Source organism: Paracoccus kondratievae (genome assembly GCF_009301415.1).
Lineage (GTDB): Bacteria > Pseudomonadota > Alphaproteobacteria > Rhodobacterales > Rhodobacteraceae > Paracoccus > Paracoccus kondratievae.
Genome location: NZ_CP045073.1, coordinates 57,672 through 111,635 on the forward strand (window position 1 = coordinate 57,672; position 53,964 = coordinate 111,635).

General features: G+C 63.2%; 60 protein-coding genes and 1 riboswitch (2 of these 61 running past the window's edge). Of the genes, 29 read left to right on the forward strand and 31 right to left on the reverse strand.

The features are described 5' to 3' along the window. On the forward strand, positions 1-811 hold the 3' portion of the coding sequence (locus F8A10_RS11510) for a CYTH and CHAD domain-containing protein (RefSeq protein WP_085502417.1). It extends 752 nt beyond the left edge of the window; the window shows 811 of its 1,563 coding nt (coding positions 753-1,563); its start codon lies beyond the left edge, outside the window; the stop codon is at positions 809-811. Positions 812-829: 18 nt separating this feature from the next. Here the strand turns inward: F8A10_RS11510 and F8A10_RS11515 are convergent, their stop codons facing one another. Then, positions 830-2,461 carry an acyl-CoA dehydrogenase family protein gene (locus F8A10_RS11515; RefSeq protein WP_152367394.1) on the reverse strand — a complete coding sequence of 544 codons (1,632 nt, stop codon included), beginning with the start codon at positions 2,459-2,461 and terminating at the stop codon, positions 830-832. A 227-nt stretch (positions 2,462-2,688) separates the two neighbouring features. Here F8A10_RS11515 and fdhA point away from each other — a divergent pair, with 227 nt between their 5' ends. Further along, entirely contained in the window at positions 2,689-3,873 is a 1,185-nt protein-coding gene (gene fdhA / locus F8A10_RS11520) for a formaldehyde dehydrogenase, glutathione-independent (protein ID WP_010396125.1), read from the forward strand. 258 nt (positions 3,874-4,131) lie between these two features. After that, positions 4,132-4,941: a GNAT family N-acetyltransferase gene (locus F8A10_RS11525; RefSeq protein WP_085502419.1), complete on the forward strand. Its 810-nt coding sequence runs from the start codon at positions 4,132-4,134 to the stop codon at positions 4,939-4,941. 6 nt (positions 4,942-4,947) lie between these two features. On the opposite strand, the gene F8A10_RS11530 is transcribed toward F8A10_RS11525, so the two are convergent. The 6 genes from F8A10_RS11530 to alr all read right to left on the reverse strand — a co-directional run bounded on the left by F8A10_RS11530 (position 4,948) and on the right by alr (position 10,145). Then, positions 4,948-5,901 (reverse strand): CBS domain-containing protein, encoded by a 954-nt coding sequence (locus F8A10_RS11530; protein ID WP_085502420.1) that lies wholly within the window; start codon positions 5,899-5,901, stop codon positions 4,948-4,950. Next, the gene (gene ybeY, locus F8A10_RS11535; RefSeq protein WP_010396132.1) at positions 5,898-6,416 is read right to left on the reverse strand and encodes an rRNA maturation RNase YbeY; all 519 of its coding nucleotides are present in this window, start codon (positions 6,414-6,416) and stop codon (positions 5,898-5,900) included. The genes F8A10_RS11530 and ybeY overlap by 4 nt, the downstream gene beginning before the upstream one ends. Beyond that, on the reverse strand, positions 6,409-7,518 hold the full coding sequence (locus tag F8A10_RS11540; RefSeq protein WP_010396135.1) for a PhoH family protein: 1,110 nt from the start codon (positions 7,516-7,518) through the stop codon (positions 6,409-6,411). Before F8A10_RS11540 ends, ybeY begins: the two co-directional genes overlap by 8 nt. 115 nt (positions 7,519-7,633) lie before the next feature. Further along, positions 7,634-8,371, reverse strand: coding sequence for an ABC transporter ATP-binding protein (locus F8A10_RS11545; RefSeq protein ID WP_152367395.1), 738 nt, complete (start codon positions 8,369-8,371; stop codon positions 7,634-7,636). Continuing rightward, positions 8,371-9,129: an MlaE family ABC transporter permease gene (locus F8A10_RS11550; RefSeq protein ID WP_010396139.1), complete on the reverse strand. Its 759-nt coding sequence runs from the start codon at positions 9,127-9,129 to the stop codon at positions 8,371-8,373. The genes F8A10_RS11545 and F8A10_RS11550 overlap by 1 nt, the downstream gene beginning before the upstream one ends. Continuing rightward, entirely contained in the window at positions 9,126-10,145 is a 1,020-nt protein-coding gene (alr, locus tag F8A10_RS11555) for an alanine racemase (RefSeq protein WP_152367396.1), read from the reverse strand. Before alr ends, F8A10_RS11550 begins: the two co-directional genes overlap by 4 nt. A gap of 157 nt (positions 10,146-10,302) precedes the next feature. Here alr and F8A10_RS11560 point away from each other — a divergent pair, with 157 nt between their 5' ends. From F8A10_RS11560 to F8A10_RS11585, 7 genes are all read left to right on the forward strand, one after another. Then, on the forward strand, positions 10,303-11,835 hold the full coding sequence (locus F8A10_RS11560; RefSeq protein ID WP_085502424.1) for an acyl-CoA carboxylase subunit beta: 1,533 nt from the start codon (positions 10,303-10,305) through the stop codon (positions 11,833-11,835). 24 nt (positions 11,836-11,859) lie between these two features. Next, the gene (locus F8A10_RS11565) at positions 11,860-12,513 is read left to right on the forward strand and encodes a DUF6497 family protein (protein ID WP_152367397.1); all 654 of its coding nucleotides are present in this window, start codon (positions 11,860-11,862) and stop codon (positions 12,511-12,513) included. Positions 12,514-12,697: 184 nt separating this feature from the next. Continuing rightward, the gene (locus F8A10_RS21705; protein WP_010396153.1) at positions 12,698-12,829 is read left to right on the forward strand and encodes a hypothetical protein; all 132 of its coding nucleotides are present in this window, start codon (positions 12,698-12,700) and stop codon (positions 12,827-12,829) included. A 93-nt stretch (positions 12,830-12,922) separates the two neighbouring features. After that, positions 12,923-13,357: a hypothetical protein gene (locus tag F8A10_RS11570; RefSeq protein WP_152367398.1), complete on the forward strand. Its 435-nt coding sequence runs from the start codon at positions 12,923-12,925 to the stop codon at positions 13,355-13,357. 142 nt (positions 13,358-13,499) lie between these two features. Beyond that, on the forward strand, positions 13,500-13,745 hold the full coding sequence (locus F8A10_RS11575; RefSeq protein WP_010396156.1) for a hypothetical protein: 246 nt from the start codon (positions 13,500-13,502) through the stop codon (positions 13,743-13,745). 66 nt (positions 13,746-13,811) lie between these two features. Then, positions 13,812-14,036 (forward strand): hypothetical protein, encoded by a 225-nt coding sequence (locus F8A10_RS11580; RefSeq protein ID WP_029372019.1) that lies wholly within the window; start codon positions 13,812-13,814, stop codon positions 14,034-14,036. Between the two features lie 99 nt (positions 14,037-14,135). After that, positions 14,136-16,193, forward strand: coding sequence for an acetyl-CoA carboxylase biotin carboxylase subunit (locus F8A10_RS11585; RefSeq protein ID WP_010396162.1), 2,058 nt, complete (start codon positions 14,136-14,138; stop codon positions 16,191-16,193). A 127-nt stretch (positions 16,194-16,320) separates the two neighbouring features. On the opposite strand, the gene F8A10_RS11590 is transcribed toward F8A10_RS11585, so the two are convergent. Further along, a complete protein-coding gene (locus F8A10_RS11590; RefSeq protein WP_152367399.1) occupies positions 16,321-16,848 on the reverse strand; it encodes a DUF4174 domain-containing protein in 528 nt (175 codons plus the stop codon). Between the two features lie 57 nt (positions 16,849-16,905). On the opposite strand from F8A10_RS11590, the gene scpA reads away from it, so the two are divergent. The 5 genes from scpA to F8A10_RS11615 all read left to right on the forward strand — a co-directional run bounded on the left by scpA (position 16,906) and on the right by F8A10_RS11615 (position 22,396). Continuing rightward, complete coding sequence (scpA, locus tag F8A10_RS11595) at positions 16,906-19,050, forward strand: methylmalonyl-CoA mutase (protein ID WP_152367400.1); 2,145 nt, start codon at positions 16,906-16,908, stop codon at positions 19,048-19,050. 68 nt (positions 19,051-19,118) lie between these two features. Beyond that, positions 19,119-19,607, forward strand: a complete 489-nt coding sequence (locus F8A10_RS11600) for a GNAT family N-acetyltransferase (protein ID WP_152367401.1) — start codon at positions 19,119-19,121, stop codon at positions 19,605-19,607. Between the two features lie 61 nt (positions 19,608-19,668). Next, positions 19,669-20,493: a glycosyl transferase gene (locus tag F8A10_RS11605; protein WP_085502427.1), complete on the forward strand. Its 825-nt coding sequence runs from the start codon at positions 19,669-19,671 to the stop codon at positions 20,491-20,493. After that, on the forward strand, positions 20,481-21,014 hold the full coding sequence (locus F8A10_RS11610) for a hypothetical protein (RefSeq protein ID WP_010396172.1): 534 nt from the start codon (positions 20,481-20,483) through the stop codon (positions 21,012-21,014). The genes F8A10_RS11605 and F8A10_RS11610 overlap by 13 nt, the downstream gene beginning before the upstream one ends. 65 nt (positions 21,015-21,079) lie before the next feature. Beyond that, a complete protein-coding gene (locus tag F8A10_RS11615) occupies positions 21,080-22,396 on the forward strand; it encodes a homoserine dehydrogenase (RefSeq protein WP_010396174.1) in 1,317 nt (438 codons plus the stop codon). Positions 22,397-22,445: 49 nt separating this feature from the next. Here F8A10_RS11615 and F8A10_RS11620 read toward each other — a convergent pair whose 3' ends face one another. After that, positions 22,446-23,090, reverse strand: a complete 645-nt coding sequence (locus F8A10_RS11620) for a GntR family transcriptional regulator (RefSeq protein WP_010396176.1) — start codon at positions 23,088-23,090, stop codon at positions 22,446-22,448. 52 nt (positions 23,091-23,142) lie between these two features. Beyond that, entirely contained in the window at positions 23,143-23,826 is a 684-nt protein-coding gene (locus F8A10_RS11625; RefSeq protein WP_010396178.1) for a M48 family metallopeptidase, read from the reverse strand. Positions 23,827-23,974: 148 nt separating this feature from the next. Here F8A10_RS11625 and F8A10_RS11630 point away from each other — a divergent pair, with 148 nt between their 5' ends. After that, on the forward strand, positions 23,975-24,298 hold the full coding sequence (locus tag F8A10_RS11630; RefSeq protein WP_010396181.1) for an FYDLN acid domain-containing protein: 324 nt from the start codon (positions 23,975-23,977) through the stop codon (positions 24,296-24,298). 87 nt (positions 24,299-24,385) lie between these two features. Then, entirely contained in the window at positions 24,386-24,859 is a 474-nt protein-coding gene (locus F8A10_RS11635; protein WP_193668258.1) for an NUDIX hydrolase, read from the forward strand. Between the two features lie 3 nt (positions 24,860-24,862). Here F8A10_RS11635 and F8A10_RS11640 read toward each other — a convergent pair whose 3' ends face one another. After that, positions 24,863-25,504 (reverse strand): TenA family protein, encoded by a 642-nt coding sequence (locus F8A10_RS11640; protein ID WP_010396187.1) that lies wholly within the window; start codon positions 25,502-25,504, stop codon positions 24,863-24,865. A 77-nt stretch (positions 25,505-25,581) separates the two neighbouring features. Then, positions 25,582-25,704: riboswitch (TPP riboswitch) on the reverse strand. A 192-nt stretch (positions 25,705-25,896) separates the two neighbouring features. On the opposite strand from F8A10_RS11640, the gene F8A10_RS11645 reads away from it, so the two are divergent. After that, on the forward strand, positions 25,897-27,078 hold the full coding sequence (locus F8A10_RS11645) for an AI-2E family transporter (RefSeq protein ID WP_010396189.1): 1,182 nt from the start codon (positions 25,897-25,899) through the stop codon (positions 27,076-27,078). Positions 27,079-27,149: 71 nt separating this feature from the next. Here the strand turns inward: F8A10_RS11645 and hflC are convergent, their stop codons facing one another. Genes hflC through rpiA form a run of 4 tightly spaced genes read right to left on the reverse strand, consistent with a single transcriptional unit; the run spans position 27,150 to position 31,633 of the window. Next, positions 27,150-28,247: a protease modulator HflC gene (gene hflC / locus F8A10_RS11650; protein ID WP_010396190.1), complete on the reverse strand. Its 1,098-nt coding sequence runs from the start codon at positions 28,245-28,247 to the stop codon at positions 27,150-27,152. After that, the gene (hflK, locus tag F8A10_RS11655; protein ID WP_152367402.1) at positions 28,247-29,452 is read right to left on the reverse strand and encodes an FtsH protease activity modulator HflK; all 1,206 of its coding nucleotides are present in this window, start codon (positions 29,450-29,452) and stop codon (positions 28,247-28,249) included. The genes hflC and hflK overlap by 1 nt, the downstream gene beginning before the upstream one ends. Positions 29,453-29,510: 58 nt before the next feature. Then, positions 29,511-30,911 (reverse strand): glutathione-disulfide reductase, encoded by a 1,401-nt coding sequence (gorA, locus tag F8A10_RS11660; RefSeq protein ID WP_152367403.1) that lies wholly within the window; start codon positions 30,909-30,911, stop codon positions 29,511-29,513. Next, on the reverse strand, positions 30,908-31,633 hold the full coding sequence (gene rpiA / locus F8A10_RS11665; protein ID WP_085502430.1) for a ribose-5-phosphate isomerase RpiA: 726 nt from the start codon (positions 31,631-31,633) through the stop codon (positions 30,908-30,910). The genes gorA and rpiA overlap by 4 nt, the downstream gene beginning before the upstream one ends. A 151-nt stretch (positions 31,634-31,784) precedes the next feature. Between rpiA and F8A10_RS11670 the strand changes: the two genes are divergently transcribed. The 3 genes from F8A10_RS11670 to F8A10_RS11680 are packed head-to-tail and all read left to right on the forward strand — an operon-like array spanning position 31,785 to position 33,906. Next, entirely contained in the window at positions 31,785-32,933 is a 1,149-nt protein-coding gene (locus F8A10_RS11670) for a bifunctional 2-C-methyl-D-erythritol 4-phosphate cytidylyltransferase/2-C-methyl-D-erythritol 2,4-cyclodiphosphate synthase (protein WP_152367404.1), read from the forward strand. Beyond that, on the forward strand, positions 32,930-33,427 hold the full coding sequence (locus tag F8A10_RS11675) for a phosphatidylglycerophosphatase A family protein (protein WP_010396197.1): 498 nt from the start codon (positions 32,930-32,932) through the stop codon (positions 33,425-33,427). Before F8A10_RS11670 ends, F8A10_RS11675 begins: the two co-directional genes overlap by 4 nt. Continuing rightward, a complete protein-coding gene (locus F8A10_RS11680; RefSeq protein ID WP_152367405.1) occupies positions 33,424-33,906 on the forward strand; it encodes a CinA family protein in 483 nt (160 codons plus the stop codon). The genes F8A10_RS11675 and F8A10_RS11680 overlap by 4 nt, the downstream gene beginning before the upstream one ends. On the opposite strand, the gene F8A10_RS11685 is transcribed toward F8A10_RS11680, so the two are convergent. The 10 genes from F8A10_RS11685 to F8A10_RS11730 form a co-directional block, all read right to left on the reverse strand. Then, positions 33,903-34,946, reverse strand: a complete 1,044-nt coding sequence (locus F8A10_RS11685; RefSeq protein ID WP_085502433.1) for a threonine aldolase family protein — start codon at positions 34,944-34,946, stop codon at positions 33,903-33,905. The genes F8A10_RS11680 and F8A10_RS11685 overlap by 4 nt on opposite strands. Further along, positions 34,943-35,383 carry a YcgN family cysteine cluster protein gene (locus F8A10_RS11690; RefSeq protein WP_010396202.1) on the reverse strand — a complete coding sequence of 147 codons (441 nt, stop codon included), beginning with the start codon at positions 35,381-35,383 and terminating at the stop codon, positions 34,943-34,945. Before F8A10_RS11690 ends, F8A10_RS11685 begins: the two co-directional genes overlap by 4 nt. Beyond that, positions 35,383-36,312: a bifunctional riboflavin kinase/FAD synthetase gene (locus F8A10_RS11695; RefSeq protein WP_010396204.1), complete on the reverse strand. Its 930-nt coding sequence runs from the start codon at positions 36,310-36,312 to the stop codon at positions 35,383-35,385. Before F8A10_RS11695 ends, F8A10_RS11690 begins: the two co-directional genes overlap by 1 nt. Positions 36,313-36,346: 34 nt before the next feature. Further along, positions 36,347-36,790, reverse strand: a complete 444-nt coding sequence (locus tag F8A10_RS11700; RefSeq protein ID WP_010396206.1) for a MaoC family dehydratase — start codon at positions 36,788-36,790, stop codon at positions 36,347-36,349. 104 nt (positions 36,791-36,894) lie between these two features. Next, positions 36,895-37,764 (reverse strand): TIGR01459 family HAD-type hydrolase, encoded by an 870-nt coding sequence (locus F8A10_RS11705; protein ID WP_010396209.1) that lies wholly within the window; start codon positions 37,762-37,764, stop codon positions 36,895-36,897. Positions 37,765-37,782: 18 nt separating this feature from the next. Continuing rightward, positions 37,783-38,703 carry a manganese-dependent inorganic pyrophosphatase gene (locus tag F8A10_RS11710; RefSeq protein WP_152367406.1) on the reverse strand — a complete coding sequence of 307 codons (921 nt, stop codon included), beginning with the start codon at positions 38,701-38,703 and terminating at the stop codon, positions 37,783-37,785. Positions 38,704-38,769: 66 nt separating this feature from the next. Beyond that, the gene (locus F8A10_RS11715) at positions 38,770-39,411 is read right to left on the reverse strand and encodes a DUF1345 domain-containing protein (RefSeq protein WP_152367407.1); all 642 of its coding nucleotides are present in this window, start codon (positions 39,409-39,411) and stop codon (positions 38,770-38,772) included. Next, positions 39,411-39,746 carry a DUF4440 domain-containing protein gene (locus F8A10_RS11720; RefSeq protein ID WP_010396215.1) on the reverse strand — a complete coding sequence of 112 codons (336 nt, stop codon included), beginning with the start codon at positions 39,744-39,746 and terminating at the stop codon, positions 39,411-39,413. The genes F8A10_RS11715 and F8A10_RS11720 overlap by 1 nt, the downstream gene beginning before the upstream one ends. Continuing rightward, entirely contained in the window at positions 39,736-40,779 is a 1,044-nt protein-coding gene (locus F8A10_RS11725; protein ID WP_010396217.1) for a TraB/GumN family protein, read from the reverse strand. Before F8A10_RS11725 ends, F8A10_RS11720 begins: the two co-directional genes overlap by 11 nt. 27 nt (positions 40,780-40,806) lie before the next feature. Next, entirely contained in the window at positions 40,807-42,141 is a 1,335-nt protein-coding gene (locus F8A10_RS11730) for a glycosyltransferase family 4 protein (protein WP_010396219.1), read from the reverse strand. 197 nt (positions 42,142-42,338) lie between these two features. Between F8A10_RS11730 and groES the strand changes: the two genes are divergently transcribed. Both groES and groL read left to right on the forward strand, forming a co-directional pair. Further along, positions 42,339-42,626 (forward strand): co-chaperone GroES, encoded by a 288-nt coding sequence (groES, locus tag F8A10_RS11735; protein ID WP_010396222.1) that lies wholly within the window; start codon positions 42,339-42,341, stop codon positions 42,624-42,626. 38 nt (positions 42,627-42,664) lie between these two features. Beyond that, the gene (gene groL / locus F8A10_RS11740; RefSeq protein ID WP_010396224.1) at positions 42,665-44,302 is read left to right on the forward strand and encodes a chaperonin GroEL; all 1,638 of its coding nucleotides are present in this window, start codon (positions 42,665-42,667) and stop codon (positions 44,300-44,302) included. Between the two features lie 636 nt (positions 44,303-44,938). On the opposite strand, the gene F8A10_RS11745 is transcribed toward groL, so the two are convergent. From F8A10_RS11745 to F8A10_RS11755, 3 genes are all read right to left on the reverse strand, one after another. Next, positions 44,939-45,166, reverse strand: a complete 228-nt coding sequence (locus tag F8A10_RS11745) for a hypothetical protein (protein WP_010396230.1) — start codon at positions 45,164-45,166, stop codon at positions 44,939-44,941. A gap of 54 nt (positions 45,167-45,220) precedes the next feature. Further along, positions 45,221-45,427 carry a cold-shock protein gene (locus F8A10_RS11750; RefSeq protein ID WP_010396232.1) on the reverse strand — a complete coding sequence of 69 codons (207 nt, stop codon included), beginning with the start codon at positions 45,425-45,427 and terminating at the stop codon, positions 45,221-45,223. Between the two features lie 181 nt (positions 45,428-45,608). Continuing rightward, positions 45,609-47,429 (reverse strand): ABC-F family ATP-binding cassette domain-containing protein, encoded by a 1,821-nt coding sequence (locus F8A10_RS11755; protein ID WP_152367408.1) that lies wholly within the window; start codon positions 47,427-47,429, stop codon positions 45,609-45,611. A gap of 155 nt (positions 47,430-47,584) precedes the next feature. On the opposite strand from F8A10_RS11755, the gene aqpZ reads away from it, so the two are divergent. The 5 genes from aqpZ to recR all read left to right on the forward strand — a co-directional run bounded on the left by aqpZ (position 47,585) and on the right by recR (position 51,531). Beyond that, complete coding sequence (aqpZ, locus tag F8A10_RS11760; protein ID WP_010396240.1) at positions 47,585-48,271, forward strand: aquaporin Z; 687 nt, start codon at positions 47,585-47,587, stop codon at positions 48,269-48,271. 174 nt (positions 48,272-48,445) lie between these two features. Next, on the forward strand, positions 48,446-48,742 hold the full coding sequence (locus F8A10_RS11765) for a DUF2218 domain-containing protein (protein ID WP_152367409.1): 297 nt from the start codon (positions 48,446-48,448) through the stop codon (positions 48,740-48,742). Positions 48,743-48,801: 59 nt separating this feature from the next. Further along, a complete protein-coding gene (locus F8A10_RS11770; protein ID WP_010396247.1) occupies positions 48,802-50,577 on the forward strand; it encodes a DNA polymerase III subunit gamma/tau in 1,776 nt (591 codons plus the stop codon). A gap of 3 nt (positions 50,578-50,580) precedes the next feature. After that, positions 50,581-50,925, forward strand: coding sequence for a YbaB/EbfC family nucleoid-associated protein (locus F8A10_RS11775; protein WP_010396248.1), 345 nt, complete (start codon positions 50,581-50,583; stop codon positions 50,923-50,925). A 3-nt stretch (positions 50,926-50,928) separates the two neighbouring features. Further along, a complete protein-coding gene (gene recR / locus F8A10_RS11780) occupies positions 50,929-51,531 on the forward strand; it encodes a recombination mediator RecR (protein WP_010396250.1) in 603 nt (200 codons plus the stop codon). Between the two features lie 108 nt (positions 51,532-51,639). Here the strand turns inward: recR and F8A10_RS11785 are convergent, their stop codons facing one another. Both F8A10_RS11785 and F8A10_RS11790 read right to left on the reverse strand, forming a co-directional pair. Further along, complete coding sequence (locus F8A10_RS11785; RefSeq protein WP_010396253.1) at positions 51,640-52,086, reverse strand: Hsp20 family protein; 447 nt, start codon at positions 52,084-52,086, stop codon at positions 51,640-51,642. A 187-nt stretch (positions 52,087-52,273) separates the two neighbouring features. Continuing rightward, a complete protein-coding gene (locus F8A10_RS11790; protein WP_010396255.1) occupies positions 52,274-52,516 on the reverse strand; it encodes a YdcH family protein in 243 nt (80 codons plus the stop codon). A 90-nt stretch (positions 52,517-52,606) separates the two neighbouring features. Between F8A10_RS11790 and F8A10_RS11795 the strand changes: the two genes are divergently transcribed. Further along, complete coding sequence (locus tag F8A10_RS11795; protein WP_010396257.1) at positions 52,607-53,359, forward strand: DUF599 domain-containing protein; 753 nt, start codon at positions 52,607-52,609, stop codon at positions 53,357-53,359. Here F8A10_RS11795 and F8A10_RS11800 read toward each other — a convergent pair. After that, a protein-coding gene (locus F8A10_RS11800; protein ID WP_010396260.1) for an MFS transporter crosses the window boundary here: on the reverse strand, positions 53,270-53,964 show its 3' portion. Its footprint extends 502 nt past the window's final position; only the last 695 of its 1,197 coding nucleotides appear in the window; the start codon falls outside the window, past its right edge; it ends in the stop codon at positions 53,270-53,272. The two genes, F8A10_RS11795 and F8A10_RS11800, sit on opposite strands and share 90 nt — an antisense overlap.

The following is a 53,964-nucleotide window of genomic DNA, read 5'->3' on the forward strand; positions in this document are numbered from 1 at the left end:
CAGTTTCCGTCTGATCGTCGCCGCCTGTCTGCGCCAGTTCCGGCTTAATGAACCGCTGATCAGCCCCGCAAACCCCGAGGCACTGCATCAGGCCCGTGTGGCGCTGCGTCGTCTTCGCTCGGCTTTCTCATTGTTCAGGCCGATGCTTGGCGATGATCAGCTGACCCGGCTGAGCGAGGAAAGCCAGTGGCTGGCGGCGGTTTTGGGTGAGGCGCGGGATATTGATGTCCTGCAAGCGCGCTGCACGACCGAAGATCAGCGCCAAAGGCTTCAGCCCGCGCGCCGCACCGCTTATGATCGGGCTGAGGCGGTGCTTGCGTCACGCCGTGCGCGGATTTTGATGCCTGATCTGGTGGAATATGCGGCGCTGGGGCCGTGGTGCGCCCTGCCCTCTGCGGCTGAGGTTCGCCAGACCCCGATACGAGAGTTTGCCGGGGCGGCACTCGACCGTTATCGCCGCAAGGTCAAAAAGGACGGGGCCGATCTGTCCGAACTAGGCGATGCAGCCCTGCATGAAATCCGCAAGGATGCCAAGAAACTGCGCTACGGGGCCGAATTCTTTGTCCCGCTTTTCCGCGATAAGCGACGGCGGCGGGCGGCCCGTTTTGTGGCTGCTTTGGCCGAGTTGCAGGACCAGTTGGGCGCGCTGAACGATCTTGCCACAGCGTCAGCAACCCTTGCGCGGATCGGGCTTGCCGATGATCCGGCGCTGATCCGGCTGACCGGCAGCGACAAGGAACGCCGGGCGCTGATCAAGGCGGTAGCCGAGGCGCACGAAGCCTTTGTCGATGCCCGGCGGTTCTGGCGCTAAGGCGTCCTTACGTGGCACTCAGGTTTCCTGCGGGAACAGGTCGCGCGCCAGCACCGTCTCGGCAAAGGCGGCCGGGATAGTGCCGGGGGTACGGGCGCGGTTTCCGTTCAGCCGTGTCTGCACAAAGGCCTCGGCCAATGCCGGATCGCCCTCGGTCAGCAGAACGGCGGCGGTCAGCAGTAGCGCGCTGCCCTCGACGAACTGCCGTGCCTCGGCCTCGGTCACTCCGTCGCTCCAGCGGTTGCGATGGGCGGCAAGGGCTGTGTCATAGGCGCGGTCCCGGCCCGCCGCCCCGTCCAGCCGCGCCGCCAGCATCTCGGCCGCCAACGGTTCGCGCGCCAGCGTGCGCAGTGCATCCAGGCAGATCACATTGCCCGACCCTTCCCAAATGCCGTTGAGCGGCGCCTCGCGGTAAAGCAGCGGCAAGGGCGTATCCTCGACATAGCCCATGCCGCCCATCACCTCCATCGCTTCGACCACCACCTGTGGGCACAGTTTGTTCGAAAGGTATTTCGCCAAAGCGACCCCGATGCGGGCAAAGGCGCGATCCTCGGCGCTGCTGCCATCGAAACTTGCAGCGACATGCAGCCCCAGCATCAGGCTGCCCAGCCAGTCAAGCGTCAGATCGGCCAGCACCGCGCGCATCAGCGGCTGGTCGATCAGCCGCTTTTGAAAGGCGCGGCGATGGACAGCCCAGTGATGTGCCTCGTGCAGGGCCGCGCGCATCAGCCCGGCTGGTGCGATCGCGGTGTCAAGCCGGGTGTGATGCACCATCTCGACGATGGTGCGGATGCCGTCGCCCTCTTCACCGATTTGCCAGGCGAGCGCGCGCTGATACTCAATCTCGGCCGAGCCGTTCGAGCGGTTGCCAAGCTTGTCCTTAAGGCGCTGGATGCGGATGGGGTTGCGCGCGTCCTCAAGCCAGCGCGGCACCAGAAAACAGGTCAGTCCGCGGCCGGTCCGGGCAAGCGTCAGAAACCCGTCCGACATGGGGGCCGAGCAGAACCATTTATGGCCGGTCAGCCGCCAGACCGTTCCGTCGCGCTCGGCCCGGGTGGTATTGGCCCGCACATCCGAACCACCCTGTTTCTCGGTCATGGCCATGCCCAGCGTCGCACCCGTCTTGGCCGCAAGGGGCGCGACCGTCGGGTCATGGCGCCGCGACATCAGCGCGGCGTGCCAGTCGCCCGGCAGATCTGCCGCGCCCAAGATGACCGGCACGGCGGCATAGGTCATGGTCAAGGGGCAGCAATGACCGGGCTCGATCTGACTGGCCAGATAGACCATGGCGGCATGGGTCAAATGCCCTGCCGGCCCACCCTCCCACGCGACTGAGTGATAGCCCGCCGCGACCGAAAGCTGCATAAAGCGGTGATAGGCAGGGTGAAAGCGCAACTCGTCCAGCCGTCTGCCACCACTGTCAAACAGGCGCAGCTCGGGCGGGTAGCGGTTGGCGTCACGCGCTGCTTCACGCGTATCGGCGCGGCCAAGTTCGGCACCATAAGGGGCCAGCGCCTTCTCGGGCACGCCACGGGCTGCAAGGACGGTGCGCAGTACCGGATCTTTGCGCCACAGGTCGACATCGCCCACAGGGTCGGGCTGGTTCAGTACTTCATGCGTTCCCAGATCCGCCATCGGGTCAAGTTGCATCGCAAGGCCCCCTTTGCCATCCCTGCCTGGATGCTAACCCCGATTCCCTTCCCGGGCGAGTCCGGCAGGTCGCATATGTCTCTTTCGTCATTGAAACCGTCGCAATCGGAGCATCTTGCGTATTTGACCCCGCGTTAGGCTGGATTTGCGCCTGCATGTCGCAGGTGGCTCGCGCGGGGCTTGGGCGAGGAGGCCCTTACCCCGACAATCGAGGGAGATCTGATCGCATGTCCAGCAACAAAGGTGTCGTCTATATCGGCCCCGGGAAGGTCGAGGTTCAGGCCATTGCGGATCCGAAGTTCCAGTCGCCTGACGGGCGCAAGATCGAACACGGGGTGATCCTGAAGGTGATCTCGACCAATATCTGTGGTTCGGATCAGCATATGGTGCGCGGCCGCACCACTGCCGAGGCGGGGCTGGTTCTTGGCCATGAGATTACCGGAGAGGTCATCGAGAAAGGCGCCGATGTCGAGATGCTGGAGGTCGGAGACATCGTCTCTGTTCCCTTCAACGTCGCCTGCGGACGCTGCCGTTGCTGTCGCGAAGGCGACACCGGGGTGTGCCTGTCTGTGAACCCGTCGCGTGCCGGCGGCGCCTATGGCTATGTGGACATGGGTGGCTGGATCGGCGGTCAGGCGCGCTATGTCATGGTGCCCTATGCCGATTTCAACCTGCTGAAGATTCCTGATCGTGACCGGGCGCTGGAAAAGATCCGCGACCTGACCATGCTGTCGGACATCCTGCCGACCGGTTTTCATGGTGCCGTCAAGGCCGGTGTTGGTGTCGGCTCGATCGTCTATGTCGCTGGCGCGGGTCCTGTGGGCCTTGCTGCGGCCGCCTCGGCCCGCATTCTTGGCGCTGCGGTGGTGATGATCGGCGATTTCAACAAGGAACGGCTGGAACATGCCCGCAAAGTCGGGTTCGAGCCGGTCGACCTTTCCAAAGGCGACAACCTGCCCGAGATGATCGCCGAGATCACCGGCAGCCCCGAAGTCGATGCCGCCATCGACGCCGTGGGCTTTGAGGCGCGGGGCCATTCGGGGGGCGAACAGCCCGCCATCGTTCTGAACCAGATGATGGAGATCACCCGTGCCGCCGGTCAGATCGGCATCCCCGGTCTTTATGTGACCGAGGACCCGGGCGCGGCCGATGAGGCCGCCAAATTCGGCAGCCTGTCGCTGCGCTTTGGTCTGGGCTGGGCCAAGGCGCAAAGCTTTCACACCGGTCAGACCCCGGTGCTGAAATATAACCGTCAGCTGATGCAGGCGATTTTGCATGACCGCCTTCCCATCGCGGATATCGTCAACGCGACGATCATCCCGCTGGATCAGGCCGTGCAGGGCTACGAAAGCTTTGATCAGGGCGTGGCAAAGAAATTTGTCCTGGACCCTCACGGTATGCTGGCGGCCTAAGCCGGAAAACCGTTGCGCAGCAAGGCCGGTCACGATCCCGTGGCCGGTCCCTTTATATCCAGCGGTCGGGTCAACTGCCCGAAAAATGTGACGGCCAGTCAGAAAAATACGCCTGCCAAATTGACAAGGTTCGTCCGATACCGCCCCATGGGGCTGCTGACGATCCCGACCACGGACGGGCGCGGTTTTCGCGCCTGACTGCTCTGCCTCTGGTCAATACATCGTTGCGGTGACCATCAGACGGTAAGGACCATGGCCATGAATTGCGCATGCGGACATCATCACCATCACGCCCCGCCGACCAGCCCGGCAGGCGAGGAAATCGCCCTTGACCGGCCTCTGGTCGCGCTGACCGGGCGGTTGATCTGCGCTGACACCGCACAGATGCTGCTGGCGCTGGACCTGCTGACCGAACATACCGAGCTGAGCCGGGCCGAGCCGGGCAACCTGCGCTTTGACCTCAATCAGGCCGAAGATCCGCTGATCTGGGAGCTGAATGAGCTTTATGCCGACGACGAGGCATTCGAGGCGCATCGCACCCGGTTGCGCGACAGCCGTTGGGGCCGTGAAAGCCAGGGCATCAAGCGTGATTTCACCCGCACCGCGCCCCTGCCCCGCATCCGGCCCGAGATGCGGCACGATCACATGGCAATCACCGCGCTGCTCGACCGCGCCTTTGGCGGACCGGACGAAGGACGGCTGGTCGACGAACTGCGCGCCTATGGCGATCTGGCCCTGTCACTGGTGGCCGAGGCCGAGGGCACGATCATCGGTCATATCGCCTTGTCGCCGATTGCTGCCGAAGCCCCGGCGCTTGCGCTGGCACCCCTGGCCATTCATCCGGCTGTACAATCGCGCGGTATCGGCAGCGCGCTGATCCGCGCAGCTATTGCCGCCTATGCGGATCATGCAATCGTGGTGCTGGGGGACCCGGCCTATTATGGCCGCTTTGGCTTTGTCCCGGCCGACCTCGATTCGCCCTATGCCGGACCTCATTTGCAGGTGCTGGGCGGGCAGCTGCCCAAAGGCAGCCGCATCACCCACGCCCCGGCTTTTTCGCGGCTCTAGGGCGGATCAGACCTCTTCGGCGGGGGTGCTGCCCTCGGCCTCGGCGGGTTGCGCATTGTCTTGCGGCAGGCGCAGCCGCACCCGCTTGACCCGGCGCGGATCGGCCTCGATGATCTCGAATTCGGCCCCGCTTTCATGGGGGATCACCTCACCGCGAACCGGTACGCGGCCGGTCAGCATGAAGATCAGCCCGCCAAGGGTGTCGATCTCATCCTCTTCCTCGTCGGTAGCAAGGCGCAGACCGGTCTGCGCTTCGACATCCTCCAGCGCGGTCCGGGCTTGGATCAGCCATTGGCCGGGCTTTTCAAGGATGACCAGCCCGCCCTCGATCTCGTCATGCTCATCCTCGATCTCGCCGACGACCTGCTCGATCAGGTCTTCGATAGTGACCAGCCCGTCAACTCCGCCGTATTCGTCGATGACCAGTGCCATATGGATGCGTTTTTGCTGCATCTGCTGCAACAACACGCCAATCGGCATCGAAGGAGGCACGTAAAGCAGCGGCCGCAGCATGGGGCGCAGCGCGAATTTGACCGGGACCTTGGCACCAAAACCGTATTTCAGGGCAAGGTCTTTGAGGTGGATCAGCCCCAATGGGCTATCAAGTGTACCGCGAAAGACCGGGATGCGGGAAAAACCGTGCTCGCGGAACATTTCGACCAGTTCCGGCAGGGTGGCAGTCACCGGAGCGGCGGCGATTTCGGCTTTGGGGACCGCCACGTCATCGACCCGCATCCGCCGCAGGTTGGCTACTGCCGGTCCGCCAGCCAAGGCAGGGGTCTGCCCATTTTCGTGTTGATCGGCGCCTTCGGTTTCGGGTTCGCTGCCACCGAAGGCACCAAGAATACGTCCCAAAAAGCCGCGTGACTGCGGCTGCTCACGCCCGTCCCCTCCGCTACCCTCTGGCCAGGTGGCGGGGGCAGTGGAAACGGGCGTGTCGGGACTTCGGTCGTTACTCATGTCTCAGGTTCCAGATAAGGGTCGGGGATTCCAAGCTTGCCCAGTATGGAACGCTCGGCATCCTCCATGGTTTCGGCATCTTCGTCATCAATATGGTCATATCCTGCAAGATGCAGGATAGCATGGACAAGTAGATGCGTTGCGTGATGCTCAAAGGGTTTGCCCTGCGCTTTGGCTTCGCGCAGGCAGGTATCATAAGAGATGGCGATATCGCCCAGCTCTTCGGCCTCGGGCAGTTCGGGGCGGGTGCCGGGGGCACGAGGTTCGAATTCGATCGCGGGCCAGCTCAGCACATTCGTGGGCTTGGGCTTGCCACGGAACTCGGCGTTCAGCGCGGCGATGCGGGCGTCGTCGCAGCCCATGACCACGATCTGGAATTCGCCAAGCTCAAGCCACTCACCCACCGCGCGGGCGGCGCGTTCGGCCATGGCGGGCAGGCCCGCATCCTCCCAACGGTCATCTTCGATAACGATATCGACGATTTCGGGCAACTCTCCGATGTCGGTCTCAGCCATCGCGGGTCCCCCTTACTGCGCCTTCGCCCGCAATGCGCGGCTCGCGGCGCGGGATGCGCTGGCCGCGCTCGTCAAAAAGCTCGCCTCGCGCCTGGGCGGCCTCGGCCTCGGCATCATAGGCCTCGATGATCCGGGCAACGAGCGAATGGCGCACCACGTCCTTGGCGGTAAAGTAGCTAAAGCTGATTCCCTTGATATCCTTCAGGATCCTTTCGGCATCGACCAGACCGGAGTGCACGCCGCGTGGCAGGTCGATCTGGGTGCGGTCGCCGGTGATGACCATACGCGAACCCTCGCCCAGACGGGTCAGGAACATCTTCATCTGCATGGTCGTGGCGTTCTGCGCCTCGTCCAGCACGACAAAGCTGTTGGTCAGCGTGCGCCCGCGCATAAAGGCCAGAGGCGCGATTTCGATACGCTTTTCCTCCATCAGCTTCTGCACCTGCTTGGCGGGCAGAAAATCGTTCAGCGCATCATAAAGCGGCTGCATGTAAGGATCGACCTTTTCCTTCATGTCGCCGGGCAGAAAGCCCAGCCGCTCGCCCGCCTCGACAGCGGGGCGCGACAGGATGATACGATCAACATGGCCGCCGATCAGCATGGTGACCCCCACCGCGACGGCCAGATAGGTCTTGCCTGTCCCTGCGGGACCGATGCCAAAGGCCAGCTCATTGGCAAACAGCGCCCGGACATAGTCTTTTTGCGCGTCGGTGCGCGGCTCGACGGTCTTTTTGCGGGTACGCAGCTCGATCGGGCCGGTCTGGAACATTTCCAGCTGTTCGGCCGGGGTCGGGCTTTCGGCCATTGTCTCGCTGCCCATGCGCAACGCGGCCTCGACCTCGGCCATTTCGACCGGACGACCCTGTTCCAGCCGGGCATAAAGCGCGCCAAGAACCTGCGCCGCCTCGGCCTGCGCATCGGCCGGGCCGACCACGGACAAGAGGTTGCCGCGGCGCAGGATATGCACCTTCAGCGCCTCTTCGATCCGTGCGAGGTGGCGGTCATGCGGGCCGCAAAGGTCAATCAGCAGCCTGTTGTCGTGGAATTCCAGCAGGGTTTCGCCGGGAGTCGCGGTCGCGGGATGCGTAGGGGTCAGACCCAAATTCGTCTCCGAGGTGGGGTTCTCAGGTATATATGGTTGCAACTGTGCGGGATTCGCACAAGGGGGACGGCGGCTTTGTGGCGCATTTGCACAAGCTTCGGCAGAAAATTTGGCATTACGACGCCGGTACGCGCGCCATGGGTCGGGCGCGGCCTGCGATAAAGTCGCGCAGATAGTCGTCCCCGGCCCGGTCAATTTCACTGACCGGTCCTTGCCAGCGCAAGCGCCCACGGTCAAGCAACGCGACTCTGTCGGCGATAGCGCGGACCGAGGACATGTCATGGGTGATGGTGATCGCCGTGGCGCCGGTTTCATCGACGATGCTGCGGATCAGCGCATTGATCGCCGCGGCCCGGATCGGGTCGAGCCCGGTCGTCGGCTCATCAAAAAAGATCACCCTGGGATCGGCGGCGATGGCGCGGGCCAGCCCCGCACGCTTGCGCATGCCGCCCGACAACTCGGCCGGGTAAAGATCGGCAACCTCGGGGCCCAGTCCGACCCGGGCGAGCTTTTCGATAGCGATGGCGCGCGCGCGCGCCTTCGGCATGTGGCGCAGCAGGCGAAAGGCGACGTTGCGCCAGACCGGCAGGCTGTCAAACAGCGCGGCGTTCTGAAACAGCATGCCAAAATCGTCCATGAAGTCTGCGCGGTGCTGCGCAAGCGGCCGACCCCGCCACAGGATTTCACCCGCGTCTGGTACCTCAAGCCCAAGGATACAGCGCAAAAGCACCGACTTTCCGGTGCCAGAGCCGCCGATCACGACCAGGCTCTCACCCTCGGCCAGATCCAGATCGACGCTGTCGAGCACCTGCTTTTGCCCAAAGGCTTTGCTTAAGCCTCGCACCGCCAGCATCAGAAGAACAGCCCTGTCAGCGCGAAATTGGCGGCAAGGATGCCGACTGAGGCTGCGACCACGGCATTGGTCGTCGCCCGCCCGACACCCGAGGCGCCACCGCTGGCAGTCATGCCGAACCAGCAGCCTGAAAGCGCGACAATCAAGCCAAAGGCCGCGCCTTTAAGCAGCCCCGAGACCACGTCCCAGCCCTCCAGATAGGCCCATGAGTTGGCCAGATAGATCGCCGAGTTAAAGCCAAGCGCATTCACCCCGATCAGCCAGCCGCCCATGATGCCGATGATATCGCCTACCCCGACCAGCAGCGGCAGGCACAGGATCGCCGCCCATAACCGGGGCGAGACGAGCCAGCCGACCGGATCGGTCGATAGTGTGACCAGTGCGTCTATCTGTTCGGTCACACGCATGGTGCCAAGTTCGGCTGCAATGGCGCTGGCGACGCGGGCCGCGACCATCAGTCCGCCGAGGACCGGCCCCAGTTCGCGCGCCATACCGATGGCGACGATGGCAGGGACGACGTCGCCGGCTTGAAAACGCTCACCCCCCGAATGGATCTGCAGTGCTAAGGCAGCGCCAGTGAACAATGCCGTCAGCCCGACGACCGGCAGCGACAGCCAGCCGATCTGCATGATCTGCCGCACCAGTTCCGAGGGATGTTGCCCGACCCGCGCCAGCCCACGGGCGGCAAAGATCGCAACCCTGCCCGTCATCCGGGTCAGGCTGATCGCCGCCCTGCCGGTCAGCCGGATCGGGTTCAAAGCCAGGTCCGCTCGTAGCGCCGGCCGAGAGAGGTCAGTATCTCATAGCCGATGGTGCCGGACAGTGCGGCCAGATCATCGACGCCTTGCCGCGCGTTCAGGATTTCCAGCGCCGGCGGAACTTCGGCCAGCCCGGTCACATCGACGGTGATGAGGTCCATCGAGATGCGACCGATCACAGGCACTGCGCGATCCGCGGCCCAAAGCTGCAACCTGCCTTCACGTGCCAGCGCCCGCGCCAGCCCGTCGGCATAGCCCGCCGCCACCGTCGCCACCCGTGAGGGGCGGGTTGCGGTCCAGCTATAGCCATAACCTACGGATTCCCCGGGCTGCACCTCGCGCGTCTGGATCACCGGCAGTGCCAGTGTAACCACCGGTCGCGCCTCGCCAAAGGGCTCGCCCCCGTAAAGGCCGATACCCGGGCGCACGAGGTCGAAATGATAATCCGGCCCAAGCAATATGCCCCCCGTCGCCGAAAGCGAACGCGGCACGCCCGTCCCGTCAGTCATGGCACGAAAGGCGGCGAGCTGCTGCGTATTCGCCGGGTGATCGGGCTCATCGGCACAGGCCAGATGCGACATGATCAGCGCAGGGCTGGCGGCCAGCGCCTCGGCGCGGATCGCGGCCCATTCGCCGGGCTCAAAGCCCAGCCGGTTCATGCCGCTGTCAAGCTGGATGCCAAACGCCCCTTTCGGGCGCAACGCCCGGTCGCGAAAGAACTGTTCGGGACTGTTCAGCAACGGGATCAACCCGTTCAGATCCGCCCCCTCCATATGGCCCGAGAGGACAAAGATTCGTGCATCCTCGGGCAAAAGAGGGCGCAGCACCCGCCCTTCGGAGGCAAGGGCGACAAAGAAATCCCGCGCTCCGGCTGCATAAAGAGCCGGCGCCACGCGTTCGGCGCCCAACCCGTAAGCATCGGCCTTGACGACCGCAGCTGCCCGCGCGCCCTCAGCTTTGGCCGCAAGCGTCTTCCAGTTGGCCACAATGGCCGAAAGATCAATGACGAGTCCCATGAAAGCGGCATGGCTTTTCGCCCTGTCGAGGTCAAGGGCTTTAACAAATTTGCTATTTGCAGCGGCATTTGCTTACATATTTTGCAAATTTTCGCCTTTCCGCTTCCCGCAATGGCGCCAAGCCGGTAGGTTGCCCCAAACCCAAGGGAGACGGCTCATGAAGGACATCCTCGGCGAACTGGAATCGCGCCGCCGCGATGCGCGGCTGGGCGGTGGGCAGCGGCGCATCGACGCCCAGCACGCCCGTGGCAAGCTGACCGCGCGCGAACGGCTTGAGCTTTTGCTGGACGAGGGCTCGTTTGAGGAGTTCGACATGTTCGTCCGCCATCGTTCGACCGATTTCGGCATGGAGGCGGACCGCCCCTATGGTGACGGGGTTGTCACGGGCTGGGGTACGATCAACGGCCGTATGGTCTATGTCTTTTCGCAGGACTTCACCGTCTTTGGCGGCTCGCTGTCGGAAACCCATGCCCAGAAGATCTGCAAGATCATGGATATGGCGATGCAGAACGGCGCCCCTGTCATCGGGCTGAACGACTCGGGCGGTGCGCGTATTCAGGAGGGCGTCGCCTCGCTTGCGGGTTATGCCGAGGTGTTTCAGCGCAATATCATGGCCTCGGGCGTGGTGCCGCAGATCTCGGTCATCATGGGCCCCTGTGCTGGCGGCGCGGTCTATTCGCCTGCGATGACCGACTTTATCTTCATGGTAAAGGACACCAGCTATATGTTCGTGACCGGCCCCGATGTGGTCAAAACGGTGACGAATGAGGTGGTGACGGCAGAGCAGCTGGGCGGAGCCTCGACCCATACCAGGAAAAGCTCGGTCGCCGACGGTGCGTTTGAAAACGATGTCGAGGCCATGTCCGAGATCCGGAGGCTGTTCGATTTCCTGCCGCTCAACAACCGCGAAAAGGCGCCGACGCGCCCCTTCTTTGACGATCCGCACCGCGTCGAGGCCAGCCTTGATACGCTGGTCCCCGATAACCCCAACCAGCCCTATGACATGAAAGAGCTGATCCTGAAGATTGCGGATGAGGGCGATTTCTACGAGGTCCAAAAGGACTATGCCGCCAACATCATCATTGGCTTTATCCGCATCGAGGGGCAGACGGTGGGCGTCGTTGCCAACCAGCCGATGGTGCTGGCGGGTTGCCTTGACATTGATTCCAGTCGCAAGGCCGCGCGCTTTGTGCGCTTCTGCGACGCTTTCGAAATCCCGATCCTGACCTTTGTCGATGTGCCGGGCTTTTTGCCGGGTACGGGACAGGAATATGGCGGCGTCATCAAGCACGGGGCCAAGCTGCTGTTTGCCTATGGCGAGGCGACAGTACCCAAGGTTACGGTCATTACCCGCAAGGCATATGGCGGGGCCTATGACGTTATGGCCTCGAAACATCTGCGCGGCGATTTCAACTATGCATGGCCCACGGCCGAGATCGCAGTGATGGGCGCCAAGGGCGCGGTCGAGATCCTTTACCGCAGCGAGCTTGGCGATTCCGAAAAGATCGCGCAGCGGACCAGGGATTACGAAGACCGCTTTGCAAACCCGTTTGTCGCCGCCGAAAAGGGCTTCATCGACGAGGTGATCCAGCCCCATTCGACCCGCCGCCGCGTCGCCCGCGCCTTTGCCTCACTGCGGGGCAAAAAGCTGGCGAACCCGTGGAAAAAACACGACAACATTCCGCTCTGACTGCGCAGGCCCAGGGGAGGAACCATGGCAAGACTAGCGGTGATCGGCTTGCTGCTGACGCCTCCGGCCGTTCTGGCCGGGGCGGCGCATGCTGCCGTCGCCGAAGCCGGTGCGAAAGAACCCTCGATCACCCTGCCCTCGGGTGCGATGGTGCGTTGGGTCGAGACGCGACAAGACAATGCCGGGGGATTCGGCCTGACCTACCGCTTTCGCTTTGTCATGCCTGATCTGGCCGCCCGGGTGCCCGCGACCAGCGGCCCTGCCTCGGATTTCGAAGAAGAGCCGCGCGGCCCGATCGACATCGACACCGAAAGCGGCACGGTCAGTGAGAATGGTTCGGACGACGGGCTGATTGACCCGGCGACGCTTGAGGACATGGCCGAGGCCGATGCCCCCGACATGGCCGAAGAGCAGGAGGCAGACGCCATGCTTGACGAGCCGGTGCCCGCTGCCCCCGACGTTCTGGCCCAGGACCCTGTTCATGACGATATCGTATGGCTGTGCGAAAACTGGGTCCTGCCACGCATCGCCAGCCCTGCGCCACGCCCGGGTCAGATCGTCATCAGCCTTGCCGACCGCGAAATCCCCTTTGGCACTTTCGATCCCGAGGCGGTGCAGATCTTTGAGGCGTTTCGCCTGCCCCCCGACCGGGACACCTGCGAATGGGAGCCGTGGTGATGTGTTTTCCGTTCCTTGCTGATGCAAGCCTGCCACAGGCCATGCGACCCGCGCCTAAGGGCAAGCACCGCTGCTGTCAGGCGTCAACGTGGCTGGCTATCATAGCGACACGGTCGCATTGGGCGGCCGAATCTCAACCGAGCAGTCGGGACCCCAGCGTCCCGTATTACAGGAGCACGACAACATGTCGAAGAAGCTTGCACTGGCCCTGGTCCTCGTTGGCCTCGCCGCGGCCTGCGCCAAGAAAGAGCCCGAAGTCACCACGCCGGTCATCCAGCCCGAGCCGGTGTTCCAGGGCAAATACGGCGCCAACTAATCCATTGGCCGCGCGCGGGCTGCAAGGCGGCCCGCGCCATCCGCGCCCCGACCTGCCCCCGCGCGTTTATGCAAACCTCGCAGGGGGCAAGACATGCTGAAGCATCGCGGCTTTCCGGGCCGCCTACCGGGCTCTGACTTTCAATTCACTATCCGCCGCGCCAACAAGAAAGGCGCAACGCCGCTGGTCCGGCGCGAACGCTATCGCGACCGCAAACCGGCCGACCGCCGTGCAGATACTGCTTTCCTCGCCGCATTGATCGAACATTTCGGCGAAGAGCCGTTCGAACGCGGTAACCTTGATGCCGGACGCCTGTCCTGGCTCATCGGCCGCGAAGTTGTTGCCGTCGGAAAACTGGACCCGACTGACTACGGACAGCTTTTGCGCGTCGATCTGAAGCGCGCCGAGGCCGCTTTCCCCGAACTTTTCGCCAAGGATGCCCCCGGATTCGACTGGGAGGATGACGGCGATTGGGATGAGGACTGGGAGGAAGAAGGCGATCCGGACGACGAGGACGACCGCCGATGACAGGCCGGAGGATGGGCGGATTGTTGCGTAGCGCCCCATTTTCACAGCGTTGTCAGTTTTTTCCCGGCGGGGCGCATGTAATATTGTGCGCACCTCTATCATCAACGGCCCGTATACGGGTCCATAATACAGGCAAAAAGCTATGCAAACTTCCGTCCTCCTCCGTCTTTCCGGCGCGGTTCTTCTGGTCGCCGGTCTCGCTGCCTGCGACCAGGGTTACGGCACCGCCACCGGCCTGTCGCCTGACGCGCAGCGCGCTGCCGGCGGTGCTCTGGCCGGTGCGGCGGTCGCCAAGATCGTCGACGGTGACGTGGCGACCGGCGCGCTTATCGGGGCTGCGGGCGGGGCGCTGTGCGACGACGCCGGCGTTTGCCAGCGCAACTACTGAACTTAACCGGGCCGGGGGTGCGGGGTACCAGCCCTGCGCCGCCGCCCTCATCCCGGAGCAAACGAGATGTCTAAGAAACTCGTATTGGTGCTGGGGCTGGGCCTCACCGGTCTTGCCGGCTGCACCCAGGGCATCAATCCGACCGACATGGATCGCGGCCTCATCGGCGCCGGCGTTGGCGCGACCGCAGCTTATGTCGGCGGCCATAACGTCGCCAAGGGCGCTGCCATCGGCGCTGCCGCCGGTGCGCTGTGCGACGACGTCCGGCTGTGTGAGCCTTCGCGCCGCTAACCAGCCGCGCATCCACAATTTGTTGCCTTTTTCAAGCCGTCCCGGCGTTTTGCCGGGGCGGTTTTCTCATGTCCGGGATCTGCCCCAAGGGAAGGAAGCATGTTCAAGAAAATCCTGATCGCCAACCGGGGCGAGATCGCCTGCCGGGTCATCAAGACCGCCAAAAAGATGGGCATCCAGACCGTCGCCGTCTATTCCGACGCAGACCGTAATGCGCTGCATGTCAAAATGGCGGATGAGGCGGTCCACATCGGCCCCTCCCCGGCCAACCAGTCCTATATCGTCATTGACAGGATCATGGAGGCGATCCGCCAGACCGGGGCCGAGGCTGTGCATCCCGGCTACGGTTTTCTGTCCGAGAACATGAAATTCGCCGAGGCGCTGGAAAAGGAAGGCGTTGCCTTTATCGGCCCGCCCTCGCCCGCGATCGAGGCGATGGGGGACAAGATCACCTCGAAGAAGCTTGCGCAAGAGGCCGGCGTCAGCACGGTTCCGGGCTATATGGGCCTGATCGCCGATGCTGACGAGGCGGTGAAGATCTCGAAAGAAATTGGCTTTCCGGTGATGATCAAGGCCAGCGCCGGTGGCGGCGGCAAGGGCATGCGGATCGCCTGGAACGAGCAAGAGGCGCGCGAAGGCTTTGAAAGCTCGCGTAACGAAGCTGCGGCAAGCTTTGGCGACGACCGCATCTTTATCGAGAAATTCGTTACCCAGCCCCGGCATATCGAGATTCAGGTTCTGGCCGATCAGCATGGCAATTGCGTCTATGTGCATGAACGTGAATGCTCGATCCAGCGCCGCAATCAGAAGGTGATCGAGGAGGCGCCCTCGCCCTTTCTTGACGAGGCCACGCGCAAGGCCATGGGCGAACAGGCTGTGGCGCTGGCCAAAGCCGTTGGCTATGCATCGGCGGGCACGGTCGAATTTATCGTCGATGGCCAAAAGAACTTCTACTTCCTTGAGATGAACACCCGGCTGCAGGTCGAACACCCGGTGACAGAACTGATCACCGGCATTGATCTGGTCGAACAGATGATCCGCGTCGCGGCGGGCGAGCCGCTGCCCTTCCGGCAAGAAGATCTCAAGATCAACGGCTGGGCCATCGAAAGCCGCCTTTATGCCGAGGACCCCTATCGCAACTTTCTGCCCTCGATCGGGCGGCTGACGCGCTATCGCCCCCCGCGCGAGACGGCGGCAGGCCCGATGCATGAGGCAGGGAAATGGGTGCCCGCCCATCCGGGCGACCAGCCGCCTGCCGCCGCTGCCGGGGTGCGTAACGATACCGGCGTCTATGAGGGCGGCGAGATCAGCATGTACTATGATCCGATGATCGCCAAGCTTTGCACCTGGGCGCCGACCCGGGCAGAGGCGATCGAGCAGATGCGGCTGGCTCTGGATGAATTCGAGGTCGAGGGCATCGGCCACAACCTGCCCTTCCTTTCGGCGGTGATGGATCACCCGAAATTCGTCTCGGGCGATATCTCGACCGCCTTTATCGCACAGGAATATCCCGAGGGCTTTCTTGGCGCGACCCTGCCCGATACCGAAATCATCCGCGTCGCCGCATCGGCTGCCGCCATGCATCGCGTGGCTGAAATCAGGCGCGCGCGCATCTCGGGGCGGCTCGATAATCACGAACGCCATGTCGGTGAACATTGGGTTGTCTTTGTCGCGGGCAAAGAAATCCCGGTGCGCATTACCGCCGACCGCCAGGGCTCGACGGTCGAAATCGACGGCAGCAAGCTTCGCGTCGAAAGCGACTGGCTGCCTGGTCAGTCGCTGGCGCGACTGTCGGTCGACGGTACGCCCTTGGTAATGAAGGTGGACCGCCTGCCCTCGGGCTTCCGCTTGCGGGTGCGCGGCGCGGACCTCAAGACCTATGTGCGTCGTCCGCGCGCTGCGGAGCTGGCGCGGCTGATGCCCGAGAAACTGCCGCCCGATACCTCGAAATTCCTGCTTTGCCCGATGCCGGGTCTGGTCGTGCGCATCAATGTCGAGGCCGGGGACGAGGTGCAGGAAGGTCAGGCGCTGGCGACCGTCGAGGCAATGAAGATGGAAAACATCCTGCGCGCCGAGAAAAAGGCGGTGGTGAAATCCGTCAACGCCAAGCCGGGCGAAAGCCTTAAGGTCGATGACGTGATCATCGAGTTCGAGTGACGCAGCACCGCCGGGCGCATCCGTTGCGCCCGGCTAAAGGAGCGTAAGAAATGCCGGTTGCAGCGCAAGCCCTCAGTCCGACCCATAGCTACCATCTGCCCGACGGTGGCACGGCTGATGTGGTGGTTTACGGCAGCCCTGCCCGGCCGATCTCTTGCAGGCGCAGGGGGAATTTGTCGATGGCACGGGTGATTTCGCGTACCGACCAAGGAACGGGCTTGCGCTGTTTGACCTGCCCGTCCTTGTCCATCAGCACCAGCGAAAACCCCTCGGGCCGCAATTGTCGCCGCCACGGGCTTGCCGCCGAAGGATCTGCATCGGTGATCACCACCACATCTCGGGCGATCAGCGGTGCAGGGTCACGGCGCAGGGCGGCGAGCTGTTCGACAAAGGCGGGATCGGCTGGCGTGTCGGCAAAGATCACCACTGCGCGCGCCTGCCACAGAAACTCCGAAGGTTCGGCCTCACTCGCGGAAAGAACCCTCAGCTCGGCGGTGTTTGACGCGGCCGGTGTGCCGTCATTGCCGTCGCTGCGCGCCGCTGGTACCTCGCCGCGAACATACGGCCGATGCCCGTCAGCCTCGCCATCGGGCCGGGACCCCATCGCCGCAACCAGCGGCACCATCGCCAGAAAAATCAACCGTTTCAGTTTCATCACGCCCTCTTCTCTTCCTTCATATAAGAGCCCGGGCGCCGTGGGAAAGGATGCAAAATGAGCGAAAGCACGAAAGCTTCACTGGAAGAATGGCGCAGGCTGGCCAGCAAAGAGCTGAAAGGCGCCGATCCCGACGGCCTGACCTGGCACACGCTTGAGGGGATTGCGGTCAAACCGCTGTACACTGACGAGGATCTGAAGGGTGTCGATCATCTGGGCACCCTGCCGGGGATCGAGCCCTTTTTGCGTGGCCCGCGCGCAACGATGTATGCGGGCCGCCCCTGGACGATCCGGCAATATGCGGGGTTTTCGACTGCCGAGGAATCGAACGCCTTTTACCGCAAGGCGCTGGCGGCCGGTCAGCAAGGGGTCTCGGTCGCTTTCGACCTTGCCACCCATCGCGGCTATGACAGCGATCACCCCCGGGTCGAAGGAGATGTGGGCAAGGCGGGCGTTGCCATCGACAGCGTCGAGGATATGAAGATCCTGTTCGACGGCATCCCGCTGGACAAGGTCTCGGTCTCGATGACCATGAACGGTGCGGTGATCCCGGTTCTGGCGAATTTCATCGTCACGGGTGAGGAACAGGGCCATTCCCGCGCCGCCCTTTCGGGGACGATCCAGAACGACATCCTTAAAGAGTTCATGGTCCGCAACACCTATATCTATCCGCCCGAACCTTCGATGCGGATCATTGCGGATATCATCGAATATACCTCGAACGAGATGCCGCGTTTCAACTCGATCTCGATCTCGGGCTATCACATGCAGGAGGCGGGCGCGAACCTTGTGCAGGAGCTGGCCTATACGCTGGCCGACGGACGCGAATACGTCCGCGCCGCCCTTAAACGGGGCATGGATGTGGACCAGTTCGCCGGGCGGCTGTCGTTCTTTTTCGCCATCGGCATGAACTTCTTCATGGAGGCGGCCAAGCTGCGCGCCGCGCGCCTGCTCTGGCACCGCATCATGAAAGAGTTCGATCCCAAGAAACCCTCCAGCCTGATGTTGCGCACCCATTGCCAGACCTCGGGCGTCAGCCTGCAAGAGCAGGACCCCTATAACAACGTCGTACGCACCGCCTATGAGGCGCTGGCGGCGGCGCTTGGCGGCACGCAATCGCTGCACACCAACGCGCTGGACGAGGCCATCGCGCTGCCGACCGAATTCAGCGCCCGCATCGCCCGTAACACCCAGCTGATCCTGCAAGAGGAAACCGGCATCACCCATGTCGTCGACCCCCTTGCAGGCAGCTATTATGTTGAAAGTCTGACCGCTGAGCTTGCAGAAAAGGCTTGGGCGCTGATCGAAGAGGTCGAGGCCATGGGCGGCATGACCAAAGCCGTCGCCTCGGGGATGCCCAAGCTGCGGATCGAGGAGACAGCCGCCCGCCGTCAGGCAATGATCGACCGGGGCGAAGAAGTGATCGTCGGCGTGAATAAATACCGGCTGACGAAAGAGGACCCGATCGACATTCTCGACATCGACAACATCAAGGTGCGCGAGGCACAGATCGCCCGCCTGAACCGCATCCGTACGACGCGGGACGAAACGGCCTGTCAGGCGGCTTTGGACGAGTTGACGCGGCGGGCGGAACAGGGCGGCAACCTGCTTGAGGCAGCGGTCGAGGCCGCACGCGCCCGGGCCAGCGTGGGAGAGATCAGCATGGCGATGGAAAAGGTGTTTGGCCGCCACCGGGCCGAGGTCAAGACATTGGCCGGCGTCTATGGCGCCGCCTATGAAGGCGACGACGAGTTCGCGCAGATCCAGCGCGACGTCGAGAAATTCGCCGAGGAAGAGGGCCGCCGCCCGCGCATGCTGGTGGTCAAGATGGGTCAGGATGGCCATGATCGCGGCGCCAAGGTGATCGCCACTGCTTTTGCCGATATCGGTTTTGACGTCGATGTGGGGCCGCTTTTCCAGACGCCCGAAGAGGCTGCTCAGGACGCCATCGACAATGACGTGCATGTGGTCGGCATCTCCAGTCAGGCAGCCGGGCACAAGACGCTGGCCCCGAAGCTGATCGCGGCGCTGAAGGATCAGGGGGCCGGAGATATTATCGTGATCTGCGGCGGGGTGATCCCGCAACAGGATTACGACTATCTGAAAAAGGCGGGCGTCAAGGCAATCTTTGGCCCCGGCACCAATATCCCGGCTGCCGCGCGCGATATCCTGACACTGATCCGCGAGGCGCGGGCGGCATAACAGCAGACGGCGGCGGGGTGTGCCTGCGCCCCGCCGCCCGGCTGGCAGAGGATGGAAAGGATCAGGTCATGGCGCTGCGCCCCGCGACGAATGAGGATATCCCGGCCCTTCTTGCCTTTTGGAACCCGTTGATCCGCGAAACGACGATCACCTTTTCCAGCGAGGAAAAGACGCCCGGCGGGCTGGCACGGATGATTTCGGGCCGACGCGCGGCGGGGCGCGAATTCCTTGTCGCCGATGAGGGGGGTGAGGTTCTGGGCCTGGCGACCTATGACCAGTTCCGGGGTGGTAACGGCTATGCCCATTGCATGGAACACAGTATCATTCTGGCCCCGGCTGCGCGTGGCCGCGGCCTGGCCCGGGCGTTGATGGCTGCGGTCGAGGATCACGCCCGCAATGGCGGTGCTCATAGCATGATCGCCGCCGTCTCGGGCGAAAATGAGGTCGGGTTGGGCTTTCATCGCGCCATCGGTTACCGGCAGGTCGGGGTTCTGCCGCAGGTCGGGCGCAAATTCGGCCGCTGGCTGGATCTGGTCCTGTTGCAGAAGATCCTATGACCCTGCCTTGCCTGTCGGCGGGGCCTGTGGAACACTCGCGGCCCGAAGACTCGGGGGCAGGATGAACGACGGGCGCAACGGCACGGTCAAGCAGATTATCTGCATCAAATGGGGTACGAAATTCGGCCCGGAATTTGTCAACCGCCTTTACGGTATGGTTGCACGCAATATCACCCCGCCCTTTCGGCTGTATTGCTTTACCGATGATGGCAGCGGCCTGCATCCTGATATCGCTGTGCGTCCCCTGCCCGAGTTCGAATATCAGGCTCCGGTCAACACAAAAGGCAAATGGCCCAAGTCGCGGCTATGGGGCGATCTGGGCGATGTGACAGGTGTGGTGCTGTTTCTGGATCTGGATGTCATCATCACCGGCAATCTTGATGATTTCTTTGCCTATGGCGACCCGGATGACACGGTTTTGGGGCTCAATCCGAATACTCCGCTGGAGAAAATGGGTCAGACCTCGGTTTATCGGATGCGGGTTGGAAAGCTGAAACCTTTGCAGGACATCTTTCGTGCCGACCCGCAGGCGGCGGCCGACAAGTTCAAATATGAGCAGCGCTTTGTGACCCGCAACGCTCCGGGCGGGGTGAAATTCTGGCCCAGGGGGTGGCTTGCGCATTTCCGCATGCATTGCGTGCCGAATTTCCCGCTGAACTATCTGCGCGAGGCGCGCATCCCGGACGGAACCCGCATCGTGATCTTTCCTGGCGACCTGAATCCGCCTGACGCGATCCTTGGCCGCTGGAGCGACAAGGACAGCCATCGCGCACCTCTGGACCACTTGCGTGCCACCTTTGACGGGCGTCGGCGTGAAAGCCTGTCGCGCCACCTGCGCCATTACCTTCTTCCTGTTTCATGGGTCAGTAAATTATGGCGCGAATAGGAGCCCCGCCCGAGACGCATTACACGCTGCCCTCGGATTTTTCTGCGGCACTTGGTCAATGTGTGGCAAGTTTTGGCTGGTTGGAAGAGATCATCAAGCGCACCATCTATGCGCTTGATCGCGCCCGTCTGGCAGACGATCTGACCGAAGAAGAGCTGCAGACCTGGCTTAGCCGGATGAGCAATCTTGCCGATGATTCCATGGGCACGTTGATCGAGCAGCTTGATGCCGCGATGCGCCGCCATCCCGGGCTGCGTGACCGTAACCGGATCACCGACCATCTGGGCGAGATCCGGCTGCATCGCAACCTGCTCTGTCATGCCTCGTGGCGACCGACCGAGGAAAGGGGGCGCTGGCATCCCGCCTTTGTCAACACAAAGGGCGATGTGCAACGCGACCCCCTTAGCGTCGATGATCTGAACCGCATCCGCGAAAACACGGTCGAGATCGGTGCCCGCGTGCTGCGCGTCATGCGGGCAACGGGTGTCCAGGGCTATTGGGCCGGCGACGACGAAGCCTAGCCAAGCGCGTTGCAAGCCCGTGTTTCATCCGCTAACACCTCTTGGTCCATAGATAAGAGTTTCGCATGTCCGCCCAGAATTTGGGGCAAAACGCCTCTCCGCTTCGTCTCGGCATCGCAGGTCTCGGGACGGTCGGCACCGGCACCGTCAAGATCATCCAGAAACATGCCGAGCTGCTTGGGCTTCGCGCTGGCCGACCCATCACCATTACTGCTGTCAGCGCCCGCGACCGGATGAAAAACCGCGACGTCGATCTGTCCTCTTACGCGTGGGAAGATGATGCCCGCGCGTTGGCGCTGCGCGAGGATGTCGATATCTTCGTCGAACTGATCGGGGGCGAAGAAGGCATTGCCCGCGAAGCGGTGCTGGCGGCGCTGAAGTCCGGCAAGGACGTGGTCACCGCAAACAAGGCGCTGCTTGCGATCCACGGCCAGGAGCTGGCCGGGCTGGCCGAGACGAATGGCCGCGTCCTGCGGTTCGAGGCAGCGGTGGCAGGCGGCATCCCCGTCATCAAGGCGATGACTGAATCGATGGCAGGCAATGAGATCCGCCGCGTCATGGGGGTCATGAACGGCACCTGCAACTACATCCTGACCCGGATGGAAAGCGCCGGCCTGCCCTATGAGACCGTCTTTGAAGAGGCACGCCAGCTTGGCTACCTAGAGGCCGACCCGACGCTTGACGTGGGCGGGATCGACGCCAGCCACAAGCTTGCGATCCTTGCCGCCATTGCCTTTGGCACCCGCCCAAGTTTTGACGCAGTCGAGATCGAGGGGATTGAGCGCGTCAGCATCGACGATATCCGCCGTGCCGCCGATATGGGCTATCGCATTAAACTGCTGGGTGTGGCGCAGATGACCGGGCGCGGGCTTGAACAGCGCATGTCGCCTTGTCTGGTCCCTGCTGACAGCCCGCTGGGGCAATTGCAGGGCGGTACCAACATGGTGGTGATCGAAGGCGACTCGGTCGGTCAGATCGTACTGCGCGGCGCAGGTGCGGGCGAAGGTCCGACCGCCAGTGCTGTCATCTCGGATGTGGTCGAAATCGCGCGCGGCGTGCGTATTCCCAGCTTTGGCCAGCCCGCAGCCAGGCTGTCGGTTCCGCAACCGGCCCGGACGGCGGTGCCGGCGGCTTATTACATCCGCCTGCAACTGACCGACAAACCCGGAGCGCTGGCCAAGGTTGCCGCGGTCCTGGGCGATTCCGGTATCTCGATCGACCGGATGCGGCAATATGGCCACTCGGGTCATGAAGGCATCGCGCCGGTGCTGATCGTCACCCACAAGACCACGCCCGAGGCTATCGACCACGCAATCGAGGCCCTGCCCCGCACCGGCGTGATCGCAGGCGAGCCGGTCGAGTTGCGAATCGAAGAGGTCTGAGGGGGCCCGGCCTATGCGCCGGGCTTACCCCCCTTCGTCCGGCATGGCCTCAGGTCGTGCCCAGATGGCGTAGCCCGTGTGTCACATCGGCGCGCACGGCCAGCCGCAGACCCGGTTCATCGCCCGCGCGCAGTGAGGCGAGGATCATGCGGTGATGGCGCGGCGGCTCATTGCGTTTGACCCGGCCATATAGCGCCCGCATCGTCGGTCCCAGTTGCAGCCAGACCGTCTCGACGATGGCAAGCATCGCCGGGGCCTGCGCACGCAGGTAAAGCAGGCGATGAAATTCAAGATTGGTGCGGATATAGCCGATGGCGTCATGGCTTTCTGCGGCCTCGCCAATAGCGGCGTTGATGACTGCCATACGCTCGATCAGCGCCTGATGGGCGCGCGGCAGCGCGCGTGAGGCCAGTTCTGGCTCGATCAGGCCGCGCAGCGCCGCCAGCTCTTCGATCCGCTCGACCGACAGTTCCGGCGTGGCGATACGTCCCGATGACGATAGCGACAGTGCCCCTTCGGCTACCAGCCGCCGCACCGCCTCGCGCGCGGGTGTCATCGAGACGCGATGCTCGGCGGCGATGCCGCGCAGGGTCAGCGCCTGACCGGGCGGCAGTTCGCCCAGCATGATGCGCTGACGCAGGTTACGATACAGCCGCTCATGGGCCGAGGTTTCCGAGGAACGCGAAGGACTCATGCCCGCATGTGATCACAAACGGGGCCGCCGTCAAGGCAAAGGAGCGACCCTTTCAGCCACGAAAACGCCATGCCTGCAACTCATGGCCATGGGCGCGCAGCCAGGCGCGTTGCCGGGCGTAATCAGGCCGCAGGCGGGCGGTCGCGGCCCAGAAGGCTGGCGAGTGGTCCATATGCGCCAGATGCGCGACCTCATGCGCTGCGACATAGTCCAGTACTTCGGGTGGGGCCATGGCAAGGCGCCATGAAAACATCAGCCTGCCGTCATGGGTGCAGCTGCCCCAGCGCGAGCGGGTGTCACGCAGGACCAGCGCCTGAAAGCCGCGTCCCAATGCCGCAGCATGACGGTCGCAGGCGGGTGCCAGCCGCGCCTGTGCCAGATGTTTCAGAAATGCCTCAACCACCACTCCGGCCGGGCGGTGTTCGGGGACAAGGATTGCGTCCCCGGCCAGCTCGATCCGCCGCGTCGCTGCCGGGACGATGCGCCGCAACCGCCCCTCGACAGGCAATAGCGCGCCGGGTTCGGCCAGCTGCAGGGGCGGCATCCCTGCGCGCGTATTGCGCAGCCACTCGGCTCGCGATTCGGCAAAGGCACGGCCTGCAGCTAGGCTGGCGCGGCTGGGCAGGGTCAGGACCACCTCGCCCCCCGCCCGTGTAACGCGCAGCGTCATGCGTCGCGCCCGGGCCGAACGGCGCAACGTCACGGGAATGTCGCCTCCGACCAGAATCCTGTCCATGATTTATCGCATCTTGCCAAGCATTGCCTCTGGCCCCATGTTTCCCCTGCACCACCTCTGCCCTGCAAGGGGGAAAAGGCTTTGACAGCCTGTTCCGGCTGTGGCAGGGGACAGCGGATTTAGCTGAACGCGGCAGAAAGAGAACACCATGCCCAAAGAGGAATGGGGCACGAAACGCCTTTGCCCCCATTGCGCCACGCGCTTTTACGATCTGACTAACGATCCGATGACCTGCCCCGCCTGCGGGGCCGAGTTCACGGTGGAAAGCCTGAGCAACGGCCGCACACGCTCGCTGATCGCGGAAAAGACCGCCTCGCGCGATGACGATCAAACGGATCTGGTTGTTGACGACGATCTGGACGATGACGCCGATGCCGGCGATCTGGATGACGATCTGCTGGATGATGACGATGACGACGGCGACGTGTCGCTGGATGACATCGCCGATGTGCCGGACAATGACGACGAGTAAGCGTCGCTGACCATATTGGGGCCCCGGTCCCGGCCATGTGCCGGATCGGGGCCTTTTCTTTTGCCTGTTGTCCAAGGCCCAGACTGCATGAGGATCATCGACCGACAGGCCATGCGGGCCATTCTGCTGACACCCGGGGACCGGGTGTTGCTGATGCGTGTCGACTACGGCAGTGGCGATTGGTGGATCACTCCCGGCGGCGGCGTTGAGCCGGGTGAGACGCCCGAAGAAACCCTGCGTCGCGAACTGGCCGAAGAGTTGGGCTTTACCCTGCCCGCCCTTGGCCCTTTGGTCTGGAAACGGCAGGTCATGATGACCCTGCACCAGCACCGCTGGCGGCAGTCCGAGGACTACTTTCTGATCGAGACCCCGGAATTTGTGCCCCGGGTCCTTAACGCGCCCGAGGCCGCCACCTTTCGTGAGTTCCGCTGGTGGAGCCCGCCTGAATTGCGCCACACCACTGAGCGGGTAGCGCCTGCCGGGCTGCTGCGCATCATTCTCGACTACCGGGAATGCGGTCCGCCAAATGGTCCGCTGCATCTCGAAATTGTCGAGAATTAATCGCTAACCAGTGTAACTATCATCGAAAAACTCCAGCTCCAGCTGAACGGCCCGGCGGAAAAAGTCCCGTGCCTGATCCGCCCCCTGTGAGCCGACGCGATTAAGTTCCTTTTTCAGGAACGCGACAAAATCGCGGAAAAAGGGATTATCGTGCAGGGTAATCCACTCGGCATGGACAAAATTCGGGGGCAGCGGTTGGGGCGCACGGCTTGCCCAGTCAAGATATAGACCTTCGGCCACATTCAGCACTGCCAGCACCGCTGGATAGCTACGCGTCGCAGCAGCCTCGCGCATCAGGGCCTGAAAACCCGTGGTTGGCGCGCTGTCGGGGATCTGCGCACGAGCCTCGGCGCTGACCCCCAGCGCATCAAAGGCGCGCAGGAAATAATCATTTTCATCCCCTGAGACCATGCCGGCAAAGCGGCCAAAGCGCAGGCGCGATTCGAACCGGTCTGCCGAGGCGATTGCCGCCCCAAGAAGCGTCAGAAAAGCATCCAGAAAGCGGTGATCCTGCACCAGATAGCGCGCCATGACCGCATCGCTGATCTCGCCCGTGCAAAGCTCGCGCACAAAGCGGTGATTCACGGCGGCATCCCATTGGGCAACGGTTTCCTGGCGCAAGGTTTCAAAAAAGGTTTCGGTCATCGCATCCTCTTTGGCGGGGGCAAGACCGGATAGTCGGACGGCCTCGCAGTGGGGCCGGCAAAGGGCGGGCAGATGACGGGCTGGTCCCTTCCCATCCCTTCGCCGGCATGATCCGGATCAGGTTCAAAGGGTCGCCGCGCCGCGCAGTATATGCGCCAGCAGCCTCTCAGCCCCTTGCCGGGACACCCCCTGGTGCGCGACAGGTTAGCCAGGTCGGGAGGGGCTGTCACGCATCGTCCGGATCGCCCGCGCGCAGGCCAGCACACAGGATCGTGAGCCGGGATCAAGGACTTGCCCGCGTGGCGGGGTGGCATTCCGACTTGCAGCCCGGGGCCAGATGTTATCCTGTTGCGACATGGCGGGCTTACCCGCACGCAGGCAGGATCGGGACCATGACGACAGGCGAAATGCCGAAACCGACAAGCGCGACAGCACCGAACCCCACCGCCGCGTTGCGGCAAGGCCAGAAACAGGTCGGGCTGCGCCTGCACCGCCCCCCCCTGCTGACCAATATATCGGCTGCGCGTTGGCTGCTGCTCGCTATTGTGGCGGCTTCGGTCTATTTCTTTCACGGCTTTCTGGTGCCTGTGTTGGCCGCCTCGGTCATCGCGCTGGCAAGTTGGCCCCTGCGCGACCGCGCGGCATTTCAGCTCAATCTCGGCCGGACCGGAGCGGCGACGCTTCTGGTGCTGGTACTGGTCTGCTTTCTGCTGATTCCCATCGCCATGGCGCTGATCTATGCCTTTCGGGAGCTGCGCGACTGGATCAACTGGGCGATTATGATCAACAGTTCTGGCGCACCAACCCCGGCATGGATGGTTGAGCTGCCCCAGATCGGAGACTGGCTGGACGAGAACTGGCAGAACTATGTCGGCCGCCCAGGCGGCATCAGCGAGATCGTGCAGCTGGTCAGCGGCTCGAATATCGGGGCTATCTATCGCGGTGCGGTGACAGCCGGAACGCTGGCCTTTCATCTGGCCCTGACGCTGCTTTTCATGCTGATTACGCTGTTCGTGCTTTACCGCGACGGAGATCGGATTGTCGCCCAGATCGACCAGGTCGGCCGGCGCATCCTGCCCGACCGGTGGGAGCGGCTGTCGCGCGTTGTGCCTGCCACCATCAGCTCGACAGTGACCGGCATGACCCTGATTGCGATTGGCGAAGGTGTGGTGCTGGGGCTGGCCTATTGGCTGGCTGGTGTCCCCTCACCCGTGACATTTGGCGTCATCACCGGCTTTATGGCGCTGATCCCGGGTGGCGCACCGCTGTGCTTTACCCTTGTCTCGGCCTATCTTGCTGCCAGCGGCTCGCCCGTAGCGGGGGCGGCGCTGTTTTTATGGGGCACTTGCGAGCTTTTCGTAGTCGATAAGACCATCCGCCCGGTCTTGGTCGGAGGACCGGTCAAGCTGCCCTTCCTGCCGACGTTTTTCGGCCTGATCGGCGGGGTCAAGACCATGGGTATCGTGGGTTTGTTTGTCGGCCCGGTGCTGATGGCGCTGCTGGTATCAATCTGGCGGGAATGGCAGCGCGAACTGGCCGAAGAGGAACAGCGGCAGGCCGCCCGCATCGAGTGAAACGGAAAGCAGGCATGAGAAAAGGGCGGGACATCTTGTCCCGCCCTTTTGCTATTCAGATCCTTCCCGGATCATTCGGTGGGCGTGACCACCGGTTCTTCTTGCGGCGGGCTGGCCAGCGTTTCCGGCAAGGGCGTCAGCGTCACCCCCGCATTGGCCCCAAGGGGCTGGCCGTCGCGGTTCGTCTGGACCGGCGCAGGGGTTTCACCCGGCTGCAAAGCCCCCTGAACATCGCCCTCATCCGCCGCCTCGGTGGCAGCAGCAGCCGGGGGAGGCAGCGGCACCGGGCGGGCGTTCTCTGCACCATCCGAACGCAGATAGTCAAAGAACTCGCCCTCGGGTTTGATAACCAGCGAGCTGTTCTCGCCCTTCAGCGCACGCTCGTAAGAGGTCATCGAGCGGGTGAAGGCAAAGAATTCAGGGTCGCGGCCGAAAGCATCGGCATAAATCGCGTTACGACGGGCATCGGCCTCACCCCGGATCACCTCGGCCCGCTTGCGCGCCTCGGAGGTCAGCTCGACCACGGTACGGTCGGCAGCGGCGCGGACGCGCTGCGCGGCCTCACCACCACGGGCGATCTCATCAGCCGCTTCACGCTCACGCTCGGCCCGCATCCGGGCATAGGTCGCGGTCAGGTTCTGCTCGGGCAGATCGGTGCGGGTCAGACGCACGTCAATGACCCGGATGCCCAGATCTTTGGCATCTTCGCGCGCAAGGTCGCGGATGCGGTTCATCAGCGGGGTCCGGTCATCAGACAGAACAGTGGTTGAGGGGACCGAACCCAGCACCTGACGGATGGCATTGGTCACGATCGGTTCAAGCCGGCGCTGAGCGAACTCGATACCGCCTGCGCCTACCGCGCGGCGGAACTGCACGACATCGGTAATCTGCCAGCGTGCAAAGGCGTCGACGACCAGACGGCGGTCATCAAGAGGCGTCACCTCCATCGGCGGGGTCGGCAGGCCAAGGATGCGGGCGTCGTATTTCACCACATTGTCGAGGAAAGGCACCTTGATGCCCAGACCGGGCTCTTCGCGCACCTCGACCACCTCGCCAAAGCGCAGGACCAGCGCCTTTTCACGCACATCGACGATATAAAGCGCAGCGACGACCAGAACAGCCACCACGACCAGAAACGGCAGAGCCAAAAGCGAAATGGCGCGATTCATTACTGGTTCCCTCCGCCGGTATTGGTATTGGCAGAGCCGGGCGCCCTGCTGCGCAGCTGATCCAGCGGCAGATAGGGCACGACGCCCTGCCCGCCTTCGCCATCCAGAATGACCTTATTCACGCCGCCAAGGATTTTCTCCATGGTTTCCAAATACATCCGGCGGCGCGTAACTTCAGGCGCCTTCACATATTCTGCATAGACCGAGTTAAAGCGCGCGGCCTCACCCTCGGCTGTGTTCACTGCCTCGGCGCGATAGGCCTCGGCACGTTCAATCACGGCGGCAGCCTCACCCCGGGCGCTTGCAAGCACGCGGTTGGCATAGGCATCGGCCTCTTTCTCAAGCCGGTCGCGTTCCTGCTGGGCGGCCTGCACTTCGCGGAAACTGTCGATGACCTCGCGCGGCGGGTCGGCGCGGTCAAGGTTGACGCGCAACACGTTGATCCCCGCCTCATAGTCGTTCAGCGTGTTCTGCACCGCAAGTTTCAGGTCGTCGGCAATGGCACCCCGGTCGCGGTTCAGGATCGGCGCCAGTTCCGACCGTGCCACGATGTCGCGCATCGCCGATTCCGAGACGGCGCGGATCGTGTCTTCGGGGTCGGCGAGGTTGAAAAGGAATTTCTCGGGGTCCGAGATGTTCCAGACCACCTGATATGCCATATCCACGATGTTCTGGTCGCGTGTCAGCATCAGCCCCGAATCCATCGGACCTGCCCGGCCGGTGCCGATTTCGGTCGTCCGCTCACCCGAGACCTGCACGACCTCGGCGGTGACAAAGGGCCAGGGCGCAAAGTTCAGGCCCGGCTCACCCGTGCCGACCGGCTTGCCGAACAGCAGCTCGACTGCGCGTTCCTCGGGCTTGACGGTGTAAAAGCTGGTAAAGGCCCAGACCGCGACCACTGCAAGCGCCGCCAGGCCCCAGGCACCGCGGCTCATCTGGAACTGGGGGCCTTGCGGGCGGCGCGGTCCGCCGCCGCGATTGCCACCCGAGCCGCCTTTGCCGCCCATCAGCACGCGCAGCCGGTCCTGACCCTTGCGCACCAGCTCTTCGATTTCGGGAATCTGGTCGCCGCGTTGAGGGCCTTGCGGCCGGTTGTCCCTGCCGCCCCCTGCGCTGCCCCAGGGGCGCTGACCGCCCCCTTGCGGCGGCTCTTTGCCGCCCTTGCCGTCATCTCCGCCGCCGCCCCAGGGGCCTTGTGGTGCCATGCGTCTCGTGCCTCGTTCTATGTCTGTCTGGTTGAAACTGGTGCCTTGGGCCGAAAAATCAAGCCGATGCGGCAGGTTTGTCAGTCTTTTCCACCCCGACCCGGCGCGAGGGTTTGCGCATGGTCACAAGCTCTTCGGCAAGTGTCGGGTGCACGGCGATGGCTGCGTCAAAGTCGGCCTTGGTCGCGCCCATGCCCATCGGCACCGCAACCATCTGGATCATCTCGCCGGCTTCGGGGCCAAAGATGTGACAGCCAAGCACCCGGTCGGTTTCGGCATCGACGATCAGCTTCATCACCGCCCGCGCATCCGACCCCGCAAACAGTGAACGCATTGGCCGGAAGCTAGCGACATAGATGTCAGCGGGGCCGATGGCCGCGGCCTCTTCCTCGGTCACACCTATGGTCGCCAGCTCATGCGGGCGGGTATAGACGGCGCTGGCTACCAGCCGGTGATCCACCTTGCGGGGACGCGCACCAAAGACCGTATCAGCAAAGCTGTGCCCTTCGCGGATCGCCACCGGGGTCAGATTCACGCGGTCGGTCACATCGCCCACGGCATAGATCGAGGGGACCGAGCTTTGCGACCATTCGTCCACAACGATTTCGCCTTTGCGACCAAGGCGGACGCCAGCCTCTTCGAGCCCAAGCCCCTTGGTATAGGGTGCGCGACCGGTCGCAAACATCACTGCGTCAAAGACCTCGCTGCTGCCGTCCTCGAAACCGACGCGGACGGCCGCACCTTCGCGATCCAGTCGCGCCGGATTGGTGTTCAGCCGCACGTCGATGCCGACGGTACGCAGCTGTTCGGTGACATGGCGGCGCATCTCATCGTCAAAGCCGCGCAGGACCGCATCGCCGCGATAGGCAAGGACGGTCGCGCTGCCAAGACCCTGCAGGATGGTGGCGAATTCGCAGGCGATAAAACCGCCCCCCACCACCAGCACCCGACCCGGAAGCCGATCAAGCGTGAACAGATCGTCCGAGATCAGCCCCAGCTCTTTGCCCGGAATATCGGGACGCTGCGGCCGGCCGCCTACGGCAATAAGGATATGTTTGGCGGTCAGGCGCTGACCGTCCGCCAGTTCGACCGTATGCGCATCATGCAGCCTTGCCCGCTGCATATGAACCTCGACCCCTGCATTCGACAGGCCCGAGGAATATGCGCCCTCCAGCCGGTCCAGTTCGCGTTCAAGCTTGCCGTGAAAGCTGGTCCAGTCAAAGCTGCCCTCGCCAGCACTCTGCCAGCCATAGCCGCGCGATTCTGTCGCTGCGGCGCCGGCTTGCGAGGCAAAGATCATCAGCTTTTTCGGCACACAGCCGCGAATGACGCAGGTACCGCCCATGCGGCTTTCTTCAGCCAGCCCCACCCGGGCACCGTATTCGCCCGCCGCGATGCGCGCTGCGCGCACCCCGCCCGAGCCGCCGCCGATAACGAAAAGGTCGTAATCGAATTTCATTCCTTGTCCTCACGCCGCAGTGTGACCACCGAACCATCAGGCCGGCCGATGATCGCCAGTTGGCAGATATTCAGGAAAAGCCCGTGTTCAACCACTCCGGCAATTGCCGAAAGTTCGGCCGCCAGTGCCTCAGGGTCGGGAATGGCCTCAAGCGCGAGGTCAAGGATCAGATTGCCCTCATCCGTGCGCAAAGGTTCTTCACCGCGTTTGCGCAACAGGATCGGGCGCGGCCAAAGCGAAAGCCGTTCAAGCGCACGCTGGATCAGGGTGCGCGTCGCCTGCCAGCCAAAGGGAATCACCTCGACCGGAAGATGAAACTGGCCCAGTTGCTCGACAACCTTGTTCTGGTCAGCGATCACCACCATGCGGTTGGACGCGGTGGCGACGATCTTTTCGCGCAGATGCGCAGCACCGCCGCCCTTGATCAGGTTCAGATCGGGATCAACCTCATCCGCCCCGTCGATGGTCAGATCAAGCCAGCCGATCTCATCCAGCTCTTCGACTTGCAGGCCAAGGCTGGTCGCCTGCTCGGCCGTCGCTTTCGAGGTGGCGGCGCATCGCAGCGAAAACCCCTCGGCTTTTACCCGTTCGGCCAACCGGCGCACAAAGACTGCGGCGGTCGAGCCGGTCCCAAGCCCAAGCCGCATCCCCGGCTCGACCAGTGCCACGGCGGCCCGGGCGGCAGCATCCTTGGAAAGATCGGCAATCGAGGGATCGGTCATCGGCAATTGTCCTTGGCAGAGGTTCACGCTTGGCGTCCTTATACGCAGAACTCTGGGCGTGGGCCACACTTGCTGCACCCCAAAAGGCGCGACGAAAAGCCCGACGGTCGGCGATTGCCTCGCGCGGGCGGCTGACCTAAAGCTGGCCAACATGACGATACCCGCCACATATGCCGCCATCATCACCGCCGCTGGCCGCGGCACCCGCGCCGGGGACGGTCCGCCCAAGCAATGGCGCCGCCTTGCCGGACAAAGCGTTATCGCGCGCAGCATCGCCGCCTTTTCCGGCTTTTCGCGCATCGTCGTGACCCTAGCGCCCGAGGATATGGCGCAAGGTGTGGCCGAGCTTGCCGGACCAGTGGTGCTGGTCGCGGGCGGTGCCACCCGATCCGAAAGCGTGCGCGCCGCACTGGAAAGCCTTGAGGGCAGCGGCGTGACCCATGTGCTGATCCATGACGGCGCCCGGCCGCTTGTCTCAGCCCCGGTGATCAAGGCGGTGGTCGCTGCGCTTGAATCTGGCGCCCCGGCTGCCGCCCCGGCCCTGCCCGTCACCGATGCGCTGTGGCGCGCTGAGAAAGGCCATGTCACCGGCACCGCCAGCCGCGAGGGATTGTTTCGCGCCCAGACCCCGCAGGGTTTCGCGCTTGATGCAATTCTTGCTGCCCATCGCGCCCATCCTGAAGGTGCGGCGGATGATGTGGAACTGGCGATCCGCGCCGGTCTGCCTGTTACCGTGACGCCGGGCGATGACGATAATCTGAAACTCACCTGGCCCGAGGATTTTGCCCGGGCCGAACGTATCTTGGGGGACGGAATGGACATTCGCCTTGGCAACGGGTTCGACGTACATGCCTTTATCGGGGGCGATCACGTCTGGCTGTGCGGGGTGAAAATCCCGCATGACAAAGCGTTGCTTGGCCATTCGGATGCCGATGTGGGGATGCATGCGCTGACCGACGCGATCTATGGCGCATTGGCCCAAGGCGATATCGGGCGGCATTTCCCGCCCTCGGACCCGCAATGGAAAGGGGCCGAGAGCCATATCTTTCTGCGCCATGCCGCAATGCTGGCGCGCCAGATGGGCTATGAGATTTCTAACGTCGACGTGACGCTGATCTGCGAACGGCCCAAGGTCGGCCCTCACGCCGGGGCGATGATGCTGCGCCTGTCCGAGATCATCGGAATCGAGGCCCATCGGGTCAGCGTCAAGGCCACCACCTCGGAGCGGCTGGGCTTTACCGGGCGCGAGGAAGGCATCGCCGCCATTGCCACCGCCACGCTGATCAAGGGCGCGCCATGAAGCATCTGATCGCAACTTTCTTTGGCATCGGCCATCTGCGCCCCGCGCCCGGCACCTGGGGTTCCGCCGCGGCAGTGGTGCTGGGCGTCGCGGCCTATGAGCTGATCCACCCGATGCTGATCCCGGCGGGCTTTGCTCTTGCAACCCTGCTGGGCTTTTGGGCCTTGCCCGCCGTCCTTGCGCAAAGCGCCGACGGCGACCCGTCGGAGGTGGTGATTGACGAGGTTGCCGGCCAATGGCTGGCGATGTGCTTTACAGTGATCCCGCTTGCGCGGCACGGGGTTTCGATCCTTGATGCATGGCCGGGGTTTGTCGTGCCCTTCCTGCTGTTTCGCCTTTTTGACATATGGAAACCGTGGCTGGTCGGACGTGCCGACCGGCGTGGCGGCACCGTCGGGGTAATGCTGGATGACCTGTGGGCCGGGTTGTTTGCCGGGCTGGTTTCGGTCATCCTTGCCGGGATTTATCATGCGGTGCTGGAGCCGATGTTGTGACCGACCCTGCCCCTGTCGATCCTGCCGATGTTCTTGAGCTTGCCCGCCGGCGAAGGGTGATGATCGCCACTGCCGAAAGCTGCACCGGCGGGCTGATCGCCGGGCGACTGACCGATGTGCCGGGGGCGTCGGATGCGGTGGATCGGGGCTTTGTCACCTATTCCAACGCCGCCAAGATCGAGATGCTGGGCATCCGCCCCGAGACGCTTGCCGTCCATGGAGCGGTCAGCGAAGAAATCGCTGCCGAGATGGCGGCGGGCGCGCTGGCCCGCTCTCAGGCCGGGGTCGCGGTCGCCGTCACCGGGATTGCCGGGCCGGGAGGGTCCGAGCATAAGCCCGAGGGCCGGGTCTGCTTTGGCATCGCCGATGCACAGGGCGTGCGGACCGAAACGGTCGAATTTGGCCCGCGCGGCCGCGATGCCGTACGCGCCGCCACGGTCCGCCATGCGCTGGCGCTGCTTAGCGCTGCGCTTTCCTAGGCCAGCACCTGCAGGGCGGCACTGACGTCCTCGGGGCGCGTATCCCAGCCACAGACCAGACGGATCGAGACCGGCTCATCGGCCAGGGCGCTCTGGGTGTGCGGCCACAGGTGATATGCAATCCCGCTGGCGCGGGCGCGGTCATGCAGCTCTGCCGGAATGGTGGCAAAGACGGCGTTGCTTTCGACGCGCTGGTCGATGCTGACACCGGGCAGACGCGCCAGCCCCAGAGCCAGCTCACTGGCCATGGCATTGGCGTGACGGGCCAGATCCAGCCACAGATCGCCCTCCAGCCAGGCGAGCATCTGCGCCCCCAGATAACGGTGCTTCGAGATCAGCGCCCCGGCACGTTTGCGGCGAAATTCGAACTCTTCGGACCGGGCGGGGTCAAAGATCAGCACTGCCTCGACTGCCATACAGCCGTTCTTGGTACCACCGAGTGAGAGGATATCGACCCCTGCCCTCCAGGTCAGATCAGCGGGCGAAACATCAAGCGCGGCCAATGCATTGGCAAACCGCGCCCCGTCCATATGCACGCCCAGACCTTTGGCGTGGGCGACGGCGGTCAGCGCCTCGACCTCGGCCGGGGAATAGACCGTTCCCCATTCGGTGGCGTTGGTCAGGGTCAGCGCCGCGTTCTCTCCGGCATGAACGGCATCGCGACCATGAACATGCAGCGTTTCGGAAAGCGACTCGGGCGTCATCTTGCCGCCCGTCCCCGGAACAGGCACCAGCTTGGCACCCGCGGTAAAGAACTCGGGCGCGCCGGTTTCGCTGGTCTGCACATGGGCATCGGGATGGCAAAAGATCTTGCCCCAGCCCGGCGACAGCATCGACAGCGCCAGCGCATTGGCAGCCGTGCCTGTGGTCACGAAATGAACCGCCGCGTCGGGGGCGTCAAAAAGCTCGCGTAGCCGATCCTGAGCCGCCAGCGTCACGCTGTCCTGACCGTAGGATGGCACATGGCCTTCGTTTGCAGCAGCCAGCGCCGCCATGATGCGGGGATGGACGCCGCCCGCATTGTCCGAGGCAAAATTCATGCCAGATCCTCGATGATATGTTCGTCCCAGTCGTCTTCGGTCACCGTCAGTTCGCTGACCGTCCAGCCGCGCACCGATGCCCCGGCAAGATGGACCGATTCGGGATCGCCCGAGATAAGATAGTGCCAGTCGTAAAGCGGCTTGCCCTCGGCCCGCAGCCGATAGGCACAGGTCGCGGGCAGCCACCAGGCGATCTCGGCCAGCTTCTTGGGGGTCAGGACCACGCAATCGGGCACATAGTCATGGCGGTTCGGATAGCTCATGCAGCGGCAGGTCTCGCCATCCAGCAGCCGGCAGGCGACGCGAGTGAACGCCAGTTCGCCCGTGTCCTCATATTCGATCTTGTTAAGGCAGCATTTGCCGCACCCGTCGCACAGCGCCTCCCACTCCTCGGAATCGAGGGAATCAAGGGGCTGCTCCCAGAACCGCGGGCGCATCAGCGCGTCGCCAGGATCTCGCGCGCCTGGGCACTGTCGCGGTCCATTTGCGCGATCAGCGCCTCAAGACTGTCAAACTTTGCCTCGGGGCGCAGATATTCAACCAGCGCGACCGACAGGTGCTGACCATAAAGATCAGCCGCGAAATCAAAGAGATGAACTTCCAGATTGGGCCGGTTTTGACCAAACATGGGCCGCACGCCAAGGCTTGCCACGCCTTTGTAACTGCCGCGATCAGCCCCGGTCAGCACATCGACCAGCACAGCGTAAATGCCAAGTGCAGGCAGGTGCAGCCCGTCCACCGCCATATTGGCGGTCGGATAGCCAAGGTCACGGCCGCGCTTGTCGCCATGCAGCACCTCGCCGTCGATACGGTGCCAATGGCCAAGCATACGCTCGGCATCGCGGGTGCGGCCGGCGGCCAGCGCCTTGCGGATCTCGGTCGAGCTGTATTCGACCTCGCCATTGCCGATCAGCGGCGCCACGGTGACCCCAAAACCAAGCTCTTGCCCCAGTTGTGTCAGGGTCTGGGCGTTGCCCGAACGTTGGCGGCCAAAGCAGAAATCCTCACCGACGGTGACATGGCGCACGCCAAGGCCCTGTACCAGTACCTCACGCGCAAAAGCCTCGGGCGACAGACCGGCCAGAACGGCGTCAAAGGGCAGCTGATACAGATGTTCGACCCCCAGCCGCGCCAGCCGGTTCGCCCGCGATTCCGCGTTCATCAGCCGGAATGGCGCGGCGTCGGGAAAGAAGAATTCGCGCGGATGCGGCTCAAAGGTGATGATGCCCAGGGGCGCATCGCAGGCGGCACGAGCCGCGTCGATAACCGAGCGATGCCCCAGATGAACGCCGTCGAAATTGCCCATGGCGACAGTCGCCCCGCGGGCATCGAGCGGCAGAGCTTTCCAGTCGTTATGGATGCGCAATCAGGCCCCCGCCGGGCCGGCGACCGGCCCTGTCTCAGTCGAATTTGCGGCTTGGCGCCAGAACGACCGCCTCGCCTTTCAGGACGACCGTATCACCGACAAGGCAGCGGGTTGCAAGGGTCACGCGGCGCTTTGCGTGATCGATTGCCTCAACCGACACCTCGGCGCGGACCAGATCACCCGGCCGGACCGGCGCCATGAACTTAAGCGTCTGGCCCAGATAGACCGTGCCATGACCGGGCAATTGCTCACCAATCACGGCCGAGATCAGGCCAGCAGTCAGCATCCCGTGTGCGATGCGGCCCTGAAAGATCGTGTCCCGGGCATAGGAATCGTCCAGATGCACCGGATTTCGGTCGGTCGAGATCTGGGCGAACATCTCGATATCCTCGTCGGTGACTACCTTCTGCAGGTAGCGCATCATCCCGACTTCAAGATCCTCGATGACGATCGTGCCGCGCGGAAGGTTGTCCAGCATCATTCAATGCTCCCGATGAGTGGCTGTATGCTGCATAGCAGCAACGCACCGGGCGCGCAAGAAAATAACGCTCGGCCACAAAAAGAGGACCGATTATTACCCGCTCAGCGCAGCCTGCCGATGCTATAGGTCGGATCCTGCGCGCGCAGGGCCAGCCATTCCTGCAGCCGCGCAGGCTCGGGGTTTTCGACATCGGGGCCAAACTGATCAAAAGCAAGGCCGCCGGTCACGAACAGCGCATCCAGCCCCTCACCCACGGCGCCCGAGATATCGGTCGCGATTCCGTCCCCGATCACAAGGATCCTGGCCCTGTCGTCCAGTCCGAGCCTGCGCCGAGCAAGGTCGTAGATCGGTGGATGCGGCTTGCCGAAATACAGCGAGGTGCCGCCCAGATCTTCGTAAAGCTCGGCCAGTGCACCGGCGCAGTAAAGCCGCTTTTCGCCCAGATCGACCACTACATCAGGGTTGGCGCAAAGCAGCTTGAGCCCGCGTTCGCGCGCCAGCATCAGCCGGGCGCGATAATCGTCAGGTACCTCAGTCAGATCATCAAAAAGGCCGCAGCAGACGATGCCTTCGGCCTTGTCCAGCTCGACCCTCTGGATCGGAGGGGCGTCGCGCCATTCCTCGGGGATATCGGTGAAAAACCCCTCGTCCTTGGGCTGAGAGATGGCCCAGACGCGACGGCCGACAGCGCCGGCAAACATCGCATCCTGTGCCGCATCGCCCGAGGTGACGATCATGTCCCATGCATCGCGGGGCACGCCCATACCGTCCAGCTGCTCGGCCACGTATTTGCGCGGCCGCGGCGCATTGGTCATCAGGACCACCCGCCCGCCCCTGGCGCGAAAGCCCTGCAAGGCGGCGACGGCGGCCGGATAGGCCTCAACGCCGTTGTGCAGGCACCCCCAAAGATCGCAGAACAGGACATCGTAATTCAGTGCGATCTCGTCGAGCGCGCGGATGATCTGGGTCATGAAAACGGCCTTTTGGGGTCAGACGGCCAGAGCCGGAATGATCTGTTTTTTGCGCGACATGACGCCGGGCAGCACGACGGTATCGCCGGTCACGGTGGCGCCAAAGCTTTTTTCAGCGACCCGTCTGACAAAATCGTTCGGGACCAGCAGCGTCGCCTCTTCGTTCAGGATATCGACGACGAAAAGCAGCACCTCATCCGCACCATCCGCGGCGGCAACGCTGGGCATGGCGGCCATCAGCGCGGCCTTGCGATCCAGCAGCACCTGGGGCGCAGTGGTTTCCAGCACCGAAACGCGCAGCTGCCTGCCACCCAGTTCATATTCCTTGCTGTCCATGCGCAGCAGCGCCTCGTCGGTAAAGGCCGACACATCCGACTTGGCTGCAAACATCTCGGCCGCATATTCGGGGATCGGGATACCAAGGTCCTTGGCCAGTTTCTCGGCCACAAAACGGTCGTGCGGCGTGGTGGTCGGGCTGCGGAATTCAAGCGTGTCCGACAGGATGCAGGTCAGCATCGCGCCTTTGATTGCACGCGGTGCACGGGCCAGATCCTCGTCGCCGATCAGGTCATGCATGATCGTCGCGGTGCAGGCCAGCGGACGGATGGTGATATTGATCGGCAGGCGGGTGCGGATGCCGCCGGCCAGCAGGTGGTGGTCGATGATTTCGATCACATCGGCCTCGGCCAGCGAATCGGGCAGTTCGGCGGGGTTGTTGGTGTCCACGATCACGCATTGATCGCCAGCCGCGACGTCCGGGATGATCTCGGGCTTATCAAGATTCCATTTCGACAGCATCCAGGCGGCCTCGGTGTTCGGCTCGCCCTGCAACACCGGCTTGGCCGGGGTTTTGCGCACTTCGTTCAGATACCACGCCCAGATGATGGGCGAGCCGGTCGAGTCGGTGTCGGGAGCTTTGTGGCCGAAAACCTTGATCATGGGGGTCCCCTGCAAATTGGGCGGAAAATTCGCCGGGATTATAGGGGCGCGGGCCGGTAATGTCTATCAACCCGGCACAACCGCAGCATTGACCGCCAGCGCCAGCAGCACCGTATTGTAAAAGAACGAAAAGACCGAGTGAAACAGCGTCACCCGTCGCATTCGGGTGCTTAGCGCCGTTACATCCGCGGTCTGCGCTGCCATCCCCAGGGTAAAGCTGTAATAAAGAAAGTCCCAGATATCCGCGTCGCCCTGTGGCGCAAGGCCGGGAAAACCAAGATCGCGCGCCTCGGTCCCGTGGGGGCCGCGCCCATACCAAAGCCGTGCATAGTGAAAGCCCATGACCGTATGGACCATCAGCCAGCCCAGCGGAACCGAGGCAAGCGCCAGTGCCGGACGCAGTGCGAGCCCCGCGTGGGGAGCACGGATGGTCATCAGGATCGCGACCAGGCTGATCGCCACTGTCCCGATTGCCAGCGGAACGATCAGCACCATACCTTCATCATCACTATCGGCCTGATGGCGCATGGCCCGCGCGTCGATGCCACGCATCAGCAACCCGGTCAGCACCAGATAAGTCGTGCAAAACAGGACCGAAAAGATCAGCAGCCGGTCGACGATCTGTAACCGGTACAACCCCAGACCTGCTGCCAGCCCCAGCGCAAAGCTAAACAGAAAACGCCGGTGACGGCGCAGGTCCTGCAGCATCACACCGGCGTTTGCTGGTGTTGCAGGATGCGCCAGTCGCCAGCGCGCTGGATCCAGGTGGTGGTGCAGAAGGCGCGATATGTGTCAGCCCCCGCGCGGCGGGCGGTAGCGTGATAGGCAAGCACGCAGACATCATCGGTCTCGATACTGGCCCGTTCGGTCATCGTGATCTCCTGCCAGCGCGGCGCGGCCTGCAACGCGGCAATCGCCGCCGTGCGGTCAAGGATGCCGGTCCGGGGAAATGCCATCAGGCAAGAGGTGTCAAGCTTGCGCCCCGCCTCGGCCACGCCCGCCAGCCAGAATTCGCGCTCTTCGCGCCAAAGCTCATCCGCCATCGCCAATCCCCTCCACCCTGATCGGGCTGATTTTCCAGCCACGGCTTTCCAGCAGGCGCAGCACGCCCTTTTCGCCGGGCAGATGCAGGGCGCCGAAACCGGCGACGACGCCCTTGCCCTGTTCGGCGGCTGCCGCCGCGGCCTTTTCAAGCGGTTCAATCCAGCGGGCGTTGCGCTGGTTCAACATCCTGTCCTGCGCCATCTCTGTCTGGGCGTCCACCTCGGCCCGGGACAGGCCCGAGTTGTAATAGGCGTTAAAGCGCGAGAACTCCAGAATCAGCCAGCCGTTCTCTGCAAAATAGGTCTCGGTCATGGTCACGGTATAGTCGTCGGCATGTTCGGCGGCGGGCATACCAGCGCGGATCATGTCCTCTTCCTCGCGCGGGGTCATGCCCTCGAACACGGTGAACAGGGCGTTCCAGGGTTCCAGCGCCTGCACCGGGACATCGGCCGCCTCGGCCTTTCGGATCAGCAGCCGGTCCAGCCCGTCCAGACCGTCGCCGTCTTGCATCATCCGTTGCATGCAGGGCGACACCCCAAGCATGACCGCGACATACCAGGGCCGCATCCGGCTGGCGTTGACGGGCGGTACGCCCCGCTTTTCCAGCGCCGAGGACAGTGCCTGCCACTCATCCTCGCTCAGCCGCTCGGGCAGGGTCGGCCCTTCGGCGTTGACAAGCAGCGCCACATCCGACGAGAGGGCCTTGGTCAGCAGGGCCTCTTCCTCGGGACCGGCCTCGACCAGCAGTTTGGCTGCGGCCCCGATCTCGGGGGTGAAGTGCCGCAAGATCAGGTCGTGGCGCGGATCGGGAAAGTGATAGGTGCCGATCAGGGTGATGCGCTGATCACCTTTTTCCGCGCGCCAGAACAGACCATGCGCATAGGGTACCCCCTCGACCGCCGCCTGCATCTCGGCCATCCGCTCGGGCGGCAACTGGTCAAAGAGGTTTTGCCCGACGCATTCCTGTGCCGCTGCCGGCAGGGCCAGTGTTGCGGCGACAAAAAGGGCGGTCAAGGTCGGCTTCAGGCGCATGCGTTCGGTTCCCGTATCGTCTGGGGATCAGCATGGCATGGGTGCAGATGCGATGCCAGTCCGGCCGGGCGGTGGCAGTTCCTGTGGCAGCGGCGTTCCGGCCAGAACAGCGCGCCAGATCCGTTCGACCTGCGCGGCCTTGGCGTCCCATGTAAAGTCGCGCATTACCCGTGCCTGCGCCCTTGCGGCCATGCCGGGCAGGACCGAAGGATCAGCAGCAATGGCCTGCAACTGCCGGCGTAATTCTGCGACCAGCTCGGCCCGGCTTCCCATGGGGATGCGCAAGCCGGTCGCATCATCGACAAGCTCACCCGGCCCGGCGTAATCGGCCACCACGGGAACGACGCCAAGCGCCATCGCCTCAAGGACGACGCCGCCCCCGAATTCGCGCACTGAGGGAAAGACCAGCAATTGCGCCCGGGCTGCGACGCCCTGAACCTCTTCATGCGCCAGCCAGCCGTGAAAGCGGACCGCCTGCCCTGCGCCTTCGCGCGCGACAAGATCGCGCAGCGCACCGGCCTGCGGCCCGTCGCCAACGATGTCGAGCACCAGCTTTCCGGCCCGCAGCAGAGGCAATGCTGCCTCGATCGCCATATCCGCGCCCTTGTAGGGCACGAGCCGGCCAATGAAGCAACCCCGCAGCGGCAGGGTACCCGGTTGCGGGGCAGTCAGGCTGAAACGCGTCGGGTCGATGGCGTTTTCGGGCAGCCAGACTGCTTTGCTGTGATGGCGTGCAGGAATCTCGTTGCGGGTGTGAAGCGAGCCGCAGATGATCGCCGAGGCATCGCGCAGCATCGCCCCCCTGCCCGGCAACGCCCGATAAGCACCCCGAACGTAAGAGAGCCATTCTTTCTCGCGTCGTCTTTCGCTGTCGAAACCTTTGGGCCATGGCACGCCGCCGTTCAGCGGGCCAAGGACAAAGGGCACGCCAGCCTGACGGCAACGCGGGGCAAGCAGACTGTTTGCCGTCGGCGTCAGCGGCGTCACGCGGTGCACGATGTCATATGCGCCGGCGCGGATCTGTGGGCCAAAAGCGCGCCAGACCAGCCGTTCAAAATAGCCATAGCCAAGGGTCGAGATGGCGGTCTTTATCGTCCAGCCGACGCCCTTGCCCATGCTTAGCCGTTCGGCCAGCCGCCACATCGGCGCGGCCAGTTTCTCGCTGTCGATGGCGGTAAAATCCCGCCCCTCGATCAGGCCGGCGCGCAGGATGGCCTCTCGGTTGCGGACCTGAGTGACGATATGGACATCGGCGACGCGGCGCAGCGCATTGGCCAAAGACCAGCCGACCAGCGGCACCGAAACCCATTCGGGGTTGGCCGCTTCGGCGATGACAAGGGCCTTGAGACGCCGTTCCACCATCTTATCCGCCCGAACTGCTTTTCCTTGGGCGTAGCCATGGGGCGGAAACTCCGTCAAGCGGATTTCCAAGTAAAATTTTCCGATGGCAGACCGTTGACAGCTCTGGATTGCCAGCCTAGATGGGCGGCATTGGCACTCACCACAAGCGAGTGCCAACAGCCGCAACACTGCAACCTGAAACACCGGAGTGTTCTACAATGGCTTTCAAACCGCTGCACGACCGCGTTCTGGTCCGTCGCGTCCAGTCAGACGAAAAGACCAAAGGCGGCCTGATCATCCCCGACAGCGCAAAAGAGAAACCGGCCGAAGGTGAGGTCATCGCCGTTGGCGAGGGCGCGCGCAAAGATTCGGGCGAGCTGATCACCCCTGCGGTCAAGGCTGGTGATCGTGTCCTCTTCGGCAAATGGTCGGGCACCGAAGTTACGATCGATGGCGAAGAGCTGCTGATCATGAAGGAAAGCGACATCCTGGGCATCATCGGCTGATCGTCCATTTACGCTAACCCATTCAAGGAGCACCTCAAATGGCTGCGAAAGAAGTCAAATTCAACACCGACGCCCGCGACCGCATGCTGAAAGGCGTGAACATCCTCGCCGATGCCGTCAAGGTGACGCTGGGCCCCAAAGGCCGCAATGTCGTGATCGACAAATCCTTCGGCGCCCCGCGCATCACCAAGGACGGTGTTTCGGTCGCCAAGGAAATCGAACTGGCTGACAAGTTCGAAAATATGGGCGCGCAAATGGTCCGCGAAGTCGCTTCGCGCACCAATGACGAAGCGGGTGACGGCACCACCACCGCGACCGTTCTGGCCCAGGCCATCGTCCGTGAAGGCATGAAGGCGGTTGCCGCCGGCATGAACCCGATGGATCTGAAGCGCGGTATTGATCTGGCCACCGCCAAAGTCGTCGAATCCATCAAAGCCGCTGCCCGTCCGGTCAACGATTCGTCCGAAGTCGCCCAGGTCGGCACCATCTCGGCCAACGGTGAAGCCACCATCGGCCAGCAAATCGCCGAAGCCATGCAGCGCGTTGGCAACGAGGGTGTGATCACCGTCGAAGAAAACAAAGGCATGGAAACCGAGGTTGACGTCGTCGAAGGCATGCAGTTCGACCGCGGCTACCTGTCGCCCTATTTCGTGACCAACGCCGACAAGATGGTTGCAGAGCTGGAAGACGCCTACATCCTGCTGCACGAGAAAAAACTCTCGTCGCTGCAGCCGATGGTCCCGCTGCTCGAATCGGTCATCCAGACCCAAAAGCCGCTGCTGATCGTGGCCGAAGACGTCGAGGGCGAGGCTCTGGCCACCCTGGTCGTCAACAAGCTGCGCGGCGGTCTGAAAATCGCTGCCGTCAAGGCTCCGGGCTTTGGTGATCGCCGCAAGGCCATGCTGCAGGACATCGCGATCCTGACCGGCGGTCAGGTGATCTCGGAAGACCTGGGCATGAAGCTTGAGAATGTCACCATCGACATGCTGGGCCGTGCGAAAAAGATCTCGATCAACAAAGACAACACCACCATCGTTGATGGCGCTGGTGACAAGAGCGAGATCGAAGCCCGCGTCAGCCAGATCCGTCAGCAGATCGAAGAAACCACCTCGGACTACGACCGCGAAAAACTGCAAGAGCGCGTGGCCAAACTGGCCGGCGGCGTTGCTGTCATCAAAGTCGGCGGCTTGACCGAGGTCGAGGTCAAAGAGCGTAAGGACCGCGTCGATGACGCTCTGAACGCGACCCGCGCTGCGGTTCAGGAAGGCATCGTTGTCGGTGGCGGCGTTGCTCTGGTTCAGGGTGCCAAGTCGCTGGAGGGTCTGACGGGTGCGAACGCCGATCAGAACGCCGGTATCACCATCATCCGCCGCGCCCTGGAAGCGCCGCTGCGCCAGATCGCCGAAAACGCAGGCGTCGACGGTGCTGTGGTTGCCGGCAAAGTGCGCGACTCGAACGACAAGAGCTTTGGCTTTAACGCTCAGACCGAAGAATATGGCGACATGTTCAAGTTCGGCGTTATCGACCCGGCGAAAGTCGTTCGTACCGCGCTGGAAGACGCCGCCTCGGTCGCTGGTCTGCTGATCACCACCGAAGCGATGATTGCCGAGAAGCCCGAGCCGAAGTCTGCGGCTCCGGCCATGGGCGGCATGGGCGGCATGGACGGGATGATGTAATCACCCGCCTCGCCGATCCGGCAAGGAAAAGGCCGCTCCGTCCGGGGCGGCCTGTTTCATTTGGAACTGGAGGTAGCAATCCGAGCACAGCGATCTGCGAGGCATTCGCTCGTCGCTTCGGCCCCGCCTGTTCTGCTGTCGCATTAACCCTCGCAGATCGCGGCCCTTATTTGATAGTTTGCGGCTAGGAAGATCGGTTCACTTGGTGAGTACGACTTTTGCCGATATGGGCGTCACAGCTGTTTTGCCCATCAAAAAGCCGCCCCCAGTCGGAGGGCGGCTGCGGCTTAACGGAAAGGGCGGTTGCCCCCTGCACGCGCGATTTAAAGCTGCGCGGACCTTTTGTCCTCACCGTCATCATCAGCGGCGATGACCGGGATTACCCCCTGTTTGCTGTCGAACATGATTGCCAGACGGCGTCTGTCTCGTTGTTTTTGCGCGACCTTTCTGCGCGGCGCGCGTCTGCTCTGTGTCTTGGCCATTCTTTTTCTCTTTTCTTTGTTGAATGACGGGCAGTCCTTTCCCTTTTGTCCCGACACTTCGGGGCATTATGGCAAAGCGACTGCATGGGCACACGGGTGCCAGCTTAGGCAAAATGTGTGCTTGCGACCCGGTTCTGAAATCGGCGCAAAGCGCCTATTTCTTTTTACGGGCTTTGGAGGCCAGCGTGCCTTTGGCGGCTTCAGCGGCTTCCTTGGCTAATCTGGCGGCTCGTAGCGTGGCGGTCAACTCCTGCCGACGCTGGGTCTGCTCTTCGATGATCAGCTTGGCTTCTGCGGTGGTACGATCCAGCGCGGTCAAAGGTGCCGGAGCGCGAAAGATTCGATTCAACCTGTCGGTTTTACTGTCGGTCTTGCCTGACATGTGGGCCTCCTTATGATTGGTCCGGCCCGAAACGGGCCGGACCATAGGCCACGATCAGGCCAGCGCGAGGTTGCGCGCCGACTGACGGCCATCGCGGCCGGTTTCGATGTCGAAGGTCACAGCCTGACCATCATCGATGTGATGGATGTTTGCACGTTCGAGCGCCGAGATGTGCAGGAACACGTCCTTGCCGCCATCTGCCGGGGCGATAAAGCCGAAACCTTTGGTGCTGTTGAACCATTTCACGGTGCCATTGGCCATCGTGATGTCTCCTGAATATTAATGTCGCCCGCGACATGCGGCGACCCGGCTCAGTCAGATCGAAACACAGTCTGAAGCCGGAAAGGAGACAGGAATGCGGAAGAAATAACCTAGCCCTTTTAACATGGGCCCCCTTGCAGCAGGTTGCAAGGGGCTATGCATTATTTTCTGGGCCGGGCGGCTATTCCTGATCGCGTTCTGCGAGCGCCAGCCACTCCTCTTCGGCCTTGGCCAGCGCCTGTTGGCGCTCGGCCAGACCTTCGCTTGCTTTGGCGAATTTCTCAGGCGCGGTCTGGAACAGATCGGGCTGGGCAAGGAACTCGCCAAGCTTGCCGATCTCGGCCTCAAGCCGTTCGATGATGGCTGGCAGGGCCTCTAGCCGCTTTTTTTCGCTAAAGCTCAGCCCCGAGCGTTTCGCTGCGGGTTTGGTTGCGGGCTTTTCGGCTGCAGGTGCCGGGGCGGTTTTCCTGGGCTGGGGCGTGGGCGTCTCACTTTCGGGACGCTGCGCACGATAGTCCGACCAGCCGCCGGGATAGATCACCGCACGGCCATCTCCCTCCATCGCCACGGTGGTCGTGGCAACTCGGTCGATAAAATCGCGGTCGTGGCTGACAAGCAGAACCGTGCCGTCATATTCGCCCAGCAGGTCCTGCAAGAGGTCCAGCGTCTCGACATCCAGGTCGTTCGTCGGTTCGTCCAGAACCAGCAGGTTCGAAGGATGCGCCATGATCCGCGCCAGCAGCAGCCGCGCCTTTTCCCCACCCGACAGGCTGCCGACCGGCGCGCGCGCCTGCGCATCGTCAAAAAGGAAATCCTTGAGATAGGCGACGACATGGCGTGGATTGCCGCGCACCATCACCTGATCCGACCGGCCCGAAACCCGCATTGACGGATCCCCCGCCAGCGCATCCCACAGCGTTACGCTGTCGTCGATGGCCGCGCGGGCCTGATCAAACACGGCGATTTCCAGATTGGTGCCGTGCCGGATTTCGCCGCTGTCGGTCGGAATTTCGCCGGTCAGCATCTTGATCAGCGTTGTCTTGCCCGCGCCATTCGGACCAACAAAAGCCACGCGGTCGCCACGCAACACCCGCAGGTCAAAGGGTTTGAGGATCACCCGCTCACCAAAGGCTTTCGAGATGCCCTTGGCGTCGATCACCCGTTTGCCCGATTGCTGGCCAGCGTCCAGCTCCATCGCCGCTGTGCCCTGCCGGCGGATCTGGCTGGCGCGTTCCTCGCGCAGCGCGGCAAGGGCGCGCAGCCGACCCTGGTTGCGCTTGCGCCGGGCGCTGATGCCCTCGACCGCCCAGCGGGCCTCGGCCCTGATCTTGCGGTCAAGTTTGTGACGGGCCTCATCTTCGGCGGTCCAGACAGTCTCGCGCCAATCCTCGAAATGCTCAAAACCCTTGTCCTGACGGCGTACCTCACCCCGGTCGATCCATAGCGTCGCGCGGGTCAGCGCCCTGAGAAAGGCGCGGTCGTGCGAGATCAGCACGAAAGCTGCCCTGGTCGTCGAAAGCTGCTCTTCCAGCCAGCCGATCGCCTCGATATCCAGATGGTTCGTCGGCTCATCCAGCAGCATCAGATCGGGCGCCTGCGCCAGCATCCTTGCCAGGGCCGCCCGCCGCCGTTCGCCACCCGACGCGGTCGCGACCGGGCGGTCAGGATCGAATTTCAACCCCTCGGCCGCCATTTCGACCCGGTAACCCTCACCCTCGTCCAGACCAGCGCGGGCAAAATCACCAAGCGTTGCAAAGCCCGAAAGGTCGGGGTCCTGCTCCATATAGCCGACCTGAGTGCCGGCGGGGGTGATGACCTCACCGCTGTCAGGCTCGACCAGCCCGGCCATGACTTTCATCAGCGTGGACTTGCCCGAGCCATTGCGCCCGACTAGCGCCAGCCGGTCGCCCTGCTGGACGGTCATGTTCAGCTCGCTGAACACGGGATTGCCCCCGAAGGTCAGCGAAATATCGGTGAGTTGCAAAAGAGGAGCGCGTGCCATGGCCCGCAGATAGGCCGCCCCCGCGCGGCGGTCAACGGGGCGCGTGGTGACCCAGCGTTCCTTGCCGATTTTCTGGCCGCGCTACTACAAAATATTGACAATCCAGACCGCCGGTGGACGCTGGATTCATTCTTAAGCTGAAAAATAGGTTTCAAATGCAGAAAAAACTTCTGGCCGAGGCTATCGGTACTTTCTGGCTTGTTTTCGGTGGTTGCGGCAGCGCGGTTCTTGCAGCGGCCTTCCCCGGGCTTGGTATCGGTTTTACTGGTGTTTCCCTGGCCTTTGGCCTTACCGTCCTGACCATGGCCTATGCCGTGGGCGGCATTTCGGGCGGTCACTTCAACCCGGCCGTTTCGGTCGGCCTGACGGTTGCCGGTCGCTTTCCGGCGGCCAGTCTGCTGCCCTATATCATCGCGCAGCTCGTTGGCGCGATCCTTGCGGCGGCTGTTCTTTACCTGATCGCCTCGGGTAAGGCGGACGTGGATCTGGGTGGTTTTGCTGCGAACGGTTACGGTGAGCACTCGCCGGGCGGTTATGGCACGCTTTCGGCCCTGCTGATCGAAATCGTGCTGACAGCGGGCTTCCTGATCGTGATCCTTGGCGCGACTCACGGCCGCGTTCCGGCAGGCTTTGCCCCGATCGCTATCGGTCTGGCGCTGACGCTGATCCACCTGATCTCGATCCCGGTGACCAATACTTCGGTAAACCCTGCACGCTCGACCAGCCAGGCGATCTTTGCCGGGGGCTGGGCGCTGCAACAGCTGTGGCTGTTCTGGGTCGCGCCGATCGTAGGGGCCGTGATCGGCGCCCTGCTGTGGAAAGGCGTGGGCGAACAGAACTGACGCCTCTGCCTGCGGGCATCGGCCTGCGCATGCTCCGAAACCGGGGCATGCTGCGGCGATTGGACATTGCGGCCTTGCACCCTTATTCATGGGATCAGGCCGATGCCCCGCATCATTCACACCGTCCTTTGCCAGCCATCGCCAGCCGGACCGATCACAAGACAGGAAAGCCCCATGTCCCAGCCGATCATCCAGTCCCGCTGCAGCGTTGCGACCACCAACGGCAGCCGCTATCTGCAACAGCTGTGCAAACACTGGGCACATAAGTTCGAGGTCGAGTTCGACGCCGAACGCGGCCGCATTACCATGCCCGAAGATCGTGTCGTGATATTGACCGCCACGCCCCAGACGCTTGAGATCCGGCTGGACGCGCCCGGGGACACGACCGAACACATGCGGCATATCGTGGATAGTCACATTGCCCGCTTTGCCTTTCGTGAAGAGCTGAGCTTTGACTGGCAAACCGCGTAAGGGCGGTTGCCGCGCCCTGCCCGCACCGTTAATCTGCGGCGGTCAGAGAAGGCCGAGGCATGAGCGTAAGCGAACGGAATTATCAGGTATTGGCGCGGAAATACCGCCCCGAAACCTTCGCCGATCTGGTCGGCCAGGATGCGATGGTGCGGACGCTGAAGAACGCCTTTGCCGCCGATCGCATCGCGCAGGCCTTTATCATGACCGGCATCCGTGGCACCGGCAAAACGACCACCGCCCGCATCATTGCCAAGGGGCTGAACTGTATCGGCCCTGATGGTCAGGGCGGCCCGACGACCGAACCATGCGGCACCTGCGAACATTGCGTGGCGATCTCTGAGGGTCGCCATGTCGACGTGATGGAGATGGACGCCGCCTCGCGGACTGGCGTCAGCGACATCCGCGAAATCATCGAATCGGTGCACTATCGCGCGGCTTCGGCGCGCTACAAGATCTATATCATCGACGAAGTGCATATGCTCTCGACCAGCGCCTTCAACGCGCTGCTCAAAACGCTGGAAGAGCCGCCGCCGCATGTGAAATTCATCTTTGCCACGACAGAAATCCGCAAGGTTCCGGTGACGGTTCTGTCGCGCTGTCAGCGTTTTGACCTGCGCCGGATCGAGCCCGAGGTGATGATCGCGCTTTTGCGCAAGATCGCCGGGCGCGAGGGGGCAGAGATCACCGATGACGCGCTGGCGCTGATCACCCGCGCGGCCGAGGGTTCGGCCCGGGACGCGACCAGCCTGCTTGATCAGGCGATCAGCCATGGCGCCGGCGAAACCACCGCTGCGCAGGTTCGCGCCATGCTGGGGCTGGCCGACCGTGGGCGGGTACTTGACCTCTTTGACATGATCCTGCGCGGCGCTGCAGCCGAGGCTTTGGCCGAGTTGCAGGCCCAATACGCCGATGGCGCCGATCCGCTCGCCATCCTGCGCGATTTGGCCGAGATCACGCATTGGGTCTCGATCGTAAAAATCACCCCCGAGGCGCTTGAGGACCCGACCGTCGGCCCTGATGAACGCGCGCGGGGCCAGCAGATCGCTCAAAAAGTGCCGATGCGGGTGCTGACGCGACTGTGGCAGATGCTACTGAAGGCGCTGGAAGAGGTCGGAAATGCGCCGAATGCGATGATGGCCGCTGAAATGGCGATCATCCGCCTGACCCATGTCGCCGACCTGCCCGACCCCGAGGCGCTGATCCGCAAGGTGCAGGCCAGTGCCGCTGCGGGCGAGTTCAACCGCAGCGCCCCCCCTTCCGCGCAGCGCAGCGAGGGTCCGCGGGCCGCCGCACCGCGAGCGCCGATTGCGGTGCAGCAAAACGGCAGCGCCACCGCGCTGGCAGTTTCGCCTGATGCGCTGGCGGGGTTCCCGGATTTTCAGTCTGTGGTCGAGCTGATCCGCCGTATGCGCGACATGAAGCTGCTTCTCGATGTCGAGGATCACCTCCGTCTCGTGCGCTATTCTCCGGGCCGGATCGAGTTTCAGCCGACCGATAACGCGCCGCGCGACTTTGCCCAGCGTCTGGCCGAACGGCTGCGCGGCTGGACGGGCGGGCAACGCTGGGCGGTCATCGTGACCTCTGATCCCGGCCAGCCCACAATCAGCGAGGCGCGCGCCGCACGCGAGGCCGAGGCCCGCGCCCGCGCCATGGATAACCCGGTGGTGCAGGCTATCTTTGCGTCTTTTCCCAGCGCAAAGATCACCAATGTCCGACCCGCTCCGGCCCCCGAGACGGTTGAAATGACCGCGGGCGAGGATAGATCACCACATGAGCTGACCGAAGGCCCTGTGGCCGAGGTCGAGGAATGGGACCCCTTCGAGGACGAGGATTAAGCGATGTTCAAGGGCCTTGGCGGCATGGGCGATCTGTCGAAAATGATGGAAGCGGCCCAGCAAATGCAGACCAGAATGACCGAGATGCAAGAGGGGCTGAACCGCCTGACCGTTACCGGCGAGGCCGGGGCAGGTATGGTCAAGGCAACCGCCACCGCTAAGGGTGAACTGACGGGCCTCGATATCGACCCTTCCATCTTCAAGGCCGAGGACAAGGAAGTGGTTGAGGACCTGATCCTGGCGGCAATCAAGGACGCGCAGCGCCGCGCGCAGGACAAGGCGGCCGAAGAAATGGCGCGGCTGACCCGCGAACTCGGCTTGCCCGCCGACATGAAGATGCCGTTCTGACCCATGCCGCCCGCCTCCGGCGACGAGATCGAAACCCTGATCGCCACGATGGCGCGTCTGCCGGGACTTGGGCCGCGGTCCGCTCGGCGCATCGTGCTGCACCTGATCCGCCGCCGCGCGGGGCAAATGGTCCAGCTTGCCACGCTGATGGCCTCCGTGGCGGAAACTGCCCGTGAATGTCTTGTCTGCGGCAATGTCACGCAATCCGATATCTGCCCGATTTGCCAGGACCCGGCCCGTGCTACCGGCGAAATCTGCGTCGTGACCGAGGTCGCCGATCTTTGGGCGCTCGAACGTGGCCGGGCCTTCCACGGCCGCTATCATGTACTGGGAGGCAGCCTCTCAGCACTGGATGAAATCGGCCCCGAGGACCTGCGCATCCCCCGACTGATCCAGCGCATCACCGAGGAAAATATCACCGAGGTGATCCTCGCCCTCTCAGCCACGGTCGAGGGCCAGACCACGGCCCATTACATCGCCGAGGCGCTTGCTCCAACCGGTGTCGCGGTCACCGGACTTGCCCAAGGCGTGCCGATCGGCGGTGAGCTCGACTACCTCGACGACGGCACCATCACCGCTGCGTTACGCGCCCGCCGCAAGCTCTGAATCAGAAAGACGCAGCCACAGCCACGCCCATTCTCTTCGATCAGCTTCTTTCGTGCCGAAATATCCCGGGGGTGCGGGGGCAGAGCCCCCGCGCGGATCAACCAGGTGTCAGGCGTCCAGCTTTTCGATGCTGGTGCCTTGCTTGGCGATCTCAATGCGACGCGGTTTCAGCGCCTCGGGCACTTCGCGGACCAGATCAATGTTCAGCATACCGTCTGCGTGGCTGGCACCTTCGACGCGCACATGATCGGCCAGCGTAAAGCGGCGCTCAAAGGCCCGGGTGGCGATGCCGCGATGCAGGAAAGTGCGGTTTTCATCCTCGGCGGCCTTGCGGCCCGAGACGATGACGGCGCCGTCCCTGACCTCGACATTCAGGTCATCGGCGGAAAAACCGGCAACGGCCAGCGAAATGCAATAAGAGTTTTCGCCGGTCTTTTCGATATTATAGGGTGGGTAGCTGGCGATATCGGCCGACAGAGCCCGGTCCATTACATCAACCATACGATCGAAACCGACTGTGGCACGATAAAGCGGGGTCAGATCAAAATTGCGCATCTTTCGCATCCTTCTTCAAGCGATACAAAGCCTTGCCCCCCGAAGCCGGGCGGGCGGTACTGCCGGCGCCTTTGGGCCCTCCGACAGGAATTCAGATAGGAATGCGAATTTTGGGTTTCAAGCCCACCGGCAAAGCGGCACGGTCAAAGGAGGCAGCGCCACCCTGCCCGCCCCGAAATTCAAGGCCTTAGCCCCGCGCAGTGGCAAGCATGCGGGCGATCTCATCCTTCAGCGCGGTGCGCTTGCGGCGCAGCTCGGCTTCGGCCTCTTCAGACATCGGCGTCTGGCGGCTTTCAGCACCGGCGACCTCGTCATTAACGGCGTCATAATCTTCAAGCAGGCGGGCAAAGCGGCTGTCCGATACCTTCAGCCGGTGGATCAGCGTCCCGTCTTCGGGAAATTCCTCGTGGATGGCGTGAGGTGCTGCCATTTCGTTTACTCCCAAACAAGGATAACCAGATTCCCGATAGACGCCGAAGCGTCGGCAGGCAACATGAGATCCAAGAGGTAAAAGCGCGCCATGGACCCGGACACCACCTTGCTCGGCCCCCTGTCTCTGGCTGATCTCGCCGCCCTTGGCTGGCTGTTTCTGGCTTGGTTTTCCATAGGTTGGGCGACCGAGCACCCGCCAAGGGACCACCCTTCGGTCACCGTATTGATGAAAGCCCATCGCCGTGAATGGATGCGACAATTCATCACACGAAACCCACGCATCTTTGACAGCGCAATCCTGACCACGCTGCGCGAAGGCACGGCCTTCTTTGCCTCGGCCTGCCTTATCGCAATCGGTGGCGGTCTGGCACTGATCGGCAATACCGACCAACTGGCAGGCGTGGCCCGGCAGTTTGATCTGGGCCACATCCCGGCGCTGAAATGGGAAATCAAGATCGTCGTTGCGCTGTTCTTTGTCGCCAATGCACTGCTGCGCTTTATCTGGTCGCACCGGCTTTTCGGTTATTGTGCGATCATCATGGCCTCGGTCCCCAATGAGCCCGAGGACCCGCGCGCCCTTCCTTTGGCCATGCAGGCGGCCGATATCAATATCACCGCGGCGAAAAGCTTTAACTCGGGGCTGCGCTGCGTCTATTTCTCGCTTGCAGCACTTGGCTGGCTGGCCGGGCCCCTTGGGCTTTTCCTGTCCACGGTCTATGTGCTTTTCATCTCGTGGCGGCGCGAGTTCGCCTCACGTTCTCGCAGGGCGATCATGAAGCACGTCCCCGGAGAGACGCGCCTGCCGCCAGGCGAGCCAAAGCGCGAGGATACCGGCCCCTGACAGGCCAACCGCCACCAGCCCCGAAGACCGCCAGCCCCAGCCAGCCGCCAGAGCCAGACCGGCCAGCCATGGCCCCAGCGCGTTGGCAGCGTTGAAGGCGGCATGGTTCATGGCAGCCGCCATGCTTTGCGCTTCGCCCGCGACATCCATCAGCCGGGTTTGCAAGGGCACGACCATGCCCGAGCCAAGGCCAAGAACGAAAGAAGACAGCAGCATCAGCCGCCAGTCCCCGACTGCGAATGAGGCAAAGGCCTGCGTTATCGCCATGAACAGCATCAGGCGCAGCGCGGCACCCCAGGTGCCATAGCGCATCGTCAGCCGCGCGGCGCGGATACTGCCAAGCGTGCCGCCGATGCCAAAGGCCGAAAGCGTTGCCGGCACCGCCCATCCCGGCGGCTGGGTCGTCGCAAGCATTGCTGCCGAAAGATAAGAATAGACCGCGAAAAGCCCGCCAAAGCCGATTGCGCCGACCAGCAGGATCAGCATGACCGCCGGATTTCGCAGCGCCTTAAGCTCTGCGAAAGGCTGCGCGTTCTTGGGCGCCCCGACCCGGGGGGCAAGACGCAGGATCAGCCAGCCAGCAAGCAGCGCCAGAACACCGGGCA

What these genes read in the sequence shown, in the direction of transcription:
- F8A10_RS11600 (WP_152367401.1), top strand. Translation starts at nt 19,119, where the DNA reads ATGGCGCTGCGCCCCGCGACGAATGAGGATATCCCGGCCCTTCTTGCC.
- F8A10_RS11565 (WP_152367397.1), top strand. Translation starts at nt 11,860, where the DNA reads ATGGCAAGACTAGCGGTGATCGGCTTGCTGCTGACGCCTCCGGCCGTT.
- alr (WP_152367396.1), bottom strand. Translation starts at nt 10,145, where the DNA reads ATGGGACTCGTCATTGATCTTTCGGCCATTGTGGCCAACTGGAAGACG.
- F8A10_RS11770 (WP_010396247.1), top strand. Translation starts at nt 48,802, where the DNA reads ATGAGCGTAAGCGAACGGAATTATCAGGTATTGGCGCGGAAATACCGC.
- F8A10_RS11570 (WP_152367398.1), top strand. Translation starts at nt 12,923, where the DNA reads ATGCTGAAGCATCGCGGCTTTCCGGGCCGCCTACCGGGCTCTGACTTT.
- ybeY (WP_010396132.1), bottom strand. Translation starts at nt 6,416, where the DNA reads ATGGCTGAGACCGACATCGGAGAGTTGCCCGAAATCGTCGATATCGTT.
- F8A10_RS11690 (WP_010396202.1), bottom strand. Translation starts at nt 35,383, where the DNA reads ATGCGCCCGCGGTTCTGGGAGCAGCCCCTTGATTCCCTCGATTCCGAG.
- F8A10_RS11545 (WP_152367395.1), bottom strand. Translation starts at nt 8,371, where the DNA reads ATGCTGGCGGTGCGAGGCTTAAGCAAAGCCTTTGGGCAAAAGCAGGTG.
- F8A10_RS11725 (WP_010396217.1), bottom strand. Translation starts at nt 40,779, where the DNA reads ATGCGCCTGAAGCCGACCTTGACCGCCCTTTTTGTCGCCGCAACACTG.
- F8A10_RS11590 (WP_152367399.1), bottom strand. Translation starts at nt 16,848, where the DNA reads ATGAAACTGAAACGGTTGATTTTTCTGGCGATGGTGCCGCTGGTTGCG.
- F8A10_RS11755 (WP_152367408.1), bottom strand. Translation starts at nt 47,429, where the DNA reads ATGGCACGCGCTCCTCTTTTGCAACTCACCGATATTTCGCTGACCTTC.
- F8A10_RS11675 (WP_010396197.1), top strand. Translation starts at nt 32,930, where the DNA reads ATGAAGCATCTGATCGCAACTTTCTTTGGCATCGGCCATCTGCGCCCC.
- F8A10_RS11700 (WP_010396206.1), bottom strand. Translation starts at nt 36,790, where the DNA reads ATGCTGGACAACCTTCCGCGCGGCACGATCGTCATCGAGGATCTTGAA.
- F8A10_RS21705 (WP_010396153.1), top strand. Translation starts at nt 12,698, where the DNA reads ATGTCGAAGAAGCTTGCACTGGCCCTGGTCCTCGTTGGCCTCGCCGCG.
- F8A10_RS11620 (WP_010396176.1), bottom strand. Translation starts at nt 23,090, where the DNA reads ATGAGTCCTTCGCGTTCCTCGGAAACCTCGGCCCATGAGCGGCTGTAT.
- rpiA (WP_085502430.1), bottom strand. Translation starts at nt 31,633, where the DNA reads ATGACCGATCCCTCGATTGCCGATCTTTCCAAGGATGCTGCCGCCCGG.
- F8A10_RS11560 (WP_085502424.1), top strand. Translation starts at nt 10,303, where the DNA reads ATGAAGGACATCCTCGGCGAACTGGAATCGCGCCGCCGCGATGCGCGG.
- F8A10_RS11730 (WP_010396219.1), bottom strand. Translation starts at nt 42,141, where the DNA reads ATGGTGGAACGGCGTCTCAAGGCCCTTGTCATCGCCGAAGCGGCCAAC.
- F8A10_RS11720 (WP_010396215.1), bottom strand. Translation starts at nt 39,746, where the DNA reads ATGGCGGATGAGCTTTGGCGCGAAGAGCGCGAATTCTGGCTGGCGGGC.
- F8A10_RS11715 (WP_152367407.1), bottom strand. Translation starts at nt 39,411, where the DNA reads ATGCTGCAGGACCTGCGCCGTCACCGGCGTTTTCTGTTTAGCTTTGCG.
- gorA (WP_152367403.1), bottom strand. Translation starts at nt 30,911, where the DNA reads ATGAAATTCGATTACGACCTTTTCGTTATCGGCGGCGGCTCGGGCGGG.
- groL (WP_010396224.1), top strand. Translation starts at nt 42,665, where the DNA reads ATGGCTGCGAAAGAAGTCAAATTCAACACCGACGCCCGCGACCGCATG.
- F8A10_RS11580 (WP_029372019.1), top strand. Translation starts at nt 13,812, where the DNA reads ATGTCTAAGAAACTCGTATTGGTGCTGGGGCTGGGCCTCACCGGTCTT.
- groES (WP_010396222.1), top strand. Translation starts at nt 42,339, where the DNA reads ATGGCTTTCAAACCGCTGCACGACCGCGTTCTGGTCCGTCGCGTCCAG.
- F8A10_RS11685 (WP_085502433.1), bottom strand. Translation starts at nt 34,946, where the DNA reads ATGAATTTTGCCTCGGACAATGCGGGCGGCGTCCATCCCCGCATCATG.
- F8A10_RS11670 (WP_152367404.1), top strand. Translation starts at nt 31,785, where the DNA reads ATGACGATACCCGCCACATATGCCGCCATCATCACCGCCGCTGGCCGC.
- F8A10_RS11530 (WP_085502420.1), bottom strand. Translation starts at nt 5,901, where the DNA reads ATGAGTAACGACCGAAGTCCCGACACGCCCGTTTCCACTGCCCCCGCC.
- hflK (WP_152367402.1), bottom strand. Translation starts at nt 29,452, where the DNA reads ATGGCACCACAAGGCCCCTGGGGCGGCGGCGGAGATGACGGCAAGGGC.
- F8A10_RS11705 (WP_010396209.1), bottom strand. Translation starts at nt 37,764, where the DNA reads ATGACCCAGATCATCCGCGCGCTCGACGAGATCGCACTGAATTACGAT.
- F8A10_RS11635 (WP_193668258.1), top strand. Translation starts at nt 24,386, where the DNA reads ATGAGGATCATCGACCGACAGGCCATGCGGGCCATTCTGCTGACACCC.
- F8A10_RS11745 (WP_010396230.1), bottom strand. Translation starts at nt 45,166, where the DNA reads ATGTCAGGCAAGACCGACAGTAAAACCGACAGGTTGAATCGAATCTTT.
- F8A10_RS11710 (WP_152367406.1), bottom strand. Translation starts at nt 38,703, where the DNA reads ATGATCAAGGTTTTCGGCCACAAAGCTCCCGACACCGACTCGACCGGC.
- hflC (WP_010396190.1), bottom strand. Translation starts at nt 28,247, where the DNA reads ATGAATCGCGCCATTTCGCTTTTGGCTCTGCCGTTTCTGGTCGTGGTG.
- F8A10_RS11585 (WP_010396162.1), top strand. Translation starts at nt 14,136, where the DNA reads ATGTTCAAGAAAATCCTGATCGCCAACCGGGGCGAGATCGCCTGCCGG.
- F8A10_RS11775 (WP_010396248.1), top strand. Translation starts at nt 50,581, where the DNA reads ATGTTCAAGGGCCTTGGCGGCATGGGCGATCTGTCGAAAATGATGGAA.
- F8A10_RS11625 (WP_010396178.1), bottom strand. Translation starts at nt 23,826, where the DNA reads ATGGACAGGATTCTGGTCGGAGGCGACATTCCCGTGACGTTGCGCCGT.
- F8A10_RS11615 (WP_010396174.1), top strand. Translation starts at nt 21,080, where the DNA reads ATGTCCGCCCAGAATTTGGGGCAAAACGCCTCTCCGCTTCGTCTCGGC.
- F8A10_RS11750 (WP_010396232.1), bottom strand. Translation starts at nt 45,427, where the DNA reads ATGGCCAATGGCACCGTGAAATGGTTCAACAGCACCAAAGGTTTCGGC.
- F8A10_RS11790 (WP_010396255.1), bottom strand. Translation starts at nt 52,516, where the DNA reads ATGGCAGCACCTCACGCCATCCACGAGGAATTTCCCGAAGACGGGACG.
- F8A10_RS11610 (WP_010396172.1), top strand. Translation starts at nt 20,481, where the DNA reads ATGGCGCGAATAGGAGCCCCGCCCGAGACGCATTACACGCTGCCCTCG.
- fdhA (WP_010396125.1), top strand. Translation starts at nt 2,689, where the DNA reads ATGTCCAGCAACAAAGGTGTCGTCTATATCGGCCCCGGGAAGGTCGAG.
- recR (WP_010396250.1), top strand. Translation starts at nt 50,929, where the DNA reads ATGCCGCCCGCCTCCGGCGACGAGATCGAAACCCTGATCGCCACGATG.
- F8A10_RS11765 (WP_152367409.1), top strand. Translation starts at nt 48,446, where the DNA reads ATGTCCCAGCCGATCATCCAGTCCCGCTGCAGCGTTGCGACCACCAAC.
- F8A10_RS11605 (WP_085502427.1), top strand. Translation starts at nt 19,669, where the DNA reads ATGAACGACGGGCGCAACGGCACGGTCAAGCAGATTATCTGCATCAAA.
- F8A10_RS11795 (WP_010396257.1), top strand. Translation starts at nt 52,607, where the DNA reads ATGGACCCGGACACCACCTTGCTCGGCCCCCTGTCTCTGGCTGATCTC.
- F8A10_RS11785 (WP_010396253.1), bottom strand. Translation starts at nt 52,086, where the DNA reads ATGCGCAATTTTGATCTGACCCCGCTTTATCGTGCCACAGTCGGTTTC.
- F8A10_RS11640 (WP_010396187.1), bottom strand. Translation starts at nt 25,504, where the DNA reads ATGACCGAAACCTTTTTTGAAACCTTGCGCCAGGAAACCGTTGCCCAA.
- F8A10_RS11645 (WP_010396189.1), top strand. Translation starts at nt 25,897, where the DNA reads ATGACGACAGGCGAAATGCCGAAACCGACAAGCGCGACAGCACCGAAC.
- F8A10_RS11525 (WP_085502419.1), top strand. Translation starts at nt 4,132, where the DNA reads ATGAATTGCGCATGCGGACATCATCACCATCACGCCCCGCCGACCAGC.
- scpA (WP_152367400.1), top strand. Translation starts at nt 16,906, where the DNA reads ATGAGCGAAAGCACGAAAGCTTCACTGGAAGAATGGCGCAGGCTGGCC.
- F8A10_RS11515 (WP_152367394.1), bottom strand. Translation starts at nt 2,461, where the DNA reads ATGCAACTTGACCCGATGGCGGATCTGGGAACGCATGAAGTACTGAAC.
- F8A10_RS11630 (WP_010396181.1), top strand. Translation starts at nt 23,975, where the DNA reads ATGCCCAAAGAGGAATGGGGCACGAAACGCCTTTGCCCCCATTGCGCC.
- aqpZ (WP_010396240.1), top strand. Translation starts at nt 47,585, where the DNA reads ATGCAGAAAAAACTTCTGGCCGAGGCTATCGGTACTTTCTGGCTTGTT.
- F8A10_RS11575 (WP_010396156.1), top strand. Translation starts at nt 13,500, where the DNA reads ATGCAAACTTCCGTCCTCCTCCGTCTTTCCGGCGCGGTTCTTCTGGTC.